General features: G+C 65.1%; 52 protein-coding genes and 3 pseudogenes (2 of these 55 cut by a window edge). 19 read left to right on the forward strand and 36 right to left on the reverse strand.

Annotation, left to right across the window (positions count from 1 at the left end):
* Positions 1–191, forward strand: partial view of a polyhydroxyalkanoate synthesis repressor PhaR gene (phaR, locus tag ACVIGA_RS19690; protein ID WP_375777595.1) — the end only. 400 nt of this gene lie to the left of the window's left edge; only the last 191 of its 591 coding nucleotides appear in the window; its start codon lies off the left edge, out of view; its stop codon occupies positions 189–191.
* Between the two features lie 94 nt (positions 192–285).
* On the opposite strand, the gene ACVIGA_RS19695 is transcribed toward phaR, so the two are convergent.
* Positions 286–2643 carry an acetamidase/formamidase family protein gene (locus tag ACVIGA_RS19695; RefSeq protein WP_456667640.1) on the reverse strand — a complete coding sequence of 786 codons (2358 nt, stop codon included), beginning with the start codon at positions 2641–2643 and terminating at the stop codon, positions 286–288.
* A gap of 394 nt (positions 2644–3037) precedes the next feature.
* Between ACVIGA_RS19695 and ACVIGA_RS19700 the strand changes: the two genes are divergently transcribed.
* Positions 3038–4492 (forward strand): acetamidase/formamidase family protein, encoded by a 1455-nt coding sequence (locus tag ACVIGA_RS19700; protein ID WP_456667641.1) that lies wholly within the window; start codon positions 3038–3040, stop codon positions 4490–4492.
* A gap of 44 nt (positions 4493–4536) precedes the next feature.
* Here the strand turns inward: ACVIGA_RS19700 and ACVIGA_RS19705 are convergent, their stop codons facing one another.
* Positions 4537–6228, reverse strand: coding sequence for a putative bifunctional diguanylate cyclase/phosphodiesterase (locus ACVIGA_RS19705; protein WP_456667642.1), 1692 nt, complete (start codon positions 6226–6228; stop codon positions 4537–4539).
* Between the two features lie 259 nt (positions 6229–6487).
* On the opposite strand from ACVIGA_RS19705, the gene ACVIGA_RS19710 reads away from it, so the two are divergent.
* The gene (locus ACVIGA_RS19710; protein WP_456667643.1) at positions 6488–6745 is read left to right on the forward strand and encodes a hypothetical protein; all 258 of its coding nucleotides are present in this window, start codon (positions 6488–6490) and stop codon (positions 6743–6745) included.
* A 16-nt stretch (positions 6746–6761) separates the two neighbouring features.
* Here ACVIGA_RS19710 and ACVIGA_RS19715 read toward each other — a convergent pair whose 3' ends face one another.
* The 4 genes from ACVIGA_RS19715 to mtgA all read right to left on the reverse strand — a co-directional run bounded on the left by ACVIGA_RS19715 (position 6762) and on the right by mtgA (position 9098).
* Entirely contained in the window at positions 6762–7232 is a 471-nt protein-coding gene (locus tag ACVIGA_RS19715; RefSeq protein WP_456667644.1) for a YybH family protein, read from the reverse strand.
* 19 nt (positions 7233–7251) lie between these two features.
* Entirely contained in the window at positions 7252–7884 is a 633-nt protein-coding gene (locus ACVIGA_RS19720) for a hypothetical protein (RefSeq protein ID WP_456667645.1), read from the reverse strand.
* 199 nt (positions 7885–8083) lie between these two features.
* A complete protein-coding gene (gene rpmF / locus ACVIGA_RS19725; protein ID WP_021077536.1) occupies positions 8084–8269 on the reverse strand; it encodes a 50S ribosomal protein L32 in 186 nt (61 codons plus the stop codon).
* Between the two features lie 157 nt (positions 8270–8426).
* Positions 8427–9098, reverse strand: coding sequence for a monofunctional biosynthetic peptidoglycan transglycosylase (gene mtgA / locus ACVIGA_RS19730; RefSeq protein ID WP_456670844.1), 672 nt, complete (start codon positions 9096–9098; stop codon positions 8427–8429).
* 200 nt (positions 9099–9298) lie between these two features.
* Between mtgA and ACVIGA_RS19735 the strand changes: the two genes are divergently transcribed.
* Together ACVIGA_RS19735 and ACVIGA_RS19740 are read left to right on the forward strand one after the other, a co-directional pair.
* Positions 9299–10219, forward strand: a complete 921-nt coding sequence (locus ACVIGA_RS19735; RefSeq protein WP_375777602.1) for a polyprenyl synthetase family protein — start codon at positions 9299–9301, stop codon at positions 10217–10219.
* Between the two features lie 18 nt (positions 10220–10237).
* Positions 10238–10918: a DUF1345 domain-containing protein gene (locus ACVIGA_RS19740; RefSeq protein WP_456667646.1), complete on the forward strand. Its 681-nt coding sequence runs from the start codon at positions 10238–10240 to the stop codon at positions 10916–10918.
* A gap of 10 nt (positions 10919–10928) precedes the next feature.
* Here ACVIGA_RS19740 and ACVIGA_RS19745 read toward each other — a convergent pair whose 3' ends face one another.
* Positions 10929–11171: a hypothetical protein gene (locus ACVIGA_RS19745; RefSeq protein ID WP_456667647.1), complete on the reverse strand. Its 243-nt coding sequence runs from the start codon at positions 11169–11171 to the stop codon at positions 10929–10931.
* A gap of 128 nt (positions 11172–11299) precedes the next feature.
* Here ACVIGA_RS19745 and ACVIGA_RS19750 point away from each other — a divergent pair, with 128 nt between their 5' ends.
* Positions 11300–11716 (forward strand): hypothetical protein, encoded by a 417-nt coding sequence (locus ACVIGA_RS19750; protein ID WP_456667648.1) that lies wholly within the window; start codon positions 11300–11302, stop codon positions 11714–11716.
* Between the two features lie 6 nt (positions 11717–11722).
* On the opposite strand, the gene ACVIGA_RS19755 is transcribed toward ACVIGA_RS19750, so the two are convergent.
* Positions 11723–12157: a GFA family protein gene (locus tag ACVIGA_RS19755; RefSeq protein ID WP_456667649.1), complete on the reverse strand. Its 435-nt coding sequence runs from the start codon at positions 12155–12157 to the stop codon at positions 11723–11725.
* 202 nt (positions 12158–12359) lie between these two features.
* Here ACVIGA_RS19755 and ACVIGA_RS19760 point away from each other — a divergent pair, with 202 nt between their 5' ends.
* Both ACVIGA_RS19760 and ACVIGA_RS19765 read left to right on the forward strand, forming a co-directional pair.
* Positions 12360–12734: a nuclear transport factor 2 family protein gene (locus tag ACVIGA_RS19760; protein WP_223971999.1), complete on the forward strand. Its 375-nt coding sequence runs from the start codon at positions 12360–12362 to the stop codon at positions 12732–12734.
* Between the two features lie 109 nt (positions 12735–12843).
* Positions 12844–14451 (forward strand): Na+/H+ antiporter, encoded by a 1608-nt coding sequence (locus tag ACVIGA_RS19765; RefSeq protein WP_456667650.1) that lies wholly within the window; start codon positions 12844–12846, stop codon positions 14449–14451.
* A 35-nt stretch (positions 14452–14486) separates the two neighbouring features.
* On the opposite strand, the pseudogene ACVIGA_RS19770 reads toward ACVIGA_RS19765, so the two are convergent.
* From ACVIGA_RS19770 to ispG, 3 genes and pseudogenes are all read right to left on the reverse strand, one after another.
* A pseudogene (locus ACVIGA_RS19770) lies at positions 14487–15827 on the reverse strand (Rieske 2Fe-2S domain-containing protein).
* A 77-nt stretch (positions 15828–15904) separates the two neighbouring features.
* A complete protein-coding gene (locus ACVIGA_RS19775; protein ID WP_456667651.1) occupies positions 15905–16798 on the reverse strand; it encodes a TauD/TfdA dioxygenase family protein in 894 nt (297 codons plus the stop codon).
* Between the two features lie 253 nt (positions 16799–17051).
* A complete protein-coding gene (gene ispG / locus ACVIGA_RS19780; protein WP_456667652.1) occupies positions 17052–18341 on the reverse strand; it encodes a flavodoxin-dependent (E)-4-hydroxy-3-methylbut-2-enyl-diphosphate synthase in 1290 nt (429 codons plus the stop codon).
* Between the two features lie 258 nt (positions 18342–18599).
* Between ispG and ACVIGA_RS19785 the strand changes: the two genes are divergently transcribed.
* Positions 18600–19475, forward strand: a complete 876-nt coding sequence (locus ACVIGA_RS19785; RefSeq protein WP_456667653.1) for a sulfurtransferase — start codon at positions 18600–18602, stop codon at positions 19473–19475.
* Between the two features lie 221 nt (positions 19476–19696).
* Here the strand turns inward: ACVIGA_RS19785 and ACVIGA_RS19790 are convergent, their stop codons facing one another.
* From ACVIGA_RS19790 to ACVIGA_RS19800, 3 genes are all read right to left on the reverse strand, one after another.
* Positions 19697–19885: a hypothetical protein gene (locus ACVIGA_RS19790; protein WP_194457301.1), complete on the reverse strand. Its 189-nt coding sequence runs from the start codon at positions 19883–19885 to the stop codon at positions 19697–19699.
* 139 nt (positions 19886–20024) lie between these two features.
* Positions 20025–20900: a DMT family transporter gene (locus ACVIGA_RS19795; protein WP_456670845.1), complete on the reverse strand. Its 876-nt coding sequence runs from the start codon at positions 20898–20900 to the stop codon at positions 20025–20027.
* Positions 20901–21148: 248 nt separating this feature from the next.
* Positions 21149–21634, reverse strand: coding sequence for a Fur family transcriptional regulator (locus tag ACVIGA_RS19800; RefSeq protein ID WP_028338147.1), 486 nt, complete (start codon positions 21632–21634; stop codon positions 21149–21151).
* 190 nt (positions 21635–21824) lie between these two features.
* On the opposite strand from ACVIGA_RS19800, the gene ACVIGA_RS19805 reads away from it, so the two are divergent.
* From ACVIGA_RS19805 to ACVIGA_RS19820, 4 genes are all read left to right on the forward strand, one after another.
* Positions 21825–22304 (forward strand): MarR family winged helix-turn-helix transcriptional regulator, encoded by a 480-nt coding sequence (locus ACVIGA_RS19805; protein WP_223971983.1) that lies wholly within the window; start codon positions 21825–21827, stop codon positions 22302–22304.
* A complete protein-coding gene (locus ACVIGA_RS19810) occupies positions 22297–23472 on the forward strand; it encodes an HlyD family secretion protein (protein ID WP_456667654.1) in 1176 nt (391 codons plus the stop codon). The genes ACVIGA_RS19805 and ACVIGA_RS19810 overlap by 8 nt, the downstream gene beginning before the upstream one ends.
* A gap of 6 nt (positions 23473–23478) precedes the next feature.
* Positions 23479–25035, forward strand: coding sequence for a DHA2 family efflux MFS transporter permease subunit (locus tag ACVIGA_RS19815; RefSeq protein ID WP_456667655.1), 1557 nt, complete (start codon positions 23479–23481; stop codon positions 25033–25035).
* Positions 25036–25283: 248 nt separating this feature from the next.
* Positions 25284–26594, forward strand: coding sequence for an ABC transporter substrate-binding protein (locus ACVIGA_RS19820; protein ID WP_420968109.1), 1311 nt, complete (start codon positions 25284–25286; stop codon positions 26592–26594).
* A 186-nt stretch (positions 26595–26780) separates the two neighbouring features.
* Here the strand turns inward: ACVIGA_RS19820 and ACVIGA_RS19825 are convergent, their stop codons facing one another.
* From ACVIGA_RS19825 to ACVIGA_RS19865, 9 genes are all read right to left on the reverse strand, one after another.
* Complete coding sequence (locus ACVIGA_RS19825; RefSeq protein WP_456667656.1) at positions 26781–27950, reverse strand: Gfo/Idh/MocA family protein; 1170 nt, start codon at positions 27948–27950, stop codon at positions 26781–26783.
* A gap of 16 nt (positions 27951–27966) precedes the next feature.
* Positions 27967–28818: a shikimate dehydrogenase gene (locus ACVIGA_RS19830; RefSeq protein WP_456667657.1), complete on the reverse strand. Its 852-nt coding sequence runs from the start codon at positions 28816–28818 to the stop codon at positions 27967–27969.
* A 20-nt stretch (positions 28819–28838) separates the two neighbouring features.
* Positions 28839–29303 (reverse strand): SRPBCC domain-containing protein, encoded by a 465-nt coding sequence (locus ACVIGA_RS19835; protein ID WP_456667658.1) that lies wholly within the window; start codon positions 29301–29303, stop codon positions 28839–28841.
* A gap of 10 nt (positions 29304–29313) precedes the next feature.
* Positions 29314–29637, reverse strand: a complete 324-nt coding sequence (locus tag ACVIGA_RS19840) for an ArsR/SmtB family transcription factor (RefSeq protein WP_456667659.1) — start codon at positions 29635–29637, stop codon at positions 29314–29316.
* Between the two features lie 149 nt (positions 29638–29786).
* Positions 29787–30383: a protocatechuate 3,4-dioxygenase subunit alpha gene (gene pcaG / locus ACVIGA_RS19845; protein ID WP_456667660.1), complete on the reverse strand. Its 597-nt coding sequence runs from the start codon at positions 30381–30383 to the stop codon at positions 29787–29789.
* A 1-nt stretch (position 30384) separates the two neighbouring features.
* On the reverse strand, positions 30385–31086 hold the full coding sequence (pcaH, locus tag ACVIGA_RS19850; RefSeq protein WP_456667661.1) for a protocatechuate 3,4-dioxygenase subunit beta: 702 nt from the start codon (positions 31084–31086) through the stop codon (positions 30385–30387).
* Between the two features lie 43 nt (positions 31087–31129).
* Positions 31130–31669 (reverse strand): 4-hydroxylaminobenzoate lyase, encoded by a 540-nt coding sequence (locus ACVIGA_RS19855; RefSeq protein ID WP_456667662.1) that lies wholly within the window; start codon positions 31667–31669, stop codon positions 31130–31132.
* A 14-nt stretch (positions 31670–31683) separates the two neighbouring features.
* Positions 31684–32412: a nitroreductase gene (locus ACVIGA_RS19860; RefSeq protein WP_456667663.1), complete on the reverse strand. Its 729-nt coding sequence runs from the start codon at positions 32410–32412 to the stop codon at positions 31684–31686.
* Positions 32388–33617 carry an ABC transporter substrate-binding protein gene (locus ACVIGA_RS19865; protein ID WP_456667664.1) on the reverse strand — a complete coding sequence of 410 codons (1230 nt, stop codon included), beginning with the start codon at positions 33615–33617 and terminating at the stop codon, positions 32388–32390. The genes ACVIGA_RS19860 and ACVIGA_RS19865 overlap by 25 nt, the downstream gene beginning before the upstream one ends.
* Before the next feature lie 231 nt (positions 33618–33848).
* Between ACVIGA_RS19865 and ACVIGA_RS19870 the strand changes: the two genes are divergently transcribed.
* On the forward strand, positions 33849–34826 hold the full coding sequence (locus tag ACVIGA_RS19870; protein WP_456667665.1) for a LysR family transcriptional regulator: 978 nt from the start codon (positions 33849–33851) through the stop codon (positions 34824–34826).
* Between the two features lie 34 nt (positions 34827–34860).
* Here the strand turns inward: ACVIGA_RS19870 and ACVIGA_RS19875 are convergent, their stop codons facing one another.
* Positions 34861–36045 carry an ABC transporter substrate-binding protein gene (locus ACVIGA_RS19875; RefSeq protein WP_456667666.1) on the reverse strand — a complete coding sequence of 395 codons (1185 nt, stop codon included), beginning with the start codon at positions 36043–36045 and terminating at the stop codon, positions 34861–34863.
* A gap of 210 nt (positions 36046–36255) precedes the next feature.
* On the opposite strand from ACVIGA_RS19875, the gene ACVIGA_RS19880 reads away from it, so the two are divergent.
* Positions 36256–36846: a MarR family winged helix-turn-helix transcriptional regulator gene (locus ACVIGA_RS19880; RefSeq protein WP_456667667.1), complete on the forward strand. Its 591-nt coding sequence runs from the start codon at positions 36256–36258 to the stop codon at positions 36844–36846.
* Between the two features lie 18 nt (positions 36847–36864).
* Here the strand turns inward: ACVIGA_RS19880 and ACVIGA_RS19885 are convergent, their stop codons facing one another.
* The 3 genes from ACVIGA_RS19885 to ACVIGA_RS19895 form a co-directional block, all read right to left on the reverse strand.
* Positions 36865–38103, reverse strand: coding sequence for an NAD(P)/FAD-dependent oxidoreductase (locus ACVIGA_RS19885; RefSeq protein WP_456667668.1), 1239 nt, complete (start codon positions 38101–38103; stop codon positions 36865–36867).
* Positions 38100–38471, reverse strand: coding sequence for a non-heme iron oxygenase ferredoxin subunit (locus ACVIGA_RS19890; RefSeq protein ID WP_456667669.1), 372 nt, complete (start codon positions 38469–38471; stop codon positions 38100–38102). Before ACVIGA_RS19890 ends, ACVIGA_RS19885 begins: the two co-directional genes overlap by 4 nt.
* 65 nt (positions 38472–38536) lie before the next feature.
* Positions 38537–39760: a Rieske 2Fe-2S domain-containing protein gene (locus ACVIGA_RS19895; RefSeq protein WP_456667670.1), complete on the reverse strand. Its 1224-nt coding sequence runs from the start codon at positions 39758–39760 to the stop codon at positions 38537–38539.
* A gap of 103 nt (positions 39761–39863) precedes the next feature.
* Here ACVIGA_RS19895 and ACVIGA_RS19900 point away from each other — a divergent pair, with 103 nt between their 5' ends.
* Positions 39864–40739, forward strand: coding sequence for an SDR family NAD(P)-dependent oxidoreductase (locus ACVIGA_RS19900; RefSeq protein WP_456667671.1), 876 nt, complete (start codon positions 39864–39866; stop codon positions 40737–40739).
* 10 nt (positions 40740–40749) lie between these two features.
* Here ACVIGA_RS19900 and pcaG (ACVIGA_RS19905) read toward each other — a convergent pair whose 3' ends face one another.
* The 3 genes from pcaG (ACVIGA_RS19905) to pcaF all read right to left on the reverse strand — a co-directional run bounded on the left by pcaG (ACVIGA_RS19905) (position 40750) and on the right by pcaF (position 43363).
* Positions 40750–41346, reverse strand: coding sequence for a protocatechuate 3,4-dioxygenase subunit alpha (gene pcaG / locus ACVIGA_RS19905; protein ID WP_456667672.1), 597 nt, complete (start codon positions 41344–41346; stop codon positions 40750–40752).
* Between the two features lies 1 nt (position 41347).
* Positions 41348–42049, reverse strand: a complete 702-nt coding sequence (gene pcaH, locus ACVIGA_RS19910; protein ID WP_456667673.1) for a protocatechuate 3,4-dioxygenase subunit beta — start codon at positions 42047–42049, stop codon at positions 41348–41350.
* A 105-nt stretch (positions 42050–42154) separates the two neighbouring features.
* Entirely contained in the window at positions 42155–43363 is a 1209-nt protein-coding gene (gene pcaF, locus ACVIGA_RS19915; protein ID WP_456667674.1) for a 3-oxoadipyl-CoA thiolase, read from the reverse strand.
* Positions 43364–43575: 212 nt separating this feature from the next.
* Here pcaF and mutS point away from each other — a divergent pair.
* Positions 43576–46307 (forward strand): annotated as a pseudogene (gene mutS / locus ACVIGA_RS19920) (DNA mismatch repair protein MutS).
* A gap of 190 nt (positions 46308–46497) precedes the next feature.
* Here mutS and ACVIGA_RS19925 read toward each other — a convergent pair.
* The 5 genes from ACVIGA_RS19925 to ACVIGA_RS19945 form a co-directional block, all read right to left on the reverse strand.
* Entirely contained in the window at positions 46498–47298 is an 801-nt protein-coding gene (locus tag ACVIGA_RS19925; protein ID WP_456667675.1) for a hypothetical protein, read from the reverse strand.
* 178 nt (positions 47299–47476) lie between these two features.
* Positions 47477–47986, reverse strand: coding sequence for an OsmC family protein (locus ACVIGA_RS19930; protein WP_100951020.1), 510 nt, complete (start codon positions 47984–47986; stop codon positions 47477–47479).
* Between the two features lie 56 nt (positions 47987–48042).
* Positions 48043–48828: an ABC transporter ATP-binding protein gene (locus ACVIGA_RS19935; RefSeq protein ID WP_456667676.1), complete on the reverse strand. Its 786-nt coding sequence runs from the start codon at positions 48826–48828 to the stop codon at positions 48043–48045.
* Complete coding sequence (locus tag ACVIGA_RS19940) at positions 48828–49664, reverse strand: ABC transporter permease (protein WP_456670846.1); 837 nt, start codon at positions 49662–49664, stop codon at positions 48828–48830. Before ACVIGA_RS19940 ends, ACVIGA_RS19935 begins: the two co-directional genes overlap by 1 nt.
* 228 nt (positions 49665–49892) lie before the next feature.
* Complete coding sequence (locus ACVIGA_RS19945; protein WP_456667677.1) at positions 49893–50867, reverse strand: aliphatic sulfonate ABC transporter substrate-binding protein; 975 nt, start codon at positions 50865–50867, stop codon at positions 49893–49895.
* Positions 50868–51065: 198 nt separating this feature from the next.
* On the opposite strand from ACVIGA_RS19945, the pseudogene ACVIGA_RS19950 reads away from it, so the two are divergent.
* Positions 51066–53859 (forward strand): annotated as a pseudogene (locus tag ACVIGA_RS19950) ([protein-PII] uridylyltransferase).
* 304 nt (positions 53860–54163) lie between these two features.
* Here ACVIGA_RS19950 and ACVIGA_RS19955 read toward each other — a convergent pair.
* Positions 54164–54430 (reverse strand): hypothetical protein, encoded by a 267-nt coding sequence (locus ACVIGA_RS19955; protein WP_456667678.1) that lies wholly within the window; start codon positions 54428–54430, stop codon positions 54164–54166.
* 515 nt (positions 54431–54945) lie between these two features.
* Here ACVIGA_RS19955 and ACVIGA_RS19960 point away from each other — a divergent pair.
* Positions 54946–55205, forward strand: the beginning of a protein-coding gene (locus tag ACVIGA_RS19960) for a PAS domain-containing sensor histidine kinase (protein WP_456667679.1). It continues 1348 nt past the right edge of the window; only the first 260 of its 1608 coding nucleotides appear in the window; it begins with the start codon at positions 54946–54948; its stop codon lies off the right edge, out of view.

The following is a 55205-nucleotide window of genomic DNA, read 5'->3' on the forward strand; positions in this document are numbered from 1 at the left end:
GCAACATGGAGCTGTTCCAGCAGACCTTCTCGATGTTCAAGCCGTTCGTACCGCAGCGCGGCGGCACTGAACCCGAGAAGGTGCCCGAGCCCGCGGCCGACGACGGCAACATCGACGACCTTCGCCGCCAGATGAAGGACATGCAGGAACGCCTCGAGCGCATGTCGCAGCCGGCGAAGAAGGACGAGTAGGTCTCGTCCAGATCTTCTTGCAGGCCCCCTTCTGGCCGATCGGCCGGACCGCCATCGCTTCGCGAATTGCTGACGGCGGCACTTTGGGCCGGCGTCAGGCGGCGCCGAACATGCTCTTGCGGACGATCGCGTGCACGCCCCAGTTGCCGTCGGCAACCTGCGTGACGCCGAAATCGACGCCGAGTGAGATCAGCGCCAATGCCTCGTCCTCGCTGAGGCGATAACTCTCCATCAGGAATTTGCGCGTCGCCCGAAACGCATTGCGCAGCGCGAGATCGACCGACGAACGCTGGTAGATTTCCGACTGCGCGTTGCGGCCGAGCTCGCGCAGATAATTGCCGTAGCTGAAGCCGTGCAGGATCCACGCCTCCGGCGTTTCCAAGAGCGGATGCGCAAGTCCCTCGACAAGCGGCTTGGTTTCCTTGCCGCTCTTGTGCACGACGAAGCGAAACTGGCCGGTGAGCGATAGTTCGAGCGCGGTGCCGTTGACCTCGCCGTCGCCTTGCGCGAAATGCGGATCGCCGATCGAGAACAATGCGCCGGGCACTGCGACCGGCAGATAGAGCGTGGTGCCCTTGGTGGCGCGCCAATTGTCGACATTGCCGCCGAAATAGCCGGGCGGAATTGAATCGATGATGTCGGATTCGCGCGGCGCCACCGCCATGAAACCGAAATGCAATCGCGCCGGAATCCGCACGCTGGCGAGCACACCAGGCTGCTTCTCGATGGTGGCGTGATCGACCGGCACGCCCGGATAATCCATCGTCTCGTGGCGCACGCCGAACGGATCGGTCTGCGGCGTCCAGCGATAGGAATAGACAGCCTCGGCCCACTCCGCGCGCGCATCCGTCTCGAAGATCGTGATGGTCTCGCGCTTGGCCGGCGACTCGATCAGATCGTTGTACTGAAAGCCCCACCAGGCCGCGGCATTGCTGCCGAACGACTTGCCGGCGAACGCCGGATTGGCCGAGGGCCGCGGCCAGATATCGAGGATCTGCACCTCGAGCACGTCGCCCGGCTCCGCGCCGCAGACATGGATCGGGCCGGTGCAGATATGCACGCCGAACCCTTCGCCGGCGCCACGGCCGAAGATCGAACCGTCCATCGGGCCCGCGCCCCGCCGTTCGACCGACTTGCCCTCGGCGGTCCAGTGAAACACGCTCTCCGCGTCAGGATCGCCCTTGATCATGCGCTCGTAGTCGTCGAAGGCGTGCTGGGTCAGCGTCTCGATCGTCACCAGCGCGCCCGACTGCACGCTCATGACCGGCGGAATGGCGCGGCTGAGATAGCCCCAATGCGCGGTCTCGCGAGACACCTTGAGATGGTGATGCGACGCGCCCCGCCCTTCTGGCGCAGCTGCGGGCGGCTCAACCGGCAGGGCCGGCTCTAGCCGCGCAACGGTTTCGGGCGTCATCGGGGTCGGCGCGAGCCGCAGCAGCGTTGCGGTGCCGCGCGCCAATCGCGGCCGGCCACGGGTCCGCTCGCTCTCCACATCACGCGGCACAGCCTTGCGGAAGTCGCGTGGCGAGGTGCCGTAGGTCGCGCTGAACATGCGGCTGAAATGCGCCTGATCGGTGAAGCCCCAGCGGTAGCTGATCTCGGCGATGCGCTGGTCGGCATAGTTCGGATCGATCAGATCGTTGCAGCAGCGCTCCAGCCGCCGCTCGCGCACATAAGCCGAGAATGTCGTGCTCTGCCGTTCGAACAGCCGTTGCAGATAGCGTTGCGACAGCCCTTCCTGGCGCGCGATGTCGGCGATGGTGAGACTTGCATTGCCGAGCTGCGCCTCGATCGCGGCATCGACCCGCCTTAAGTGACCGGACTGGACCTGTGTCATCGTCTCGGCGTCGAGCCGGGTCTCGCCGAGCAGTGCACCGGCGACGAGCTCAGTGATCGCGACCTCGGCGGTGGCGAGATCGGCCTTGTCCAGGATCGCGAAATTGCCGCCCAAGGTCCGCATCACCGGACGGGCGGACGCGGCGGCTATCGTCGCGCCGAGCACGGCCGGCAAACGCAGGCGATTATGGCCGAGCCGGCCGAGCAACCGCTCGCGCGGCAGTTCGAGCAGCACGATCTCGAAATCCTCGCGCAAGGTCATGCGCCAGGGCGATTGCAGGTCGCACACCGAAATGTCGTTGTCGGCGAACTCGCAATTGCGTTGACCGAACGCAATGCTGCCGCGGCCGTAAGCGTGGAAGATGATGGCAACCCGCGCCGGAAGTGCAGGCGACGCCGCATGACCATTGCAGATGATCTGCTGCTCGGTGGAACGCAGCAGCGCTAGCTGCCCGCCGCTCGTCGAGTGCTTCGCGGTCAACTCGCCGAACTGGAATTGGCCGGCCTCCGGCAATTCGCAATCGAGCTGCAATCCGGCCAGCGCCTCGCGCCAAGCCTCCCGCCGGTTTTGCCGCGGGATCGCATCGACCGAAACCCGATAGGTCGTCGCGACCATCACCCCTCCAGGCCGACGCTCCGCAACCTTCAAGTCACAGAGCCGTGAAGGCAGCGTGCACCGATTGCAGGGAGGCGGCAAGCATGTTGCAGCGGCACGGATTGCCCAGCCTGCGTGCAATGCACGGGCGCAGCCGCTCTCGCGCGGCGCGCGGTCTCCCGCGAACGCAGTGCAACTTGATCGAATGCGCCCAAATTCTTGACCGTAGCGGCCATGCCGCGATGCGAAGGCCGCCGCAGCGGACGCTCTGCACGCCTTTGCACATGCTTTCGCGTTGCGAGGAGCACAAGCGCGCCTACAAATTATTGGGCGCGCCCGGTCATGTCGGAGCAGCGCGGCGCCATGCACTCTCACCCGCACTTTGATCCAAGGGAAAGTAGAGGGAGAGCTCAGGATGTGCGCAGGTGACGACAAGAACTGCCCGGACTTCGAATTGCATCATCGCCAGTTCAAGGAGACGCTTGACCGGGAACGCCGTTCGTTCCTGCGCTCGAGCTTCGCGGCGGCGGGCGGCGCCGCGGCGATGACCGCCGGCGGCATCTCGCTGGTGACGCCGAAGATGGCGGCCGCTGCCGAGAAGCATCAGCCGGCGCAGCGCGCCTATCACCATTTGCCGGCCAACGCCGACACCGTGCATTGGGGCTATTTCAGCAAGACGCTGAAGCCGCGCGTCGAGATCAATTCCGGCGACTTCATCACGATCGAGGCGCTGACGCACCACGCCAATGACGATGCCGAGCGCATGGTGAAGGGCGATCCCGGCGTCGAGAGCGTGTATCTCTGGACCAAGGAGAAGAAGGGCGTGAACCGGCGCGGCGCCGGCCCGATGGATGCTTCGCTGTTCGGACGCGGTGCGGGCGAAGGCCTCGGCGTGCACATCTGCACCGGGCCGGTGTTCGTGCGCGGCGCCGAGGAAGGCGACGTGCTCGAGCTGCGCATCATCGACGTGGCGCCGCGGCCCTGCGCCAATGCGAAATATTCCGGCAAGGCGTTCGGCAGCAACGCCGCGGCGTCGTGGGGCTTCCACTACAAGGATCTGCTCACCGAGCCGAAGCCGCGCGAGGTCGTCACCATCTACGAGGTCGATGCCACAGGCGAACGCAACTGGGCGCGCGCCGTCTACAACTTCACCTGGACGCCGCAGACCGATCCGTCCGGCGTGGTGCACAAGACCATCGATTATCCCGGCGTGCCGGTCGATCATTCGACAGTCAAGGAGAACCACGGCATCCTGAAGAACGTGCGCATCCCGGTGCGTCCGCATTTCGGCGTGATCGGGCTCGCGCCCAAGGAGGCCGAGTTCGTCGATTCGATCCCGCCGAGCTACACCGGCGGCAACATCGACAATTGGCGGATCGGCAAGGGCGCCACGATGTACTATCCGGTCGCGGTCGAGGGCGGGCTGCTGTCGGTCGGCGATTCTCACGCCTCGCAGGGCGATTCCGAACTGTGCGGCACGGCGATCGAATGCTCGCTCAACGGCACCTTCCAGATCATCCTGCACAAGAAGGCGGACCTCGCCGGCACCGCGCTGGAAGCACTCGACTACCCGATGCTGGAGACCCAGGACGAATGGCTGGTGCACGGCTTCAGCTTCGCCAATTATCTCAGCGAGCTCGGCACCAGTGCGCAGACCGAGATCTACAAGAAATCGTCGGTCGACCTCGCGCTGCGCGACGCGTTCCGCAAGATGCGCAAGTTCCTGATGACGACGAAGAAGCTGACCGAGGACGAAGCGATCTCGCTGATCTCGCTCGGCGTCGATTTCGGGGTCACCCAGGTGGTCGACGGCAATTGGGGCGTCCACGCAGTGATCCGCAAGGACATCTTCGCCGGCGGCGACAGCTGACGAAGTGAAATTCTGGAGCGCGGTGATCCGCCGATCATCGCGCTTCAGCCCGCGGCGGGAACGGCCTTCTCCGTCGGCGCGTTCCACGGCCGGTCCGGCGAGGCGAGGCCGATCAGGCGGCCCTGGATGAAGTCGCAGCCCCATTCGCGCAGCATCACGGCGGCTTCCTCGTCCTGCACCCATTCGGCGACGGTCTTGATTTCAAGACGACGCGCGAGATCGATCAGCGTCTGCACGAAGGCGCGATCGTCGGCCGAACGAACGATGTTCTGCACGAAGGCGCCGTCGATTTTGACAATATCGACGCCGAGCTTGCGCAGATTGCGGAACGAGGTGTAGCCGGCGCCGAAATCGTCGATCGCGATCCGGCTGCCGAAATTCTTCAGCCGCGTGACGAAGCCGCGGACGTCGTCGATATCCTGGATCGCAACCGTCTCGGTGATCTCGACGATCAGCCGCTCGCCGACGCCGGGATGCGCGCGCATCAGCGATTCGATGGTGGCCCACCAGTCCGGATCCATCGTGGTGTCGGGCGAGATGTTGAGGCTGAGCTGCACGCTCGGCGCGGCAGCGAGCTCGGCGATCGCAAGCTCGAGCACGCGATGATCGACCATCCGGATCAGGCCGAGCCGCTCGGCAACCGGCACGATATCGGGCGCGAGCAGCGCGCGGCCGTCATCCTGCTCCATGCGGACCAGGCACTCGTAGAACGAAGGCTGCCGCGAGCGCGCATCGACCACCGGCTCGAAACCGATCACGATGCGGCGCTCGTTCAGCGCGGTGACGATCTCGTCGGTGACGCGGATGTTGACGCGGCGCTGGGCATCGCGCTCGACATTCGGCTTCCACAGCGCGAACGATCCGGCGCGGCGGCTCTTGGCGGCGTCCAGCGTCTCCTGGGCGCGATTGACCGCCTCCTCCGACGACTTCGCATGGCGCGGGATGGTGACGGCGCCGATCGAGACCGTTACCGACACCGGGCCGGACCTGGTCGGCACCACCTCGTCGCGCACCGCGGCGAGGAAGCGCTCGGCGGCGACGTTGGTGTCGTCGACGGTGCAGTTGCGCAGGATCAGCCCGAACTTGTTGCCGGAGAAGCGACCGAGCATGTCGCCACTGCGCAGCCGGGCCCGAATCCGTTTCGCCACCTCGGCGATGACGGCGTCCGCGACATCGAAGCCGAAGGCATCGTTGACCCGCGCCAGATGATCGATGCCGATCAGCATGAAGGCACAGGAGGTGCGGAAGCGCGCGCACTCCTCGATGGTCTCGGCGAGCGAGGCGATCAGATGGGTGCGGTTGAGCTCGTTGGTCAGCGGGTCGTGCCGCGACAGCTTCACGAGTTGCTCGTCGCGGGCATGCCGCTCATTGTTGACGCGGACGACGCCCTGCACGCGCGCCGGCCTGCCGTCGGCGCCGGCAAACCAGCAGCCGGTCTCCTCGATCCAGATCACCGGCGCCGAGGTGACGGCCCGCACGCCATATTCGATTCGGTAGGGCACGCCCTCGCCGCCCCGCACCGTTCCAGTCTGGCCGAGTGCATCTGATCGAACCGAGCGCATGGGCTCGATCAGCTTTGCGAGTTCGGTGCCGCTGGCCAGCGCTGTGACGGGGATGTCCGGGAACACCGTCGCCACATTGTCGCTCCAGGCAATCGCATCGCTCGCCAGGTCCCAGGCGAAAGTCGCTTGGCCGAGCGAGGCGAGGATGCTGGCAGCTGGTGGGACAGGGAGCATCGAATATGTCTCGATTTGGGACGGCACCCGGTGATTCTATTACACTCTCAAGATAGTGGTTCCGGCGAATCCAACGCTAGGAGAACTTGATAAATAATCTGGAAACCACGTTTTCGACTGCCGCGGAACGAACTGGGGATGGCGGGCATGACCCTTGCCATGAGGGTATTGCAGAGGGACGCAACGTCCCAAACTATGACGTTCCAACGGGTCGCAGGCGATGCTCGATATCGATCAATCAGAGGTCCAATCAGAGATCTTGGACGGCGAGTTCACCGATACTCCCGACGCGACCGGCACGGCTCTGGTGCCGCTGGCCGCGACCACGCATTGGGCGCCCAAGATCCCGCTGGCGCATGCCGATCCGTCGTTTGTGGCCCATCTGATCGCCACCGCCGCCCATGAGCCGCAAACCTGCGTGCTGCGGCGTGGGTCATTGGCCGACGCGCAGAGCGCCTACGGCCCGCATGTCGACGAACGCCGCAGCGTCGCGCGGCGCACCAGGCAAATCATCTAGCCCATCATCTTGGGGATCAGCGGGCCTTGACGGGCCGGTTGCCGTGGCTGTCCTGCGGCACGCCGCGGCGCAACGACATGTGGGAATGGATGCCGAGCCAGCGCCCGTCGGCCTGACACGCGAGAATGATCGTCGCCCGCCCCGGCCGATCGAAGCGGCTGCCGTCCGCATGGAAGCCGCTGCTCGTCCATGGCGTGATCACCGTCGCCATGCCGCCGTCGGCGCTGATCAGCACCTCCGTATGCGCGAGATCGAAGGCGAAATCCGCGGTGCGGGGCCAGACATTGTCCCATTGCATCTCAGTCCAGCGCTCGCGGCCGTGGATCAGTTCCTGATAGGTGCCGAACGAGATGATGTCCGAATGCCAGAACGGACGGGCGGCCGCATAATCGACCGCCCTGACGCAGGCGGCGAACCGTTCGAGCCAATCAAAGATCGATCGAGTGGTCGTCGAATCGGCGATCGGAAGGGCCGTTTCTCCGCTCATGATCGTGCTCGATAACGCTCTACCGTTGCGGCGTGCCTGGCGATGGCTGGCCGCCGGGCTGCAAATCCGGCGAGGTGACGGTGGGCTTGGGCGCGGACTGATCGAGCAACACGGACTCCGCAACTGAAGTCGCTGGCGGAACCGGCGCGGCGGGGGCCGGTGTAACGACGGGTGCAGGCTCGGGCCGCGGCGGCGCAGGCTCCACCGCAGGCGCGGGCCGCGGCGTCTCGACCGCTGCGGGCTGCGACTTGCCGACCGGCGCAGGCACCGCGGGAGCGACCAGCGCACGGCGGCGGGTGCGCAGCGCAATTCCGGAAATGAAATCGACCAGCGCCAGCAGCGTGAGCAGGCAATAGGTCGAGTTGCCGAACTTCGGCCAGAGCACGAATTCGGCGGCGGCCGCGCCGAACACGATCAGCGACAGCAGATGGTCGGTGAGATATTTCGCGCCGGGGCGCGCGCCCTTGATGACCTCGAGCAGCAACAGCAGCACGCCGGCGGCGAGCAGCATGTCACTGAGCGTGATCTGCCATTGTTCGCCCGACAGCAATGTCAGCCTGATCAGCGGGTCCGTGAAGGACACGCCGGGCATCAGGAAGGCGATGATGTTGTAGACCGCGAGCGGAACGAGCAGCAGCGGAAAACCGACCATCGGGCTTGCGCCTTATTCAGGGAGAACCAGCAATGCGGCGATGCTCATTGGCCTCGCCGCCGACGCGCCCGTGTTGACCGCACTCGTTGGCCGAATTCAGGCGCAGCGCGATCTTGATTGGAGGATGATATTTCCGGAAAACCGCTAAGCACTTTTCCGGATCATGCTCCCGCCAGCGGCGCGACAGCCGAAGGTCCGATCAGGACTCTTTCTTGGCCTTCAGGACCTGGCGGCCCTTGTACATGCCGGTCTTCAGGTCGAGGTGGTGCGGACGGCGCAGCTCGCCGGAGTCCTTGTCCTCGACATAGGTCGGGGTCTTGATCGCATCGGCCGAGCGGCGCATGCCACGGCGCGACGGCGAGGTTTTTCTTCTGGGAACGGCCATGACGGTGTCCTCTAGGGTGTTGCGGAGGCATCGTCCGAAATGCGGACGGGCTCAGCGCTTCGAAGCGCAAGCTGCGATGCCGGTAAGGCCGCGCTTATAGAGGAAGGGACCGCGTAAATCTAGGCCCGGAGACAGCAAAATCCGCCCGAAATCGCGCTCAGGAGCCGCGATTTTCGCGCCAGCAGCGGGTCACCGAGTTGGCCCGGACCATGTAGGTGCCGGACAGCCTGCGGACCCCCGGACCCGGGTTCCGGGCGCTCCTTTTGACCGGATTCGGCAGGATCGCCGCCAAAAGCGCCGCCTCCCGGGGTGACAGCTCTGCCGCCGGCCGGCCAAAGGCATATTGGGCACCGGCCTCGGCGCCAAACTGCCCGGATGGCCCCATTTCGGCGATGTTGAGGTAGATTTCCAGAATTCGCTGCTTGGGCAGTACGAAATCGATCCAGAGCGCCAGCGGCAGCTCCAATCCCTTGCGGATCATGCTGCGGCCGGGCCACAGGAACAGGTTCTTGGCTACCTGCTGGGTGATGGTCGAGCCGCCGCGCGCCGCCTCGCCGTCCCCGGCGTCATCGATCACCTCGCGCAGCGCCCCCCAATCGATGCCCCGGTGCTTGCAGAAATGGGCGTCCTCCGAGCCGACCACGGACCGCGGCAGGTAAGGCGACATGGCGCCGAAATCGATCCAATGCCGTGTGACCGGGGCCCCTCGCAGGGTCCGCCACGCCATCAGGGCCGAAACTGGCTGACCGGTGCGGTAGAACGGCGTCACCAGATAGGGCAGCAACACCAGGGCCAGCAAAAGCAGCAATAAAATCCGGACAATGCGCAAAGCTGGGGTTTCCGGGGAGGACCTTTCCAGGGAGGATTTGGGAGCCTTCAGCCAGAACACGGCCGGCGCTATCAGACGTCAATGGGATAATTCACGGTTTTTCCAGCACTTTTAAGGCGCAATCCGTCGCAGGGCGGGAATTGACGAAGCCGATCCCATCAACGATTGTCCGGCCGAAAATCGATCTGGAGCAATTCTTAATGACGACCGGTACTGCAGAGTTTTCCAAGCGGCTGGACCAGACCGCGGAGGATACCGAAGCCCTGCTCGCCAAACTGCTGTCCGATGCGGCCGAAAGCGACGAGATCGTGCGCCCGAAGCGGCTGATCGAGGCCATGCGCTATTCGAGCCTCGGCGGCGGCAAGCGGTTGCGGCCGTTCCTTGCGGTCGAGAGCGCCGCGGTGTTCGGCATCCCGCGCGAATCCGCCCTGCTGGTGGGCGCCGCGCTTGAATGCATCCACTGCTACTCGCTGATTCATGACGATCTGCCGGCGATGGACAATTCCGATCTGCGCCGCGGCCGCCCGACCCTGCACAAGGCCTATGACGACGCCACCGCGATCCTCGCCGGCGACGCGCTGCTGACGATTGCCTTCGACATCATCACCCGCGATGCGATCCACAAGGACGCCCAGGTGCGCCTGCTGTTGACCCGCGCGCTGGCGCGCGCCTCCGGCGTCGGCGGCATGGCCGGCGGCCAGATCCTCGACCTCGCCGGCGAAGGCCGGTTCGGCGACCGCGAGCCGGTCGACGTCGCGCGCGTGCAGCAGATGAAGACCGGCGCGCTGCTCCGCTTCGGCTGCATCGCCGGCGCGATCCTCGGCCAGTCCTCGCAGAAGGAATACCAGGCGCTCGACGATTACGGCAAAGCGCTCGGCGAAGCCTTCCAGATCGCCGACGACCTGCTCGACGTAGAGGGCGACGCCGCCGCACTCGGCAAGCCGGCCGGCGCCGACGCCGTGCTCGGCAAGACCACCTTCGTCACCCAGCTCGGCATCGACGGCGCCAAGCAGCGCGTGCGCGACCTCCTGGCCCGCGCCGACGCCGCGCTGTCGGTATTCGGCGATCGGGGCGACGTGCTGCGCGCGGCCGCCCGCTTCGTCGCTGAGCGCAAGAATTAGCGGAAAGCAAAACGCGAAATGAACAAGGAGTTCGACGATCGCCTTGTTCGTTTCCGCAAGCTGCCGATGCCGGTCCGCGTGGTGGTGGGCCGGCCGCGCACCTTCGTTTCGATCGCGGTCGGCATCGCCGTCGCGCTGCTGATCCCCGGCTCGATGCGCCTCGTGACGCGCATGCTCGCCGGCTGGGACGCTTTCGCCGCGCTCTATCTCGTGCTCGCCTATGTGATGATGCTGCGCTGTGGCGTCGCCCACATCAAGCGCAGCGCCATCTTGCAGGACGACGGCCGTTTCCTGATCCTGCTGCTGACCGCGTTCGGCGCACTGGCGAGCCTCTTGGCCATCGTATTCGAACTCGGCGCATCCAAGGGCAGCGCGGCGGGGCTGGCGGTGGCGATCGTCACCATCACGCTGTCATGGACGGCGGTCCACACCGCGTTCGCGCTGCACTACGCCCACGAGTTCTACCGCGGCAAGACGCCTGGCGGATTGCAATTTCCAAGCGGCGACGAACATACCGACGCCGACTACTGGGATTTCGTCTATTTCTCGTTCGTGATCGGCATGACCGCGCAGGTCTCCGACGTCGGCATCACCGACAAGATCATCCGCCGCACCGCGACCGTGCACGGCATCATCTCGTTCGTGTTCAACACAGCGCTGCTGGCCCTGATGGTGAATATCGCCGCGAGTGCGATCTAGCTGCTGAGAGCTAGTTGCAGACCTCGACATTGCCGCCGGGGCCGCCGGGGCCGCCGCCGCCGCGGTACTCGAGATGGCAGCCGCGCCTGACCGGACGGCACAGATAGGCATCGCACATGATCTGACCGCTGCCGCCGCCTTCCGCCCTTGCGCGCTTCTGCGGCCGCGGAATTTCCGCTGATGGGACCTGCGGCTCGCGCTGCGGGTGGAAGGCGCGTTCGCGGTCACGGCGTTGCTTTGTGAGCCGCCTCACGATCCGCGATGGCGTGGACCATGCCGTCCTGACTGTTAGTCGACGAAACAGACCGCCGGTTCGGATTTGGCTGGTCGGGAGATTTCGTGCACGATCGAGCCAACAAGAACAGAAGCACGGAGGACATGATGCAGGGCACAAGCGCGGCGGTTCCACCCGCCAGGGCCGGCAAGGTCCGCAGCATGGCCAGAAACCTCCTTGCCGTCGCGCTGCTGGCCGGCTGCGCCGCGGGCTGCGGCCTGGTCGACGCCGTGTTCGACGGCTTCAAGCACGCCAAGGCCGTGGAGAACGATCTGGTTGCGATGGTCGGGGTCAAACCGGCGGTCGCGTTCAACTGGCACAATGGCCGGCTCACGTCGGTCACCGTCACCTTCCCCAGCCTGATGCAGGACAAGCCGTTGCATGAACTCGCCGACGCCGCGCGCACCGCGGTCGGCAAGGAATTCAAGCAGCGCGCCGACGACGTCGTGCTCGCCTTCTCGCTGGGGCCGTCCGAGACATCAGCGGCACAAGTGGACCCAACTCAGGGCAAGAACCTGCCTTGAGCGGATTTATTCCCCGCTTTGCGTCACATGCTCCTGATATTGCGGCAGGCCGTCCAGTATCTCGTACCACGGTGCCTTGGAGCCGACGAAGATATGCGCGGTCGGCCGGATCGTGGGCGCATCGCGCAGCGTACCCATCGTGACATGGATATAGGCGCCGTTACGGACCTGCGAATAGAGCAGCGACCCGCAGCGGCCGCAATGCGCGTCGTGGGTGAGCTCATCGCCGTAGATCAAAAGACCATCGGCACCGCTGGTGACGGTGAATTTCTCGCGCACGATGCCTGCGAACGGCTTGAACGCCGAACCCGTGGTACGCCGGCAATTCGAGCAGTGACAATTCAGCGCATAGCCAAACGCGTCGGCCACTTCGTAGCGCACGTCGCGGCAAAAGCATTCGCCGGTCAGGATAGTTTCGTTCGAATTTGCAGATGCGGTCACGACTCGCTCCTCACGCGGAATTTTATCGCCGGCCATGGCGCAATCCGGCGGTTCATGGCTAAATCCTAGAGCCCTTTCCGTTTCGATTGAATCGGAACTGGGGCTCTAGATTCTAGTTTTGACGCGTTTTCTTCACGCGAACCGATATCCACTTCGCTCGAAAACGCTCTAGTTGTTCAAATCCCGCCGGGAGGACTAACCAATGAGCCAAGAACGATCCAGCGTCGAAAGCGTCGTGCAGACCTATTTCGACGGCCTCTACGAGAGCAATGCCGACAAGCTCGCGACGGCCTTTCATCCCAGTGCCGACCTGCGCTGGGTGGACAGGGGCGAGCTGAAGGTCCTCAGCGTGCCGGACTGGCTCGCTCTGGTGCGCAAGCGGCCGTCGGCGAAGGCCGAAGGCAAGCCGCGCGAGGACTTCATCGTCACCATCGACCGCTCCGACGACAACACCGCCTTCATCAAGGTGCGTTGCCAGCTGCCGCCGCGCTATTTCACCGACTACCTCGTCGCAATGAAGCTCGCCGACGGCTGGCAGATTGTCTCGAAGTCCTACCGCTACGATCAGCGGGACTGACCGGGCGGCCCCACCGCATCCCTGCGACGGCTTTGTGACACGCCCCGACGGTCCGGCTCCGGCCGGACCGCATTGACTGGCGCTGGTTTCCGGGTGAATTGAGCCCATTATGGAAGCCAAATTTCAGATCTTTCTCACGCTGCTCGGCGTGCTGGCGGGAACCGCGCTGGTTGCACGGCGGACCGACATCGCGCCGGCGATCCTGCTCCTGCTGGTCGGCATCGTGCTCGCCTTCGTGCCGGGCATGCCGTCGCTGGAACTGCCGCCCGAGCTCGTGCTCCTGGTGGTGCTGCCGCCGCTGATCTATTCGGCGAGCGTCGCGATGAGCTGGCGCGAGTTCAAGGCCAATCTGCGGCCGATCATCCTGCTCTCTGTCGGCTGCGTGATCTTCACCGCCTTCATGGTCGCGGCCGCGACCCACTATCTGATCGGGCTGCCCTGGAGCACCGGCTTCCTGCTAGGGGCGATCGTCGCGCCGCCGGACGTGGTCGCGCCGCTCGCGATCGCGCGCAAGCTCGGCATGCCCCGCCGCATCCTTGTCGTGCTCGAGGGCGAGGGGCTCGCCAATGACGCGACCGCGCTGATCCTCTACCGCTTCGCGCTCGCCGCCATCACCACCGGACTGTTCTCGCTGCCGAAGGCGACCGGCACGTTCTTCGTCATCGTTGCCGGCGAGATCGCGTTCGGCACGGCGGTCGGCTGGCTCAGCCTGCGCGCCCGCCGCCGCGCCCGGGATCCGCAGGTCGAGATCACGCTGTCGCTGATCACGCCCTACCTCGCCTACTGGATCCCCGAGCATTTCGGCGGCAGCGGCGTGATCGCAACCGTCGCCTGCGGCCTCTATATGAGCTGGAACGGACCGCTGCTGATCTCGGCCGCGACGCGCCTGCAGGGCATCTTCTTCTGGGACTTGATCATCTATCTGATCGAGGGCCTGCTGTTCCTCTTGACCGGCTTCCAGATGCGCTCGCTGTACGAGAAGTCGAAGGCGTTTCCGCTATACGACATCCTGACCGCCACCGCGCTGGTCGCCGTCATCGTGATCGTCGCGCGCTTCCTCTGGGTGTTTCCCGGCACCTATCTGCCGCGCTTGATCAGCGCCCGCGTGCGCGAGCGCGATCCGCTGCCGTCGTGGCGGGCGGTGTTCGTGGTCGCCTTCACCGGCGTGCGCGGCGCGGTGTCGCTCGCTGCAGCACTTGCGCTGCCGCTGACATTGCCTGGCGGCGAGGCCTTCCCGTATCGCGACCTGATCCTGTTCGTCGCCTTCGGCGTGATCTTCGTGACGCTGGTCGGGCTCGGCCTCGGATTGCCGCCGGTGGTGCGCCTGCTCGGCCTCGCCAAGGACGGGCGCAGCGAGCACATCGCCGAGCACGAGCAGGAAATCGAGGCGCGGCGCGAGGCGCTGAACGCCGCGCTGAAATCGCTCGACGCCATCACCGATGACCGCGAGCTCTCCGACGAGGTGATCAAGCTGCTGCGCTCGCGCCATGAGATCCGCATCAACCAGCTGCCTGATACGCTCGATCCCGACAAGCACGACGTCTCCGCCGCCGGCACCGCGCTGACGCGGGAGCTGATCTCGTCCGAGCGCAAGTTCATCCACATGCTGCTGCGCGACGGCAAGATCACCGACGAGACCAGGCGGCGCATCGAGCGCGATCTGGATCTGGAAGAGGCGAGCCTCTCCAACCGGGAGTATCGCAGGATTCCGTTGTAAGTTTACGTCGTCCCGGCCTTCGCCGGGACGACAGATCATTCCGCCGCGGCGTTCTGGCCGGGACCGCCGACGAAGCCCGCGGGATCGCCGAACCGTTCGACCATGACGGCCGCGAGGTCCTTGGTCTTGCTGGTGACGCAGGCGCCGGAGCGCACGGTGTAGCGATCCTGATGCCTGGCGTGCGGCGGCGCCTCGCCCTTTTGCAGGGCGCGGGCCGCCTCCAGCACCAGCTTGCGGAAATGCATGATGCCGAGATCGGTCGGGCCGAGATGCTCGCGGGTGCGGTCGGCGATCGGGCCCTAGCTGTCCTGCACCGCGGCGTCCTGCTCGGAGACGCCCTTGATCCCGGTGTAGCTCTTGGTCCGCTGCAATTTGCGATCGATCAGATAGTCGTTCGCCTTGTTGCGCAGCGGCACGTAGTTCTCGTCGACGACCGCCATCACGCCGTTGCCATTGGCGTAGCCGTCGCATTCGGCGTCGGTCAGCGGGCGGTCGGGATTCCACGCATAGGTGTAGATCCAGCAACTGGTGTCGGTCACCGGCACGAAGGTCTGGCCGAACATGTTCTCGCCCGGCATCGAGCTCGGCGCATAGCTGTGGAACGGCATCAGGAACTGGGCGATGCGCCAGTAGATGTTGTCGCTGCCGGTGAGCCGTCCGCCCGCGACCGTGAGCCCCGCCTCATGCGGATTGATCTTGATGACGGGGCGCGGATCCTCGGCGATCCAACTCATGTGGTCGGTCGCGACCCGCGTCAGCGGGTTGACGAAATGCTTCTTGATGTCGAGGATTTCGTTCTCCTCCTTGTCGAAGGAGAGATGCGCGAAGGTGAAATGCGCGGTGTCGATCGAACCTTCCACCGCCTGCACCCAATTGCAGTCCTGCCACTTCTTGGTGACGAAGCGATGCGAGGCCGGCAGCAGCGCCATCTCCAGCGCCGGCAATTCGGGCATCTGCTCGACGGGGCCCATATACGCCCAGATCATCTCGCCCCATTCGCGCACCGGGTAGGACTTGATGCGGATCAGGTCCTTGGCGTTGAGGTCCGGATAGGAGGTCGGCATGTCGACGCAGCGGCCGTCGGTGTCGAACTTCCAGCCATGATAGACGCAGCGGATGCCGCATTCCTCGTTGCGGCCGAGCCAGAGATTGGCGCCGCGGTGCGGGCAATACTGATCGATGACGCCGACCACGCCCCTAGTGTCGCGGAAGGCCAGCAGCTCCTCGCCCATGACAACGATCTTCTTCGGGTCGCTGTCGGGCTCCGGCAGCTCTTCCGACAGCAGCACCGGAATCCAGAACCGGCGCAGCAATTCGCCCATTCCCGTTCCGGCACCCGATTCGGTGAGGAATTTGTTGTCTTCGGCGCGGAGCATGGGTGGTCTCCCGAATTATTTTTGTTTCAGTCCGTAGGATGAGTAGGGCGAAGCAAAATCCATCCCACGCAATTCCTTTACACCGGCCGCTCGCCCTTCACCGTCACGCGAGTGCCGGAGCGGGTGTGCGGCCAGTAATCCCACATCGCGCGGTGCTGGGCGCAGCGATTGTCCCAGAACGCGATCGCGTTTTCCGACCAGCGGAAGCGGCACTGGAACAGCGGGTTCTCCGCATGCTGGTAGAGATAGGCCAGCATGGCATCGCTCTCGTCGCGCGGGATGCCGACGATGAAGCGGGTGAAGCCGCGATTGACGTAGAGCGACTTTTTCCCGGTCACCGGATGGGTGCGGACGATGGGATGTTCGGCCCGGGGATATTCCCGTTTGTCGGCGACGCCATAATTGGCGTACAGCCCACGATAGGTCTGCTCGCCGTCATGCAGCGCGGTCAGCCCGTCGAGATAGGCCTTCATGCGGTCCGACAGCGCCTCATAGGCCGCGTACATGTTGGCGAACAGCGTGTCGCCGCCGCGCGGCGGGCACTGCTTGATATAGAGGATCGAGCCCATCGGCGGCTCGAGATCGCAGGACACGTCGGTGTGCCAGCCTTCGCCATTGGCACGTGGGCTATCCTTGTCGGCATAGATCTTCATCAGCGCCGGATCGCCTTCGTTGGGCGCGGCCGGGTGCACGTGCAGCTCGCCGAACTTACGGCCGAAGGCGAGGTGCTGATCAGGGCTGATGTGCTGATCACGGAAGAAGATGACGAGGTTTTCGGCAAGCGCGCGATGGATCTCGTCCATCTGGCGGTTGGAGCGCGCATCGTCGCCAACCAGCCTGCCGATATCGACGCCGGAGATTTCCGCACCGATGATCGGCGTCAGCTTCTCGACGCCAATGGTCTCATAGGGCTCGGATTGGTCGGCGAGGTGGCGGTAGCGCGGACCCTGCTTGCCGGACAGCGAGCTCATGGGCGTTCTCCCGATGGTTCTTGATTGGGAGCATGGTAGCGCGCATCAACGGAAGCGCAATCTGCGCCGCAAACATATCTGTCGTCCCGGACAAGCGCAGCGAAGCGGAGCGCAGATCCGGGACCCATAACCACAGGATTGGGTTTTTGCGAAGGCTGGTAATCCGCATCTCACGCCATAACCACGTCTTGTGGTTATGGGTCCCGGCCTTCGCCGGGACGACGATTGAGTGTGGATCGCGCGCGGAGTGAAATTACTCCGCGGCGCCCGCCGTCTCCGGCACCTTGGCGCCGGCGCCGTACTTCTGATCGATATAGTCGATCACCAGCGCTTTGAAGTCGGCGGCGATGCCCGGACCGCGCAGGGTGCGGAACTTCTTGCCGTCGACGAAGACAGGCGCGGCCGGCGCTTCGCCGGTGCCGGGCAGCGAGATGCCGATATTGGCGTGCTTGGATTCGCCGGGGCCGTTCACGATGCAGCCCATGACAGCGACGTTGAGCTCTTCGACGCCCGGATATTTGGTCTTCCAGGCCGGCATCTCGTCGCGGATGAAATCCTGGATCGAGCGCGCCAGCTCCTGGAACGTGGTCGAGGTGGTGCGGCCGCAACCGGGGCAGGCCGCAACCAGCGGCACGAAGGTGCGGAAGCCCATGGTCTGCAGCAATTCCTGCGCGACCTGCACTTCCAGCGTGCGATCGCCGCCGGGCTCCGGCGTCAGCGAGATGCGGATGGTGTCGCCGATGCCCTGCTGCAAGAGAATGCCGAGCGCGGCCGAGGATGCGACGATGCCCTTCGAGCCCATGCCGGCCTCGGTGAGGCCGAGATGGATCGCATAGTCCGAGCGGCGCACGACTTCCTGATAGACCGCGATCAGGTCCTGCACGGCCGAGACCTTGGCCGACAGGATGATCTTGTTCTTGGGCATGCCGAGCTCTTGGGCGCGAGCCGCCGACAGCAATGCCGACTGCACCATCGCCTCGCGGGTCACCGCGCGGGCGTCGCGCGGATTGGCCGATGCCGTGTTCTCGTCCATCAGCTTGGTGAGCAGCTCCTGGTCGAGCGAGCCCCAATTGGCGCCGATGCGCACCGGCTTGCCGTTCTTGTTCGCGATCTCGATGATGTCGGCGAACTGGGTGTCGCGCTTGTTCTTGAAGCCGACATTGCCGGGATTGATACGGTACTTGTCGAGCGCCTCAGCGCAGGCCGGATACTCGGCGAGCAGCTTGTGGCCGATATAGTGGAAGTCGCCGATCAAGGGCGTGGTGATGCCGCGCTTGCGCAGGCCGTCGCGGATGTGCGGCACGGCGGCAGCGGCTTCCTCGCGGTCGACGGTGATGCGCACCATCTCGGAGCCGGCGCGGGACAGCGCGGCGACCTGGGCGATGGTGCCGTCGATATCGGCGGTGTCGGTGTTGGTCATCGACTGCACGACGATCGGCGCACCGCCGCCGACGGCAACGTTGCCGACCATGACCTGCGTGGTGTGGTGCCGCGGCGCGGGACCGGCGACGTCGTCTTGCGGCAAAATCTCGGGCTTGTTCATGGCGTCTCGAATATCAGGTTTTGGTGACATTCACCAAGGGGGCGATGGGCCTCGCGCAAGACGGGCCAAACGGTGATGTTTCGGAGTGAATTCAACAGCTTATGACGCCGATTGAGGCCAAAGGCAAGCCATGCAGCGGCGTCCTGCATGGACAGCTATATTGGGCCGAATTGGGGTGAATCAAAGGGCAAAGTGACAGCTTTTCATGTGATCCGGAGCATCTTAGCATCCCGTTAAACACACACCGGGAGGCGCGACATGGCCGGCCATAGCGAGCTGATCACCACGGCGGAACTCGCCGACATCCTGACCCGGCCCGAGTTGCGCCTGTTCGACTGCACGACCTATCTGGAGCCGGCCCCGGCCGGCAGCAACATCCCCTATGTTGTCGTCTCGGGCCGCCAGACGTTCGAGGCCGGTCACATCCCGGGCGCGAATTTCCTCGATTTGCAGGCCGAATTCTCCGACCCCCGCACCGAGCTGCGCTTCATGATGCCGCCGACGGCCCAGCTCGAGGCCGCGTTCGGCCGCCACGGCATCTCGGCCAATAGTCGCGTGGTGCTCTATTCGATCGGCACTGCGATGTGGGCGACGCGGTTCTGGTGGATGCTGCGTTCGCTCGGCTTCGACGGCGCCGCGGTGCTCGACGGCGGCATCGACAAATGGACCGCCGAGGGACGCGACATCGAGACCGGGCTTGCCGGCGGCTATCCGCAAGCCACGTTCTCGGCGCGGCCGAAGGACGGCCTATTCGTCGACAAGCGTGACGTGCTCGCCGCAACCACCGAGCGCGACACCGTGATCGTCAATGCGCTCGGCCCGCAATTCTACAGGGGGTTAGAGCCGAGCCGTTACGGCCGGCCCGGCCGCATCCCCGGCAGCGTCAGCGTGCCGGCGGCAACCCTGATCGATCCGAAGGTCAAGACATTCGTGCCGCTCGAAGAGGCCGAAGCAACCTTCGCCGCGCAAGGCATCAGCAGGGACAAGCGCGTCGTCGCCTATTGCGGCGGCGGCATCTCCGCGACCATCGACCTGTTCCAGCTGCATCGGCTCGGTTACGACAATCTCACGCTCTATGACGGCTCGATGGGCGAATGGGCAAAGGATGAGTCGCTGCCGATCGAGGTGGGGTAGTCGGAAGCGCATAGCCCTCCCTCACGTCGTCCCGGCGAAGGCCGGGACCCATAGCCCCAGGATTGGGTTGGTGAGAAAAGCTGTGGCCCCGGCGTCGCGCAACAATCACCTACGGTGGTTATGGGTCCCGGCCAGCGCCGGGACGACACCGAATTTATTGCGCCACCCGTGAGTCAGACATCCGCATTCCCGCCACATGAATTGTCCGGGTCTTTAGACGATCAAGCCGGCTTCTTGACGATCTCAAAGCCTCGGGCCGCCAATTCCTTCAAGATGCTCTTTGCCAAATGCGAGCACTCATCCGGCTTGATCCAGCACGCACTGCGCCAGTCCGGATCATCCTCTTTGGAGTATGCGGTGAACGCGGACCGGATTCCGGCTTCAATTGCATCGGTGGCATCGATTGGCATCAGCGTGCCTCCACGGCATCCCCTCGCATGGGAGGGTTCACGGAATGTGGGCAGCAGTGTTGACGTAGATCAATAGGGGAGCAAGGGGCCACTCCTTGCGCCGGCCGACACGGACGATGTGTATCGCGTTGCAGCGCTGTCACGCCGGAACGTTCGGATCCGGTGTCACCTTCGGGTCGGGCTTGTTGACGAGATAAAGCCCGGCAATCACCAATAGCGCAGCGACACCGAACACCGCCGTCAGCGTGTCGTGCATGACGAAATAGGCCGCGACCACGCCGAACAGCGGCGTGACGAAAGTGAAGGCCGACAGCTTGCTCGCCGAATAGGTCTTCACCATCGCAAACCAGATGACAAAGGTGCAGCCCACCACCCAGACCGCCTGATAGGCGAGCAGCGAGATCGACAGCGCGCTCGGTACGTGCTCGATACGCTCGCCGGCGATCCAGGCTGCCAACCCGAGAATCGGAATCGAGATCGCGACCTGGTAGCCGAGCGCCTTTTCCGGCGCGGCCTTGCGCAGCTGCGTGCCCTTGGCGACCAGCGTGGTCGCGGCCCACAGCGCGCCGCCGCCGACCACCATGAGATCGCCGAGCAGCACCTTGGCATCGACATTCGGCTGCGGCACGCCGATCGCGAGCGCGACGCCGGCAAAGCTCAGCGCCAGCCCGCTCCACTGCACGGTCGAGAGACGCTCGCCGAGAAACTGGTGCGAGCCGAGCGCAACGAAGAACGGCGCGGTGTAGAGGAACACCGAGGCGCGCGACGCCGAGGTGAAGGTCAGCCCGGTGAAGATCAGCACGAACTCGCAGCCGAACATCAGCCCGGCGATCACGCCCGGCAGCAGCGTGCCGTCGCGCTCGAAGAATTTGACGCCGCGCAGCCGACCGACGATCAGCATAACGGGCAGCGCGCCTGAGGAGCGGATCAGCGCCTGCAGCATCGGCGGCACGTCGGGCAGCGCGAGCTTGACCGCGAGCTGGTTGAAGCCCCAGCTCACGCACAGCATCAGCATCAATGCGATGGCGCCGGGCGGCAGCCCGTGGCCGACGCTGACGGGCCTCGTGACGTGGGCTGTGATCGCTTGGGTCGACATGTTTCCTCGCGGGCCGGCCTATCGGCCTGTTGTTGTTAGTCTTCGCGTGTCGCTTGGATCGTCATTGCGAGCGGAGCGAGGCAATCCATCTCGCCACTTGCCGAGGCATGGATTGCTTCGTCGCTTCGCTCCTCGCAATGACGGAGAAGGGTCTCGGACGAGAACGATCATTTCTGGCAATGCGCGCAGGTGCCGGCGATCTCGACCACGGACAGCTTCGGGATGAAGCCCGAGGCCCGCGCCGCGGCGGTCAGGCTTTGCGCGACGGGGGCGGCGGGAATTTCGCCGACCGAGCCGCAATGGTCGCAGATCAGGAACGCCACCATCGAGGTCTCGTCATGATCGTGCGCGCAGGCGAGGAAGGCGTTGCGGCTCTCGATGCGATGAACGAGGCCGTTCTCCATCAGGAAGTCGAGCGCGCGATACACGGTAATCGGTGCCGGGCGCGGCATCGTCTTGGCCAGTTCGTCGATCACCTCATAGGCGCCGAGCGGTCGATGGCTCGACAGCAGCGCCTGCAGCACCTGACGCCGGATCGGGGTGAATTTCTGGCCGCGGCGCGCGCACACCTGTTCGGCATGCGCCATCGCGTCCGCGGCGCAACGGCCGTGATCGTGGTCGGGGGCAGGAAATGTCGGCTTGGCCAGGCTCATTGCCCCGATATGTAGCATTTCTGCGCCGGTTCCCATAGCCCGGCCCAACCTCAAGACCGCCGCCCAATACCCGAAGCGCATCCCTCGTTGCCCTGCAGCCATGTGCGCGATGCGGGGCAGCCTCCCGTTAACCCGGCATGCAGAATTCATAAGCAAGCTTATTATATCCCAAGCTTATGGAGATGGGTCTATGCGCGGTTCCGTGGATACGGACTTCTTGTTTACGCTTGGCGAGTTGTTCCGGCTGATCCGCGTCTACGCCGACAAGGAGGCCGCGCGCTACGGCATCACCCGCGCGCAATGGGCCGTGCTGTCCAAGGTGGAACGCCAGGAAGGCATGAAGCAGACCGAGCTCGCCGAGCTGCTCGAGATGCAGCCGATCACGCTGACGCGGCTGATCGACAAGCTCTGCGACAATGGCTGGATCGAGCGCCGCAGCGACGACAACGACCGCCGCGTCAACCGCCTCTATCTCAAGAAGGCCGCGCGCCCGCTGCTCGGGAAGCTTGCCGGCCTGCGTTCCGAACTCACCGCGACCGCGCTCGAGGGCATCAGCCCCACTGATGCGCATCGCCTGCTCACCCAATTGGAATCGATCAAGGAAAACGTTCGCAATGCCATCCAAAGCCCAGCCGGCGAGCCCTCCCGAAAGGAACAACGCTATGGCTGAACCCGTTCTCAAGCTGGCCCCTGAGCAGAAGAGCAATCCCGGAGAGCCCACGCCGGCAGGCAAGGCCAGCCGCGCGCCGCGCCGCCGCCTGATGGCGGCCCTGCGGCGCTATCGCCGGGTGCTGCTGCTCGTCGTGCTGCCGATCGTGGCTGTCATCGGCGGCGGCGTGTTCTATCTCAATGGCGGCCGCTATGTCGGCACCGACGATGCCTATGTCGGCGCGCAGAAGGTGCTGATCACGCCGGAAATCTCCGGCAAGATCGACAAGATCGTCGTCAAGGAAGGCCAGCACGTCAGGAAGGGCGACGAGCTGTTCGAGATCGACCCGGTGCCGTTCCGCCTCGCGGTCGACCAGGCCAAGGCGGCGCTCGACCAGACCAGGACCAGCTATGACAATCTGGTCGACAACATCAAGATCAACACCAGGATGCTGGAATTCGCCCAGCAGAGCATTGAACTGAAGAAAAAGGACGTCGATCGCAAATCGACGCTCGCCAAGCAGAATTTCGGCTCGCAGCTCGACCTCGACAACGCGGCAAATGCGCAAGTGACCGCCGAGAGCCTCGCGCAATACATTAGGCAGCAGATCTCCAACGCCAAGACGCAGCTGCTCGGCGATGTCGATTTGCCGATCGAGCGCTTCCCGCCCTACGCGCAGGCCAAGGCCAAGCTCGACGACGCCCAGCGCAATCTCGATCACACCGTGCTGCGCGCGCCGATGGACGGCGTGGCGACCCAGGTCGACCAGATCCAGCTCGGCCGCTTCGTCGCGGCGGGCGCGCCGGTGTTCTCGGTGATCGATGTCGACCATCCCTGGGTCGATGCCAATCCGAAGGAAAGCGACTTCACCTATGTCGCGGTCGGCCAGCCCGTCACGCTCGACGTCGACGCGTTCCCGAACCATGAGTTCAAAGGCAAGATCGGCTCGCTGTCGCCGGGCACCGGCGCGCAGTTCGCGATCCTGCCGCCGCAGAACGCCACCGGCAATTTCGTCAAGGTGGTGCAGCGGGTGCCGGTGCGGATCTACTTCGACGAGAACGATCCGTTCGTGAAGAAGCTGAAGGCCGGCATGAGCGTCTACGCGACGATCGACACCAACCACCGCCGCACGCTGGCCGGCCTGCTCGGGCTGGGCTCAGCCTCCGCGCACCCGGACCACCAGGACTAAGACGCGATGAATGCACCGTCACCATCCGCCGTGCCCGGCATGCGCCGGAACATGGTGACGATCTGCGCGATGACCGCGACGATCATGCAGGCGCTCGACACCACGATCGCCAACGTCGCGCTGCCCTATATGCAGGGCTCGCTGTCGGCCTCGCAGGACCAGATCAACTGGGTGCTGACCTCCTACATCGTCGCGGCCGCGATCATGACCGCGCCGGTGGGCTGGATCGCCAACCGCTTCGGCCTCAAGCGCATCTTCATCATCTGCTCGGCCGGCTTCACCGTCGCCTCGGTGTTTTGCGGCCTGGCGCAGGACATCAACCAGATGGTGCTGTTCCGCCTGTTGCAGGGCGTGTTCGGCGCGGCGCTGGTGCCGCTGTCGCAGGCAGTGATGCTCGATTCCTACGCGCTGCATGAGCGCGCGAAGGCGATGTCGATCTGGGGCATGGGCGTGATGATGGGTCCGATCATGGGACCCTCGCTCGGTGCCTGGCTGACCGAGACCTATTCCTGGCACTGGGTGTTCTTCGTCAACCTGCCGTTCGGCTTGTTCACGGTGCTCGGCCTCATCATCTTCATGGACGAGACCAGAAAGGACCACGCGCTGCGCTTCGACTGGTTCGGCTTCGGCGCGCTTGCGGTCGCGATCGGCGCGCTGCAGCTCGGGCTCGACCGCGGCGAGCAGCTCGGCTGGCTGGAATCCAACGAGATCATGATCGAATTCATCGTGGCGGCGGTCGGCGCCTACTTCTTCTTCACCCATTCGCTGACCACCGACAAGCCGTTCATCCAGTTCGCGATCTTCAAGGACCGCAATTTCCTCGGCGGTGTCGTGTTCATGACGGTGATGGGCCTCGTGCTGTATTCGACCATGGCGCTGTCCTCGCCCTATCTGCAGAACGTGGTCGGCTATCCGATCATCACCGCCGGCCTGTTGCTGGCGACCCGCGGCGCCGGCACCTTCGTCGCGATGATGCTGGTCGGCCGCCTGATGCGCTATATCGAGGCGCGCACGCTGATTGTCTCCGGCCTGGCACTGACCGCGGCGTCGTTGTTCCAGATGACCGGCTGGACCGACATGACCCAGGCAAGAGAGATCATCATCGTCAGCGTGATCCAGGGTTTCGGCTTCGGCCTCGTGTTCGTGCCGCTGTCGACGGTGGCGTTCCTGACGCTGCCGAACCAGCTGCGCATCGACGGCACCTCGATGCTGACGCTGTTCCGCAACGTCGCGAGCTCGGTCGGCATCTCGATCGTGATCGCGCAGCTCACCGAGGGCGGGCGGCGGATCTACGCCAAACTGTCCGAACAGATCAATCCGTTCAACCACGCGCTGCAGATGCCCGACGTCGCGGGCATGATCAACCTCAACACCGATGCCGGCCGCGCGATGGCCGACAGGATGGTGGCGGCGCAGTCGCAGATCATCGCGTTCTCGCACGACTATCAGCTGGTGATGCTGTTCATCCTGGTCTCGATCCCGCTCGCGCTGATGATCGGCTCGACCAAGGCCACACTGCGCGCGCAGTCGGCGCCGTCGGATCATGCCGCGGTGATGGAGTAGGTTTCTCCTCGTCATTCCGGGGCTCGCGAAGCGAGAGCCCGGAATCCATCGGGCCGCGGACGCTGCGGATCAATGGATTCCGGGCTCGTGCTTCGCACGCCCCGGAATGACGGGGTGAGAGACGTCGACGCCCCCTCCGAAAGCGCAACATGCCGCAGCCGCAATCGCGTTGACTTTCCGGGGCCTCCTCCCAATACTTCGCAAAAAGCAAATGCCCGTCGCAAATGACGGCTTCAGGGGAGGACGCGATGCCGACTTCACGCAGGACGCTGCTGAAGACTTCAGCGGCTGCCGCCGCTGCTTTCAGCTTCGATTGGACACGCGCGCAGGCGCAGGCCGAAACGGTCCGGATCGGCGTGATCTACGACCTGACCGGCCCATTTGCCGCCGGCGGCTCGGTCGCCTCCTCGATCGGCACGCAGATCGCGATCGATCTCGTCAATGAGAAGGGCGGCATTGGCGGCAAGTACAAGATCGCGCCGGTCAACGTCGATTCCCAAAGCAAGCCCGATGTCGCGATCAACGAGGCCAATCGGCTGATCGACCAGGAGAAGGTCGACATCCTCAACGGCGTGTTCGCAAGCTCGCACGCGGTGCCGCTCGCCGCCAAGGTCGAGCAGCAGAAGCGGATCCTCTGGATCACGACTGCGGTCTCGACCGCCGTATTCAAGGACAAGAACCTGCAATACGTGTTCCGCGCCCAGATCCATTCCGACCAGTACGGCCAGGCTTTCGGCGGCTTCCTCGGCGAGCACGCCAAGGCGAGGCTCGGCATGGAGCCAAAGGACGTCAAGGTCGCGCTGATCCATGAGGACGGTCCCTATGGCGTCGGCGTTGCCGCCGCCGACGAAATGTTCGCGAAGGAAGCCGGGCTGCAGGTCGTGCTCAAGGAAGGCTATTCGGCCTCCGCGCCCGATCTCTCGGTGCTGGTGACCAAATTGAAGCGCGCCAAGGCCGACATCATCTCACATGCCGGCTACAACCCCGACATTACGCTGTTCCTGCGCCAGGCGCGCGAGAGCGGGCTGAAGTTCAAGATGCTGTTCGGCGCCGGCGCCGGCTACAGCCAGCTCGACAAGCTGCGCACGACGTTCGGCGCCGACATCGACAATTTCTGCAACATCGACCCCGTCCCCGCACAGCTGCTCGATCCGGCCAAGCTGGCGCCGGGGGTCGGCGATCTCACCAAAGTGATGGTGGCGCGCTATCGCGAAAAGACCAGCGCCACCGAAGTGCCGCCGCACTGCTCGATGGGCTTCAACCAGACCTGGGTCCTGCTCAACAATGTGCTGCCGGTCGCCAAGGAGAAATACGGCGGCTTCGATCCCGAGGCGATCCGCAAGGCGGCGCTCGATGTCGACATCCCGCCGGGCGGCACCATCCAGGGCTATGGCGTGAAATTCTATCCACCGGGCACGCCGATGTCCGGCCAGAACGAGCGCTCGACGCCGGTCGTGATGCAGAACGCCGGCGAGCGCATCACCGTGGTGTGGCCGACGAATATTCGCACCCAGGACCCGGTGTTTCCGCTGCCCAAGGGATCGGTGTACGGGGCGTAGGGTTCGCGCGTTTGTTGCGGCTCGCTGGAAAGCTATCCCCGTCATCCTGAGGAGCCAGCACTTGCGGCGTCTCGAAGGATCGACGGCCACCGGCCGGGCCGTGCATCCTTCGAGACGCGCTACGCGCTCCTCAGGATGACGGGTCTGGCGTGAGTATACGCGGGTAATCTCGTTGTTCCCGCCACCCTACAACACCACCCGCCGCCCCTCGTCCGCCGCCCAATAGCCGGCGTAGTTCACCTTCGTGGTCTCATACGCCAGTGCGAGGTCGGCGAGTGGCTGCCGGCCGGTCACCACGCATTCCATAAAATCCTGGATCTCCTGCAGGTAGCCGCGGGTCCATTCCTCTTCGAGGCAGACATACTGCCAGCCGGTTTTGCGATCGACCTTCTCGGTGATGTAGACGGAGGCAAGCCTCTCATCTGAGGTCTGGTAGCTAACAAGGTGCGTGTTCGGCGTGATGTTGGCGAACAGCGAGCCGCCCGAGGTGTAGGTCTCGATCAGGTTGCGCACGCCGCCCATGATCATGTCGCCGGAAAACACCGTCGCCTTGGTGCCGTCGGAGAAAGTCGCGGTCAGCGTACCCCAATCCTCGACATCGACCGGATTGGCCTTGATGTAGGCGCGTTCCTCGGGCTTGAGCGAAGCCGTGACATTTCCGACATCGCAAGTGACGCTCGCGACATTGATGGTCTCGCCGCGCGCTTTCGCCTCGACCTGCTTGAGATAGAGCACGGCCGACAGCGGATGGCACCCCATCCGGATCAGCGAGCCGCCGCCGGTCATCGCCCATTCCGCGGCGTGCGCGGCATGCGAGCCGGAATGGCTCTCCTCGCCCTTCATGAACAGGATCTTGTCGCGCGTGGCGCGGATGATCTCCGCGGTCTTGGTCACCGCGGGCGCGTAGATCCAGTCCTCGGCATACATGAACAGTTTTCCGCTGCGCTCGATTGCGGCGCGGGTCTGCTCCATCTCCTCCATCACCCGCTGGTACATCTGCGCCTTCGGGACATGCTTGCCGATCGGCGCCTTGTCGCCCTCGCGGCCGAAATAGCCGCTGAACGGCTTCTCGCAGATCACGTGCTTGCCGGCCTGCATCGCCTCCACAATCATCGCGGCGTGCAGGTTGGGCGGCGTGCAGATATCGATGACGTCGAGCTCACGGTCGGCGACCAGCTCGGCAAAGCTGCGACAGGCGTTCGGGATTCCGTGCTTGCGCGCGAACTCGACCACGTGATCGCCGCGCGCTGCGACCGCCCTCACCTCGACATCGACGCCATAGACACGTCGATAGGCAACCATATGCAGCTCCGACACGAAGCCGCAGCCGGCCAGACCAATCCTGATTTTTTTCATTCAATGCTCCCGCCGTTCAGGCGGGCGCAGAGTAGCGCGCAGCCATCACGGCGTCGAACGCATTTGCCATCGCGGCACGCGACGGGGTTAATCCCGTGAACAGCTTGAATGCATCGGCCGAGGCGTTGATCGCCAGATCACGGCCGGTCAGGACGCTTGCGCCTTTGGCTTTTGCTGCGGTCAGCAGCGGTGTCCAGAGCGGCGTGTAGACGGCGTCGGCGACCCACATCGACGGATGCAGCAGTGCATCCGGCACCGGCGTGTCACGGCTCGGCAGCATGCCGACCGGCGTTGCATTGACGAGACCGGCGGCCCCTTCCACCGCGGTCGCGACGCTGCCGGCGTGGACCGCACCGCGATCGCGCAACTGGGCCGCAAGCTGCGCGGCCTTGGCGACATCGGCATCGAAGATCCTGATCCCGGCGACACCGAGGCCGGCGAGCGCAAACGCAATCGCCTTGCCGACACCGCCGGCACCGATCAGCGCGATCGGGCCGCGCGGCGCTGACGCAAGCAGCGGTGCGATCGCACGCGCAAAGCCCGTCGCATCGGTGTTGTGCCCGACCAGACGCGCGCCACTGGCGACGATGGTGTTGACCGCGCCGATCGCGCGCGCATCCGGCGTGAGGTCATCGATGAGATCGACGACCGCCTCCTTGTAGGGAAAGGTGACGTTGACGCCGGCGAAGCCGAGCCGCCTGACGCCCTCTAACATGACCCGCAGATCGTCGCGCCCAGCGCCCGTCACCTCGATGAGCTGGTAGTGACAGTGAACGCCGAGCGCGGCTGCGGCCTGCTCATGCATCGCGGGCGCCGCCGAATGCGCGATCGGATACCCGATCAGACCGGTCAGGAAGCGATCGCGCATTGTCCCTCACGTCAGTGTGCTCAGCTCATGCGGTCGAGCCGAGCATAGCTGTCTTCCATGCCGTGCTCCATGCCGGTCGCAAGCATCGCCGCGCGCGTCTCGGCATCCGGCAGCGTCATCCGCATCGTCATCACGGTGCCGCTGCCGTCGGGCGCAAACCGCGTCTCGACACGATTGTCGGGCGTCGGATCCGGCAGATGCATGCGCTCGACATGCACGATGCGGCTGAACGGTTCGAGCTCGACATATTCGCCGGTCAGATGAAAGCCGCCGCCCTTGCCGTCGGTCCATTCGTAGCGGATCTTGCCGCCGGGCCTGAGCTCGCTGACGCAGACCGGCATGGTCCAGCCTTCCGGACCGAGCAGCCACTTCTGCAACAGCTCCGGCTCGGTATGCGCGCGATACACCGCCTCGGGCGGCGCGACGAAGCGCCTGGTGACAATGATATAGCGGTCGCCTTCGGTCTTCAGCGTCAACTTGCTCATGGGATACCCTTCATTTCTCAGGCTTCATGGCGGCCAGCACTCCGTCCAGCCGGTCGTAATTGGCTTCCAGCGCGCGCCGCAGCGTACCGAGCCATTGATCGATCTCGGCGACCGCCGTCGGCGCCAGCCGGCACGGCCGCTTGGTGCCTTCAACGCGCCGCATGATCAGGCCGGCGCCCTCGAGCACCTTGAGATGGCGGGAGATCGCGGGCTGGGTCATCTCGAACGGCTCGACCAGCTCCATCACCGTCGCCTCGCCCAAAGCGAGACGCGCCAGGATCGCCCGGCGGGTCGGGTCGGCGAGTGCGGAAAAGGCGGCGTCGAGGTTGGGCATGCTTAATCTCGCATCTGTTATATAACTAACTTGCTATATAACTGATCGCGCATAGTCAAGCAAAATCCGCTGCGACGAGGGCGCGCAGCGGATTTGGGTCGTCCCTTCAATGCTGGATTTGCGTGCCACCAGGCCCGGTCGGTCAGCGGCTAGACGTCGAAGAACACGGTCTCATTGTCGCCCTGCAGATGGACGTCGAACGTGTAGGTGTTGCCGGAGCCCGCCTTGCGCCTGGCGATCAAGGTGGCGCGGCGATCGGCCGGCACCAGCGCGAGCACGGCATCGCCGGCGTTGCCGGCTTCGTCGTCGAAATAGATCCGGGTGTAGAGATGCAGCAGCATGCCGCGCGCGAACACCGCGAGCACGATGTGCGGCGCCTGCGGCTTGCCATCGGCGTCAGGCACCACGCCGGGCTTGATGGTGTCGAAGGCGTAAGCGCCGCTCCTGTCGGTGCCGCAGCGGCCGAAGCCCTTGAACGAGGAATTCGGCAGCGCGCGCGCATCCTGCGGATCGGAGAAACGGCCCTGGCTGTCAGCCTGCCAGATCTCCAGCATGCAGTCCGGGATCACGGCGCCGTCGCCGTCATAGACGATGCCCTCGACGCGGATGCGTTCCCCCGAGACGTCAGGTGTGAGCAGATTGTTGGTGAAGGCGTCGTTCCATTCATACTCGCCGTTCGGCGTCAGGCCGTACTTGAAGTAGGGGCCGACGGTCTGCGAGGGCGTGATTCCATCAGGACGTGACACGTTACTTGGTCTCCATCGGCGTGGCATTGCGGCCGCGCAGCACGATATCGAAGCGGTAGCACAGCGCCCATTCCGGCTGGGTGTTGTCGAGATCAAACGAGGAGATCATCCGCGCCCGTGCCTTCTCGTCGGTCACCGAATTGAAGATCGGGTCGAACGGAAACAGCGGATCGCCGGGGAAGTACATCTGCGTGACCAGACGCGAGACGAAGGAATGGCCGAACACCGAGAAGTGGATATGCGCGGGCCGCCAGGCGTTGTGGTGATTGCCCCACGGATAGGCGCCCGGCTTGATGGTGATGAACTTGTAGTAGCCGCTCGCATCGGATTGCGTGCGGCCGGCGCCGGTGAAGTTGGGATCGAGCGGCGCCGGATGCTGGTCAACGACGTGGATGTAGCGGCCGCAGGCATTGGCCTGCCACAGCTCGACCAGCGTGTTGGGCACGCCGCGGCCGTCCTCGTCGCGCACGTGTCCATGCACGATGATGCGCTCGCCGAGCGGCTCACCCTTGGCCTGGATGGTGAGATCATTGTCGTGCGCGCGCACCGTCTCGTGACCATAGACCGGCCCGGTCAGCTCGGAGAGCGTGTGCCGCATCGGGATCAGCGGCTTCTGCGGCGAGCGCTTGAGCGCGCTCCGGTAGGCCGGAGACAGCCGCGCGGGATGAACGCTGTTCGAAGTGACCGGATAGATCAACGTCATGTGTCTTCTCCAGACGGGTTCGCCGCCAGCCACCAGCCCGACGTCAGGCCGGCGCCTTGAAGTCATACGAGATGCGTCCGGCCGGCAAATAAAACAGCGCGATGACAGCGCCGCCCCTCACTTCCGGATAGTGCCGGCTGCCGGGATCCGGCGCGGTCCAGCCCGGCCCTTGCCAGCCCTGCAACCCCTTCAACTCGGCGCCCTTGTCGAGGGGAACGACGAGGTTGAGTTCGCCATAGGGATGGCCGTGATATTGCCCGCGCAGCACGTCGTGATCGTCCTCGTCCTTGAAGCGACGCGGATCGGTGCTGTTCATGTAGACGGCGGTGATGCTGAACTGGAAGGTTTCCGGGACCGGCTCGAGGATGCGGCTGCGCCGATAGTTCGGGCCTTCGACTTCCTGGTTCGCCGCCCAGCCCTCCTCGACTCCCATTTTGATGAGGCGCGCGAGATCCTGGTAGAGCGCGCTGTCCTCTCCATAGGTCTCGTTGAGCCATCGCTCCATCGCCGCGCTCGGCGTCATGTCCTTGACTTCGCGCAGAAACGGAATGCTGCGTTCGATAAGCTGCTCACGGCTTCCCATGGCTGTCTCCTGTTCTAGTTCTCGAAACCCTTGAAGGAGGCGAACGCCTCCAGATCTGCACGCGGCATCAGCCGCGCTCTCGCCTGATGCTTGGGATGTCCCATCGAGATCCCGCAGGCCACCATCTGCTCCGCAGGGATCGACAGGGCCGGGCGCAATATCCGGTGGTACTTGGCGAAGGTTTCCTGCGGACAGGATTGCAGCCCGCGGCCGACCGCCGCCAGCATCACGTTCTGGATGAACATGCCGAGATCGAGCCAGCTGCCCATCGCGAGGCGACGGTCGATGGTGACGATCAATCCGACCGGCGCACCGAAGAACGCAAAGTTCTTCGCGGTCTGCCTGCTCCGCGCCGCCATGTCGCTCTGTGCGATCCCGAGCGAGTCATAGAACAATCGCCCGAACTCCTGGCGGCGACCAAGATACGGCTCCGGAAACGCGCTGGCGTAGTATTGATATTCGGAGACGTGCTCGTTCGGCTCGGTCTCATACGCGTGCAGAAGCGCAGCCGACACTTCGGCCTTCGCTGCGCCCGCCAGCACGTAGACATGCCAGGGCTGGATGTTGGCGCCGCTCGGCGCAAAGCGCGCTACACGCAGGATCTGCTCGATGGTCGATCGCGAGACGGGACTGCCGGAGAACTCACGGCACGACAGACGTCCGGCGATCACCTCGTCGATCGGATTGCGCGCAAGCTCGCACGCTGCGTCCTGCTCGATCACGATTTCTTCAGAAGCGGACATCCGCCGTCCTCCATCGGTCTGAAGGCCTCTTCCCCCGGGATCGTGGCCAGCAGCTGGTAGTAGTCGAACTGGTATTTCGACTGCTCCGGCGACTTGACGCGGAACAGATACATGTCGCGGACCAGCCGGCCGTCCTGCCGGATCTTGCCGTTGCGGGTGATGAAATCGTTGACGGGCAGCTCGCGCATCTTGGCTGCAACGGTCGGTCCATCGAGCGTGCCGGCGGCCTCGACCGCCTTGAGGTAGTGCATGACTGCGCCATAGGTGCCGGCATGGATCATCGACGGCACCTTCTTCGTCTTCTCGATGAAACGCTTCGACCAGGCCCGCGTCTCGTCGTTGAGATCCCAGTAGAAGGCCGAGCTGAGCATCAGGCCTTGCGCGCTCGAGAGCCCGAGACTGTGAATGTCGTTGATGAAGACGAGCAGGCCGACGAGCTTTTGCTCGCGCGTCACGCCGAACTCCCCCGCCTGCTTCACGGCGTTGACGAAGTCGCCGCCGGCGTCGGCGAGCGCGATCACGTCCGCCTTGGAGGCCTGCGCCTGCAACAGGAAGGAGGAGAAGTCGGGCGTATTGATCGGATGCTTGACGGCGCCGACCACCTTGCCGCCGGTCGCATCGATCACCTTGCGGCTGTCGGCCTCGAGCTGCACGCCGAGCGAATAGTCGGCCGAGACGAAGAACCAGGATTTGGCGCCGAGCCGCGAAATCGCTTTTGTCGTGCCCTGCGACAGCGCGTAGGTGTCGTAGGTCCAGTGGATGCCGGTCGGCGAGCACTCGTCGCCGGTCAGGCGGGAGGTGGCGGCGCCGGTGGCAAGAAACAGCTTCTTCTTGTCGCGGGTGATGCCCTGCACGGCCAGCGCCACCGCGGAATTCGGCACGTCGAGGATCGCCTCGACATTCTCGTTCTCCAGCCATCGGCGGGTGATCGCAGCACCGATATCCGCCTTGTTCTGGTGATCTCCTGCGACGATCTCGATCGGGCGACCGAGAACCTTGCCCTTGAAGTCGTCCACCGCCATCTGCGCCGCGACGACCGAGCCCTGACCGCCATTGTCGGCGTAGAGCGACGACATGTCGGTCAGCACGCCGAGTCTCACCGGCCCGTTCTGCGCCATCGCCGGCGCTGCGAGCATCATGAGCGCCAGCGCCAACCCGAGCGACTTGCACGCGCCACCATGGTCCGATTGCACTGAGGCATTCATCTGTTGCTTCCTCCCAACCCGGCGCCGGCAATCTTGGCCAGAACGCTGGATTGCGGAAGTGAAAGTCTTGCAGGGTGATCCTGAACCGCCTTCAGAACGCCGACAGTGGCGATGCGGCGACGCTCTCTCCGATAATCCGATCGGTTGCATCGGCCGGGCGGCTGGCCTTAACTGCGCGCGATCGCAAAATTTGATCGAGGCGCGCGATCCGCAACAGACGGGACTCTCGGCGTGTCCGTTTCCTTCAAGACCCTGGACCTGAACCTGCTCAAGGTGTTCGACGCCGTCATGGAGGAGCGCAGCGTGCTGCGCGCCAGCCAGAAGGTCGCGCTGAGCCAATCCGCCGTGAGCCACTCGCTGGCGCGGCTGCGCGAGATGCTGGATGACGAGCTGTTCGTCCGCACCGCGACCGGCATGCAGCCGACGGCGCGCGCGCTGACGATGGCGCCGCAGGTGCGCCAGGCGCTGCGATCGCTGGAAGCCGCGGTCGAGCTGCCGACCTTCGCGCCCGCGCTCTCGACCAAGCCGTTCACGCTCGCCGCCAACGACTTCACGACGATGGTGCTGGCGCCGCCGCTGCTGAAGATCCTGAGCCGGGAAGCGCCGGCGATCGACCTCACCATCAAGCCGGTGACGCGGATCGATCTTGCCGAGCAGATCGATCTCGGCCGCATCGACGTCGCCATCGGCGTGTTCTCGTCGCCGCCGAGCCGCTTCCGCACGGCGCTGCTGTTCGAATATGACGACGTGCTGATCGTCGGCAAAAAGCGCAAGCTCGGCCGGCTCGACAAGGCCAGGCTCGCGACCCTGCCGCTGGTCGTCGTCTCGTTCGGCGGCGAGCAGGAGGGCGCAATCGGCGGCTTCATCTCCGAGCGCGGGCTCGCCAGACGTTCCGAGATGTACGACCGCCCGGCGCTCGAACGGGCGCTGGCCGACAGCGACCGGCCGCCACGGATCGCGGTCTCGCTGCCGCATTTCCTTGCCCTGCCCGCGTTGCTTATCGATTCCGAACTGGCGGCGATCGTCCCGCGGCCGCTGGCGCGGGCGCTCGAGCAGGCGCATGCGATCACGACCCATGAACTGCCCTACACCACGACCCCCGTGGAGGTTCGGCTACTGTGGCACGAGCGCGTCGAGGGCGAGCCGTCGCACGAATGGCTTCACGAGGTGCTCCGGCGCGCCACCGAGGAGCTCAGGCGCGGCCGCTAGCGGCCGCGCTCGATCCACGATCATCGGCCGGCACTCATTGCGCGGCCATGACGCCTGATATCGGCACCCAGCGCTCGCCGTCGAAACGCTGCGGCCGCAGCGAGGTGATCAGGCGATAATCGTCCGGGCTGCTGTTGACGGTGATGCCCGGGATCAGGCCCGGAAGCGCGACGCTCTTCAGCGCGGTCGCCTGCTTCATGATGTTTTGCCGGGACAGATCATCGCCGCAGGCCTCGATGACCCTGGTCATCAGGACCGCGACGTTCCATCCGGTGAAGTTGAGCTGATCCTCGATATCGCCCTCGGGATAGTATGTCTTCATGAAAGCCAGCCACTCCAGATAAGCGGGATCGTTGGCCCATTCGGGATCACCGACCGACTTGGTCGGCGTCGCCGAGATGGCGCCCTTGGCGTTTTCGAGCCCGGCCGGCTTGAGGATGGTCGGCACGAAGTTGCTGCCGATCGGCAGGAACTGCTGCGCATGCCAGCCAAGCTCACCCGCCTTGCGGATCGCCTGCGAGGTGAACTTGCCGGTCGACGCATTGAGAAAGACGTTGGCATTGGTGCTGGCCAGCGCGACGACCTGCGAATCGACCGTCGGCGACGTGACCTCGTAGGGCGAGGCCGCGACGATCTCGGCCTTGGGATCGAGCCGGGCCAGCTCGGCCTTGAAGCTGCGCAGATACTCGCGGCCGTAGTCGTCGTTCTGGTACAGCACGGCGACGCGCGAGCCGGGCGTGTGCTCGGCCACCAGCCGCGCGTAGATCGCAGCCTCGGTGCTGAACAACGTCATCCCCGAGATGGTGTAGGGGCTGGTCTTCGGATCGGCAAAGCGCTCGCTGGCCGCGAACACGAACAGCTGGGGGATCTTCTTGGCGTTGAGATATTTCTGGACCGCCGCATTCTGCGCCGTCCCCATGCTGCCGAAGATCGCGACCGCCTCATCGTTCTCGATCAGCCGACGGGTCTGCTCCACGGCCTTCGGCGGGCTGTAGCCGTCATCAAGCGAGATCAGCTTGACTTTGTGACCATTGATGCCGCCGCGATCGTTGATCATCTGGAAATAGCGGGTCTGCACCTTGCCGACCGCGCTCAGCGCCGACGCCGGCCCGCTATAGGGCATGGTCTGGCCGAGGATCAATTCGGTCTCGGCCGCCCTGGCCGAGCCGCAAGCGGCCACGAAAGCCGCTAACAAGACAATCGCGCGAAGTCCGCGCATGAGGCTCCTCCCTGTTTTCTTACCTGGAATATTCTTCCTAGGAAGATAAATGTCAACTGGAACGTAAAGCGGCAAATGGCCGCTTTACGGCGCGAGACGTGGGGCTTGCAGCGAGACGAGGCACTTGCGGGGCGACACGTCAGTTCGACGGTGATAAATTGCCGCGACGCATGATGCCGGCGCCGTTGGCCCGGGAGGGGATTGGAAGGAATGAAGAAGAGCAGCGTGTCACGCCGCGCCGAACCTGCGATCAAGCAGCCCACGCCCGACAGCACCCTCTACGACGACATCGAAGCCGCCTGGCTGGCGCAGCGCCCGGACCTCGACCTCGCCGCGGCCTGCACATTGCTGCGGCTGGAGCGCGTCAACCAGCTGCACGAATTGCGCCTGCAGCAGATCGCGAAAGCCGTCCGCCTGCAAACCGGCGAGCTCTACGTGCTGCTCGCGCTCAGGCGCTCGGGGAAGCCGTACGAGTTGCGCCCGACCGACCTGTTTCGCGCGCTCCTCGTCACATCGGGCGCCATGACCAAGCGCGTGGCGCGGCTCCAGGAAGGCGGCTTCGTCCTGCGTGTCTCGGCCAGTGACGATGGCCGTTCGGAGCTGGTCCGCCTCACCGCCAAGGGTCTTGCGACCGCCGACCGCGGCATTGCCGAGGTCGCGAGAGTGGTTGAGGGCGTGACCGAGGCGAGCGGGCTCACCAAGGCGGAGCTCGCGATGCTCGACCGCTGCCTGCGCAAGCTGCTTGCCGTCAGAACCGTGAAGGCGCTGAAGAAGTCCGGCCGGCTTGCGGCAGCGGACTAGCTGCCCCTGCCTGCAACACTACGCGACCGCCTTGTCACCGCGCTTCAGGAACGATTTGAGATCGCATGAGCCGTCTTCGGCCTGCTCCGGTGTCGGCGAAATGCCGGCTGCGATCAGGCGCCGCGCCACCATCTGGTCGCCGGGATTGTTGATGCTGTCGACCGCGACCAGTCTGCCCTGCCGGTAGTTGAACACGGAGAACCGGCCGGCTTCGATCGCACCGCGGATCACGGTGCGGTCGCTGCGCGCGGCGAGGCCAACGGTCTGGAGCTTGAGATCGTGCTGATCCGACCAGAACCTCGGCACGCTGTCGTAGGGCTCGTGGTGATCAGCGATCGCAAGCCCGACCGCCGTGCCCTGGTCCTGCGCGTGCTGAACCGACTCCAGCCTGATCCAGCCCTCGGCAAACCGGCTGTAGTGATTGGCGCAGTCGCCGGCGGCATAGATGCCGGGGCATGCCGTCCGGCCATGCTCATCGACCACAATTCCGTTGGCGCATTCGAGCCCTGCGGCGGCGGCGAGTTCAGAATTGGCGAGGCCGCCGATGCCGACGACGACGAGATCCGCGCCAAGACGGATGCCGCCGTTCAGCTCGACCGCCGCAATCCGTCCGCCATCTCCAATGATTGCCGAAACCGCCGTACCGAACTTCACGGCAACGCCAGCCCGGGCATGAACATCGAGCAGGAAGCGCGACACCACCGGAGACACCGCCCGTTCGAGCAAACGCGATGCCGCCTCGATCACCGTCACGCGCTTGCCGAGCCTCGCTGCCGAGGACGCGACCTCGAGACCAATGAAGCCGCCGCCGACGATCACGATCTCGGAGGCCTGGCCGAGCCGCGCCTTGAGGTCGACGGCATCGGCGATCGACCTGAGATAGCAGACCCCGTCGAGCTCAGCGCCGCGGACCGCGATCTTCCGCGCACGCGAGCCGGTGGCGATGACGAGGCTGTCGAAGTCGAACGTCGCGCCGCCGGCCAACGCGACCCGGCCTGCATTGCGATCGATCTCGACGACGCGGTGGCCTCGACGCAGCTCGATCTTGTTGTCGGCGAAAATAGCCTCGTCGTGCATCAGGAGACCCTGCGCGCCGATCTCGTCGAGCAGAAAATCCTTTGACAGCGGTGGTCGCTGATAGGGCAGCGCGGGCTCGTCGGCGATCACGGTCACCGGTTCGGCATAGCCCGCGTCGCGCGCGGTAAGGGCCGCCTGAAGGCCGGCATAGGACGCACCGATGACGATGAGGCTGCTCACGGTTTGACGTCCGCACCGCGATCGCCGACCGCTTCCAGCACGGTGCCGCCGTCGAGCTGCACATAGATCTCGCCGTCGCGGATCTCGACCTTGAAGGCCGCGATATCCTTGTAGGCAGTCGACCGGCATTTGCCGTCACGGACATCGAACATCGCGCCATGCAGCGGGCATTCGATCACGTGCCCTTCGAGAAATCCTGATGACAGCAGCGCAAACGCGTGCGAGCAGACGTCGTCGGTTGCGAAGATGTCGTCGTCGACCTTGTAGAGCGCGACGCGACGGTCGCCCACCTTGAAGCCCAGCGGCTCGCCTTCCGACAATTTCGCGGCGGCACAGAGATGGTGCCAGGTCGATTCTTGCAAAGTCATGGGATGACCTCTCCGGGGCCAATGGAGGGAGATGGGCGCGGACACGGCCGCGCCCGGGCTTCCGATCAGCGGGGAATCTGCCGCCAATCCTCGGAGGCTGAGGCGAGCCGGCCACCGACCGCGCGAATGTCCTTGTAGGACATCGTCTCGCTCTGGCCGCTCTTCGGCGCCTTGCCGGCCATGAAGCCGCGCACCTCGTCGAGCAACTGGCGCCGCACCCTGACGATCGCCTGGTCGGCCGAGCAGAGATATTCCTGCGAACGGTCGACGATCGGCCCCATGCTGACCATGACCACGAAATCTTCGATGACGATTTCGTGGAAGCCGGTGCTGTTGCCGGCATCCATGATCTGGCGGTTCTGGCCCCAATTGGTGCTTTGATCGCCCGGCAAGCCGCCGGCCATCGGCCACTGGTTGGCGCGTTGCACTTTGCGCCAGGAATCCACCGGCTTCTCCGGATTATAGAAGATGTACCACTGGATCAGGTTCTCGTCGTCGATCGGCACCGCGATGATCGCGGTGCGATCCTGCTGCGGTCCGGAGAAGATCGGCGCGATCAGGCCGTAATAGGGCATCACGAACTCGGTGACGCGCGCGAGGCACGATCCATCCGGCGCCGTGCGCAGCGCCGCGGCGCGGAAGCCATAGGACTTCTTCTCGAACTCGTAGCCGACTTCGGTGTTGACGCGGGTGGCGCCGAAATCGGTCGACGATGTCGCGGTCCAGCTCTGGTGCAGCAGCGCGACATGCGAGGAATCGATGGTGGCCTCGACGCCCTGCAGCCAGTTGGCATTGAGCTCGATGCCGGCCGCGTAGACCTGGTCCGGCGGCAGATCCATCCACTCGAAGTCGGGCGCGGGCGGCGCCGTGCCCTCGCCGAGCCAGACCCAGATCAGCCCGGCGCCTTCCCGCACCGGATAGGCTTTCGCCCTGACGGTCTTGGCAAATTCCCTGGGATTGTTCGGCTCGTTGGGAACATCAAGCACCTCGCCGTGCGCATTGATCTTCCAGCCGTGAAACAGGCAGGTCAGCGAGCAGTCATCGACCCGCGCCAGCGCGAGCGAGGCGCCGCGGTGCGGACAGGCCTCGTCGAGGAAGCCGACGGTGCCGTCCTTGCCCCTGAACGCCACGAAGTTGCGGCCGAACAGCTTGACGCGGACCGGCGCCTCGCCCTTGCGCACGCGCACCGAAAGCACGGCAGGCAGCCAATAATGCTGCCGCAGCATCCGTCCCATCGGCGCGTCACCCGTGACGCGGCACAGCAATTCATTCTCTTCCCTGGTGACCATCGCGAAACCTCCCTGGTTGACGCCTTCGACGTTCTGCGCCTAATATCTTCCTGGGAAGATTATTGTCAAGATATCTTCCGAAGAAGCCATATCAGGAGATCGCATGACCAAGGGACGCCTCAAGGATCGCATCGCGCTGGTGACGGGAGGAAGCCGCGGGGTTGGAAAGGGCGTGGCGATCGGCCTCGCCGAGGCCGGCGCGACCGTGATCGTCACGGCGCGCACGCGCAACAGCGGCGGATCGGAATGGCCCGGCTCGCTGGATGAGACCATCGCCGCGATCGACGAGGCCGGCGGCCGAGGCATCGGCCTGCTGTGCGATCATTCCGACGACGGTTCGGTGCAGGAGGTGTTCGACCTGATCCGGCGCGACCACGGCCGGCTCGACGTGCTGGTCAACAACGTGTTCGCGGCGCCGAACGTGATGCCGGTCAATGTGCCGTTCTGGCAGGTTCCGGCGTCGCTGTGGGACACCATGCACCGCGTCGGCCTGCGCTCGCATTTCGTCGCCAGCCAGTTCGCCGTGCCGCTGATGCTGCCGCAGGCGCGCGGCCTGATCGTCAACACCTCGTCGGGCGGCGGCGTCAGGTACACGTTCAACGTTCCGTTCGGCGTGCAGAAATCAGGCGTCGATCGGATGGCGCGCGACATGGCGCACGAGCTAAAGCCGTTTGGCATCGCTGCCGTCTCGATCTGGCCCGGCTACATCAAGAGCGAGAAGCTTGCGGCACAGCCCGACCGGGTGCCGCCGGCGCTCGCCAGACTGATCGCCGAGCGCGGCGAGACACCGCTGTTCGCCGGACGCGCCGTCGCCGCACTCGCCGGCGATCCCGAAATGATGGCCAAGAGCGGCCAGATCCTGCTCGCATCGGAGCTGGCGACCGAGTACGGCTTTACCGACATCGACGGCAAGGTCCCGCCGCCGCCGAGCCGCGATCCCACGCCGCTTGCCGTGTTCAAGCCGGCCGTCGCGACCTGAGAGCGGCCGATCAGACGTCGAAGAACACCGTCTCGTTGTCGCCCTGCAGATGGACGTCGAACGTGTAGACGTTGCCCGCACCCGCCTTGCGCTTCGCGATCAGCGTGGCACGGCGATCGGCCGGCACCAGCGCAAGGACGGAGTCACCGGCGTTGCCGGCTTCGTCGTCGAAATAGATCCGGGTGTAGAGATGCAGCAGCATGCCGCGCGCGAACACCGCGAGCACGATGTGCGGCGCCTGCGGCTTGCCATCGGCGTCAGGCACCACGCCGGGCTTGATGGTGTCGAAGGCGTAAGCGCCGCTCCTGTCGGTACCGCAGCGACCAAAGCCCTTAAACGAGGAGTTCGGCAGCGCGCGCGCATCCTGCGGATCGGAGAAGCGGCCCTGGCTGTCTGCCTGCCAGATCTCGAGCATACAGTCCGGGATCACCGCGCCGTCGCCGTCATAGACGATGCCCTCGACGCGGATGCGTTCCCCCGAGACGTCAGGCGTCAGCAGGTTGTTGGTGAAGGCGTCGTTCCACTCATACTCGCCGTTCGGCGTCAGGCCGTACTTGAAGTAGGGGCCGACGGTCTGCGAGGGCGTGATTCCATCAGGACGTGACACGTTACTTGGTCTCCATCGGCGTGGCATTGCGGCCGCGCAGCACGATATCGAAGCGGTAGCACAGCGCCCATTCCGGCTGGGTGTTGTCGAGATCAAACGAGGAGATCATCCGCGCCCGTGCCTTCTCGTCGGTCACCGAATTGAAGATCGGGTCGAACGGAAACAGCGGATCGCCGGGGAAGTACATCTGCGTGACCAGACGCGAGACGAAGGAATGGCCGAACACCGAGAAGTGGATATGCGCGGGCCGCCAGGCGTTGTGGTGATTGCCCCACGGATAGGCGCCCGGCTTGATGGTGATGAACTTGTAGTAGCCGCTCGCATCGGATTGCGTGCGGCCGGCGCCGGTGAAGTTGGGATCGAGCGGCGCCGGATGCTGGTCAACGACGTGGATGTAGCGGCCGCAGGCATTGGCCTGCCACAGCTCGACCAGCGTGTTGGGCACGCCGCGGCCGTCCTCGTCGCGCACGTGTCCATGCACGATGATGCGCTCGCCGAGCGGCTCACCCTTGGCCTGGATGGTGAGATCATTGTCGTGCGCGCGCACCGTCTCGTGACCATAGACCGGCCCGGTCAGCTCGGAGAGCGTGTGCCGCATCGGGATCAGCGGCTTCTGCGGCGAGCGCTTTACGGTGGAGCGATAGTCCGGCGACAGCCGCGCCGGATGGGCCGCAAGCGATTGCAGCGGATACAACAGGGTCATGGCGAATTCCTCCGCGGCCCGCGCGCCCCGCGAGCCCACTTCAGATCATTATAATGCATAACCAAATTGGGGAAGGGCTGTTTTCAGCCCCTCCAAGCCATTGGATTAGTTAAATTTTTCGATCGCGACCGCGACGCCCTGGCCGACCCCGACGCACATAGTTGCCAAGGCAAGCTTCCCGCCCCGCTTCTCCATGCCGTGCACGGCGGTCAAAACCAGCCGCGCGCCGCTCATGCCGAGCGGATGGCCGAGCGCGATCGCGCCGCCATGCGGATTGACGAAATCGGAATCTTCCTTGACGCCGAGCTGGCGCAGGCAGGCGATGCCTTGCGAAGCGAAGGCTTCGTTGAGCTCGATCAGATCGAAGTCCGACACCTTGATGCCGAGCCGCTCGACCAGCTTCTTCGTCGCCGGCACCGGGCCGATGCCCATGATGCGCGGCGGCACCGCGGCCGAGGCGAGGCCGAGGATCTTTGCGCGCGGGGTCAGGCCGTACTTCTTCACCGCGGCCTCAGACGCAAGGATCATCGCGGCGGCGCCGTCATTCACGCCCGACGCGTTGCCCGCAGTCACCGTGCCCGGATTGCGCACGATCGGCTTCAGCTTGGCGAGAGATTCAAGCGTAGTCTCCGGCCGCGGATGCTCGTCCTTGTCGACGGTGATCGGGCCCGCCTTGCCGCCGGGCACCTGGATCGGCACGATCTCCTCGGCGAAATAGCCCGACGCGATCGCCGCGCCCGCGCGCTGCTGCGAGCGGATCGCCATCGCATCCTGATCGGCGCGCGAGACCTGGAATTCCTCGGCGACGTTCTCGCCGGTCTCCGGCATCGCATCGACGCCGTACTGCGCCTTCATCAGCGGATTGATGAAGCGCCAGCCGATCGTGGTGTCGTAGATATCGGACGAGCGCGAGAAGGCTTCCGCGGCCTTGCCCATCACGAACGGCGCGCGTGTCATCGATTCGACGCCGCCCGCGATTGCGAAATCGATCTCGCCGGCGCGGATGGCGCGGGCCGCCGCACCGACCGCGTCGAGACCGGAGGCGCAGAGCCGGTTCAGGGTCTGGCCGGGAACCGATTCCGGCATGCCGGCGAGCAGGAGCGCCATGCGCGCGACGTTGCGGTTGTCCTCGCCGGCCTGGTTGGCGCAACCGAAATAGACCTCATCGACCTGATTCCAGTCGAGCGTCGGGTGCTTGGCCATCAGCGCCTTGATCGGGGCCGCCGCGAGATCGTCGGCGCGCACCTTGGCGAGCGAACCGCCGAAACGGCCGATCGGTGTCCGGACGGCATCGCAAATGAACACATCACGCATTGAATCTCTCCCTGAATGCCGCGACTTAGGCGCTGGGTCGGCTGGAACTTGAGGGGAGTTTTAGGAGCGTGCCCGCGGCAGGTCAATTGACGTGGCTGCCCGCCCTGCACGCATTACCGTGAGGGCTGTCATAATGGCACCGTGGACAGGGTGGAAAACTCCGCCTTCGCGGATAGGACCGCATGGCGAAATTCTGTAGTTTCCGCCACCTCATGACCATTCAGCAGCCCATCCCCGTTCCGCCCGAGCCAACCCCCGCCGCCGAGGCGCAGTCGCGCGTCACGCCGATGATGGAACAATACCTGGAGATCAAGGCCGCCCACCCCGGCCTGCTGCTGTTCTACCGGATGGGCGATTTCTACGAGCTGTTCTTCGAGGATGCCGAGATCGCCTCGAAGACGCTCGGCATCGTGCTGACCAAGCGCGGCAAGCATCAGGGCATCGACATCCCGATGTGCGGCGTTCCGGTCGAACGTTCCGAGGACTATCTGCATCGCCTGATCGGCGCCGGTCACCGCGTGGCGGTGTGCGAGCAGACCGAAAATCCGGCCGAGGCAAAGGCCCGCGGCAACAAGAGCGTGGTCCGCCGCGGCGTGGTGCGGCTGGTGACGCCGGGCACGCTGACCGAAGATACGCTGCTCGACGCCCGCACCAACAATTACCTGATCGCGATCGCGCGCGCCCGCGGCTCGGCCGGCGCGGATCGTCTTGGCCTTGCCTGGATCGACATCTCGACCTCGGAATTCATGGTGACGGAGTGCGCGACCGCTGAGCTTGCGGCGACGCTGGCGCGCATCAATCCGAACGAGGCCATCGTCACCGATGCACTGTACAGCGACAACGAGCTCGCGCCGACCTTGCGCGAGCTGCCGTCGGTGACGCCGCTGACCCGCGACGTGTTCGACAGCGCCACTGCCGAGCGACGGCTGTGCGACTATTTCGCGGTCGCGACCATGGATGGTCTCTCCGCGATGTCGCGGCTGGAAGCGACCGCCGCTGCCGCGGCCGTCACCTATATCGACCGCACCCAGGTCGGCAAGCGTCCGCCGCTGTCGCCGCCCGCGCGCGAGGCTGCCGGCACCACGATGGCGATCGACCCGGCGACCCGCGCCAATCTCGAACTGACGCGGACGCTCGCCGGAGAGCGCCGCGGCTCGCTGCTCGATGCGATCGACTGCACCGTCACAGCAGCAGGCTCGCGCCTGCTGGCGCAGCGCCTGGCCGCGCCGCTCACCGATGTTGCCGTGATCGCGCGGCGGCTCGATGCGGTCTCCGCCTTCGTTGCGGATTCGGCGGCGCGCGAGGACATTAGAACCGTGCTGCGCGCGGCGCCCGACATGTCGCGCGCGCTGGCGCGGCTCTCGGTCGGCCGCGGCGGCCCGCGCGATCTCGCCAGCCTGCGCGACGGCATCCTCGGCGCCGACCAGGCGCTGGAGCTGCTCGCGCAGCTTGCCAATCCGCCGGCCGAAGTGTCGACCGTGATGGCGGCGCTGCAACGTCCCTCGCGCGATCTGGCGCGGGAATTCACGCGGGCACTCTCCGAGCAATTGCCGCTGATCAAGCGCGACGGCGGCTTTGTCCGCGAAGGCTATGAAGCCGCGCTCGACGAGAGCCGCAATCTGCGCGATGCCTCGCGGCTCGTCGTCGCCGCGATGCAGGCGCGCTATGCCGAGGACACCGGCATCAAGACGCTGAAGATCCGGCACAACAATGTGCTGGGCTATTTCGTCGAGGTCACCGCGCAGCACGGCGACAAGCTGTTCGCGCCGCCGCTCAATGCGACCTTCATCCATCGCCAGACGCTGGCCGGGCAGGTCCGCTTCACCACCGCCGAACTCGGCGAAACCGAGGCCAAGATCGCCAATGCCGGCGAGCGCGCGCTCAATCTCGAGCTTGAGATCTTCGAACGGCTCAGCGCGATGGCGCTTTCTGCCAGCGACGATGTGCGCAACGCCGCGCACGCCTTTGCGATGCTCGACGTCGCGACCTCGCTGGCGAAGCTTGCGATCGACGACAATTATGTGCGGCCCGACGTCGACGGCTCGCTCGGCTTTGCGATCGAGGGCGGCCGCCATCCGGTCGTCGAGCAAGCGCTGAAGCGCGACGGCCAGCCGTTCATCGCCAATGCCTGCGACCTGTCGCCGGCGCCGGGACAGAAATCCGGCCAGCTCTGGCTGATCACCGGTCCGAACATGGCCGGTAAATCGACCTTCCTGCGCCAGAATGCGCTGATCGCGCTGCTGGCGCAGATCGGCTCTTACGTGCCCGCGTCGCGCGCGCGCGGCTCGGCATCGTCGACCGGCTGTTCTCGCGCGTCGGCGCCGCCGACGATCTGGCGCGCGGCCGCTCGACCTTCATGGTCGAGATGGTCGAGACCGCCGTGATCCTGAACCAGGCCAGCGAGCGGTCGCTGGTCATCCTCGACGAGATCGGCCGCGGCACTGCGACCTTCGACGGCCTGTCGATCGCCTGGGCCGCGATCGAACATCTGCATGAGAGCAACCGCTGCCGCACGCTCTTTGCTACCCACTATCACGAGCTGACGGCGCTCTCGGCCAAGCTGCCGCGGATGTTCAACGCCACGGTGCGCGTCAAGGAATGGCAGGGCGACGTCGTGTTCCTGCACGAAGTGCTGCCGGGCTCGGCAGACCGCTCCTACGGCATCCAGGTTGCGAAGCTCGCCGGCCTGCCGCCCGCGGTGATCACGCGCGCCAAATCGGTGCTGGCGAAACTCGAAGCCCAGGACCGCGGCCAGACCGCGCGTGCGCTGGCGGATGACCTGCCGCTATTCGCCGTCCCCTCCCGCGCCGCAAGTGAGGACAAGCCGCCGAGCGAGACGGATCTGCTGATCGAGGCGGTGAAGGCGCTGCACCCCGACGAGATGTCGCCGCGCGAAGCGCTGGATGCGCTGTATGCGTTGCGGGCGAAACTGCCGAAGCAGTAGCCGCGTAGCGCGGATACAGCGAAGCGATATCCGGGGCAGCCCTCTCCATTGCACGATCGCCCTGGATTGAGCTGCGCTTCATCCGCGCTACGGATGTCTCACTCGTCATTGCGAGCGAAGCGAAGCAATCCATCGATCCACATACGCGGACAGATGGATTGCTTCGTCGCTGCGCTCCTCGCAATGACGGCTAGGCTCGCGCCTTCTTCCTTCGCCCGAGCTGCCACAGCACCAGATTCCACACGATGCAGGTGCCGAGTGCGCAGCTGAGGCCGATGGGCGAGCCGAATTGCGCGACCGCGACATGCAGCACCGCGATGCCAAGGCCGAAGCCGAGCAAGCCCCAGGCGCTGTTGGCGAGCACGGCGGCGGTGGCGGGGCCGCCGATCCGCGGATGCAGGATCAGCATCATCGAGGAGAACACGATCGGAAACAGCGCGATCACGCCGGTGACGCGCGGACCGACCCAGGTCGACGCAGTGACGACGGTGCCGACCAGGCTCGCGACCAGCGCGGCGCGCAGCGGGATGTCGTACCAGCGGCGCGCGATCAGCGGCATTTTCGCGACGTGCCGATAAGGCTTGAGCAGCGGAATGCAGATCGCAAAGGCAATCGCATTGAGGATCAGCCCGCCGGCGAGCGTCCACGCGAACTGACGGATGATGGTGCCGAGCACCAGCCACAACGCGATCGCGGAGCCCGCGCTGATCCACATGCCGCGGCGCTGCGCCAGCACCGCGTAAGTCAGGCCCATGAAGATTGTCGCCGCATTGACCGGCAGGCTCGACAGCGCGCCCTCGGCGATGAAGGCGGCGTCATGGTCGAGCGCGAGGAAGGTGTAGGACGGCCCGGCCGAGATCGGCAAGGTCGCGATCAGCGCGCCGATCACCGGCCCCGAACGCTCCGTGATGATGGACGCGCTGACCACGAAGGCGGCGGCCACCGCCATGCGCAGCACAAGGAGCAGGACGAAGTGGAGTTCGGGGGACATTTCTTCTTTTCTTATCCTCCCCTGGAGGGGGAGGATCGTTTCGCATGCAGCGAAATGCGAAACGAGGTGGGGTGATCTCTCAACACGGGCGCTGATCGGGTGGAGAGACTTTCACCCCACCCCGCCGCTCATTGCATTCGCGTCGACCCTCCCCCTCCAGGGGAGGGTAAGCGAGACATCACACCCGCTGCATCGTGACCGACACCTTCGGGCCGTTCTTGATGGTCTGATAGACCACGCAATAACGCTCGGTGAGTTTCAGCAGCAGGTCGAGTTTGTCCTGCGGCGCGTCGGTGCCGACGTCGAAGCGCAGGCGGATCTCGCGGAAGCCGACCGGGGCCTCCTTGTCGACGCCGAGCGTGCCGCGAAAATCGAGATCGCCCTCGGCGAACACGTTGCCGACCTTCAGCGGCACCTCGACGGCGGTCGCGACCGATTTCAACGTGACGCCGGCACAGGCGACCAGCGCCTCCAGCAGCATGTCGCCGGAGCAAAGCTCGAGCCCGGAGCCGCCGGTCGCCGGGTGCAGGCCGGCGACCGCGAGCGCGCGGCCGGTTTCGACCTTGCAGGACAGGCTTTCGTTGTCGATCGTACCCTTGGCCTTCAACGTGATCACGGCGGCCTGGGGATCGGTCTTGTAGCGCTCCTTGATCGGAGCCTGCATTGCGCGGAGTTCGGCGGAGTCCATGGTTCTGCTCCCGGCTGTTCTTCTTTATTCCGATGTAAGGCCTTATAGCGCCGATGTCACCACCACATCGCCTCGCCAGCGCTGGATTTGTCCGTGACGTCACGCACCGAACGGTCGAGCGAGCGGTCGAGCGCGGTCAGCACGCGGCGCTTGAAGGTGTCGAACAGCTCCGATTTGCGGTCGCGCGGCCGCGCCAGATTGATGGTGATCTGCTCGAACAGCCGGCCCGGGCGCGGCCGCATCACCAGCACGCGATCGGCGAGCACCACGGCCTCATCGACATCATGGGTGACCAGGATCAGGGTCGGCCGCGTGTCGGCCCAGAGATCGAGCAGATGGTCCTGCAGGTCGCGCCGCGTGAAGGCATCGAGCGCCGAGAACGGCTCGTCGAGCAGCAGCACTTCAGGCTGCGGCACCAGCGCGCGGGCGATCGCGACCCGCTGCGCCTGCCCGCCGGACAATTCGCGCGGCCAGGCCACGGCCTTGTCGGCGAGGCCGACGCGGGCCAGCGCCGCCGTCACCCGTTGGCGCCTCACATCAGCCGGAAGATCGGCGAGACCGAAGCCGATATTGTCGGCGACCGTGAGCCAGGGCAAAAGCCGCGGCTCCTGGAAGATGATGCCGATCTCGGCGTGCGGCGACGTGATCACCGCGTTGTCGAGCGTCACGCTGCCGGTGCTGGCGCGATCGAGCCCGGCGATGGCGCGCAGCAGCGTCGACTTGCCGCAACCGGAGCCGCCGATGATCGCGACGATCTCGCCGGGCTGGATTTCGGCCGAGAAGCGCTCCAGCGCGTGGACGCCGTTCGGATAGGTCTTGCCGACATCCTTCAGCGCCAGCATCACTGCCCTCCCCGCGCGCCGAACGCATCCTGCCAGCGCAGCAGCGGCGCGGTTGCGACCTCGATCAGCCAGTCGGTCAGCTTGCCGAGGATCGCGAAGATCACGATCGCGGCGAGGATCTGCGCCGGCTTGCCGAGCTGCTGGCCGTCGATCAAGAGATAGCCGAGCCCTTCGGAGGCGCCCATGAATTCGGCAGCGACCACGAACATCCACCCCAAGCCGAGCCCGACCCGGAGCGACACCACATAGGCCGGCAGCACCGCGGGCAGCAGGATGCGGCGGATCATCGCAAGGCCGGAGAGGCGGAACACGCGGCCGACCTCGACCACCTTGCGATCGACCGACAGGATCGCGCCCATCACGCCGAGATAGATCGGAAAGAACACGCCGACCGCGATCAGCGCGACCTTCGAGGTCTCGAAAATGCCGAGCCACAGGATGAACAGCGGCACCCAGGCGATCGAAGGGATCGCGCGCAGCGCCTGCACGGTCGGATCGAGCAGCCGTCGCGCCAGGCCCCAATAGCCGGAGATCGCCCCCATGATAGTGCCGGCGGCGACGCCGAGCGCAAAGCCCGCGGCGACACGCCAGAGCGTCGCCAGGATATGGCGCGACAGCTCGCCGCTTTTGGCGAGCGCCATGATGGTCTCGAACACCTTCGACGGCGGCGGCACCAGGCGGCCGTTGGAGTAGCCGAGAGCAACGATGAGTTCCCAGCCCAGCGCGAGCGCGACCGGCAGCACGAGCCCGAGCACCGGGCGCGCATAACGCGACCATCGCGCCGCCGCCGCACGCGGCGCGGCCGTCTGTTCCAGCGCAGGCAGGTCGACGGTCATGGCCATAGCAAGAACTATTCTTCCGGCGGGATTGCAAGGTGGGGGCGATGACCTCTTATCCTCCCCTGGAGGGGGAGGATCGGTTCGCATGAAATGCGAACCGAGGTGGGGTGAAGGTCCCTCGTAACGGGCGCTGCCGGAGTGGAGAGATCACCCCACCCCGGCTCACATCTCGCTTCGCTCGCTGTGAACCGACCCTCCCCCTCCAGGGGAGGGTGAACGATCGAGTTAGTTCGTCGGCAACGGGACCTGATCGTCGATCAGGCTGTCGAGCGCGGCCTTCACGTCGGTCTTGGCATCGATCACGCCGGCCTGCTGCAACGCGAGGCCGGCGGCGAGGATTGACTCGCGCTGGGGAGCGCCGATCCGGCTATGGGTCAGCTCGGTGCGCTCCTTGAGCTGCTTGTCGACCACGGCGTCGGGCAGCTTGGTGACCGCGATGAAGGTCTTCTTCAGCTCGTCATAGTTCGCCAGCGAATATCTCCGCGCCTCCTCATAGGTCGCGAGTACGCGGCGGACGATGTCCGGATGCGCTTTCAAGAACTCTTCGCGCACATTGAGGATGCCCCAGGTGTTGGCGTCGGCCTTGCGGTAGAACAGCTTGGCGCCGTCCTCGACTTCCGCCTGCGCCATCATCGGGTCGAGGCCGGCCCAGGCGTCGACATCGCCGCGGATCAGTGCGGTCTTGCCGTCGGCGTGCTGCAACAGCACCGGCGTGATGTCCTTTTCGGTCAGACCGGCGCCGAGCAAGGCGCGGACCAGGAAGATGTGCGGGTCGGTGCCCCGCGTCACCGCGATGCGCTTGCCCTTGAGGTCGGCGACCGACGCGATCTTGGAGTCCTTGGTGGTGACCAGTGCAGTCCATTCGGGACGCGAATAGACATAGATCGACTTGATCGGGTTGCCGTTGATCCGGGCGACCAAAGCGGCCGAGCCCGCGGTCGAGCCGAGATCGATCGAACCGGCGTTGAGGAATTCGAGCGCCTTGTTGGAGCCGGCCGACTGCACCCAGACGATGCTGATGCCGTCCTTGGCGAACTCCTTCTCCAGCAGCCCCTTCTGCTTCAGGACCATCGACACCGGATTGTAGGTCGCCCAGTCGATCCGGATCTCCTTCAGCGCGTCGGCGGCGAGCGCCGCGCCGGGCAGCAACGCGGAGATCGCGAACAGCGTCGCGAAAGCGCGCCGGGAAAATTTCTGCATTGGTCGACCCCCTCGGGTTGATTAATAAACAGTCTTTTAATTCAATGAGTTAGCCTTGCGGTCAACGAGAAAATCTCTACCCTTTAGGCGACGGCGCGAGAACGATCTTGCTCACGGCGTCGCCAGGAGAGCATGGAGCTGCTGTCGTAATACTTTGGTCAGTGACAGCAACAGCTCCGTCCGATATCGGAAGAACGTATGGACAGCGTCGTAGCCGAAGTCCGCCCTGACGCGGATGATCGTTTCGAGACCGAGCGGATCACCGCGGCGGTCAATGCACTCGCCGAACAGCATGCCGGCCGCGAGGACCAGTTCCGCGCCGCGATGGCGCAACTGCTCAAGGCCGAGCTGATCGCCGCGCGCGCCACGGCGCAGACGCTGCTGCTGAAGGACCGCCACGGCCGCCGCTGCGCGGAACGGCTGTGCTTCGTGCAGGACGAGATCATCCGCATCCTCTACGCGGCGGCGACCCGGCATCTCTATCACTCGCCGATCCCCTCGGGCGCCGAGCGCATGGCCGTGGTCGCGACCGGCGGCTATGGCCGCGGGCTGATGGCGCCGGAATCCGACATCGATCTGTTGTTCATCCTGCCCTACAAGCAGACCGCCTGGGGCGAGCAGGTCGCCGAAGCCATCCTCTATTGCCTCTGGGACATGGGGCTGAAGGTCGGCCACGCCACGCGCTCGGTCGATGAATCGATCCGCCAGGCGCGCGGCGACATGACGATCCGCACGGCGATCCTGGAAACCAGGTTCCTAACCGGCGACCAGCCGCTCTACGACGAGCTGGTCGAACGCTTTGACAAGGAAGTGGTGCAGGGCACCGCAGCGGAATTCGTCACCGCCAAGCTCGCCGAGCGCGAGGAGCGGCATCGCCGCGCCGGCCAGTCGCGCTATCTGGTCGAGCCCAACGTCAAGGACGGCAAGGGCGGCCTGCGCGACCTGCACACGCTGTTCTGGATCGCGAAATACGTCTACCGCGTGCGCGAGACCGACGAGCTGCTGGAGCGCGGCGTGTTCGACGCGCAGGAGTACCGCACCTTCCGCCGCTGCGCCGACTTCCTGTGGTCGGTCCGATGCAATCTGCACTTCTTTGCAGGGCGCGCCGAGGAGCGGCTGTCGTTCGACATGCAGCGCGAGATCGCGGTCCGCCTCGGCTACACCTCGCATCCCGGCATGCAGGACGTCGAACGCTTCATGAAGCACTACTTCCTGATCGCCAAGGACGTCGGCGACCTCACCGCGATCCTGTGCGCCAAGCTCGAAGAGGAGCACAACAAGCCGGCGCCGGTGCTGAGCCGGATGGTGGCGCGGCTGCGGCCCGGCGCCAAGCGGCGGCGGGTGGCCGGCAGCGACGACTTCATCGTCGACAACAACCGCATCAATCTCGCCGCGCCCGATGTGTTCAAGCACGATCCGGTCAATCTGATCCGGATCTTCCGCCTCGCGCAGCAGAACAACCTCGCCTTCCATCCCGACGCGATGCGTACGGTGACGCGCTCGCTGAAGCTGATCAACACCCAGCTCCGCGACAACGAGGAAGCCAACCGCCTGTTCATGGAGATCCTGACCTCGAACGATGCCGAGACCGTGCTGCGGCGGATGAACGAGACCGGCGTGCTCGGCCATTTCATCCGCGCCTTCGGCAAGATCGTCTCGATGATGCAGTTCAACATGTACCACCACTATACGGTGGACGAGCATCTGCTGCGCTGCATCGGCTACCTGCAGGACATCGAGCGCGGCGGCAATGAGGAGTTCACGGTCGCCAGCGACCTATTCCGCAAGATCCGTCCCGAACATCGCCCGGTGATCTATATCGCAACCCTGCTGCACGACATCGCCAAGGGCCGACCGGAGGATCATTCGATCGCCGGCGCCAAGGTGGCGCGGCGGCTGTGCCCGCGGCTCGGGTTCTCCGCGGCCGATACCGAGCTGGTGGCGTGGCTGATCGAGGAGCACCTGACGATGTCGACGGTGGCACAATCGCGCGATTTGTCGGACCGCAAGACCATCGAGAATTTCGCCGCTGTGGTGCAGTCGGTCGAGCAGATGAAGCTGCTCACGATCCTGACCACCGCGGACATTCGCGGCGTCGGCCCGGGCGTCTGGAACGGCTGGAAGGCGCAGCTCCTGCGCACGCTCTACTATGAAACAGAGCCGGTGCTGACTGGCGGCTTCTCCGAGGTCAACCGCGCCCAGCGCATCGCGGTGGCGCAGGCCGAGTTCCGTCGCGCCTTCACCGAATGGCCGGAGGTCGAGCTCAACGCCTATATCGGCCGGCACTACCCGGCCTACTGGCTCAAGGTCGAGTTGCAACGCAAGATTCGCCAGGCGCGCTTCATCCGTGCCAGCGAGCAGGCCGGCCACAAGCTCGCGATCAATGTCGGATTCGACGAGGTCCGTGCCGTCACCGAGCTCACGATTCTCGCGACCGACCATCCCTGGCTGCTGTCGATCATCGCGGGCGCCTGCGCCTCGGCCGGCGCCAACATCGTCGACGCGCAGATCTACACCACGACCGACGGCCGCGCGCTCGACACCATCTCGATCTCGCGCGAGTACGACCGCGACGATGATGAAGGCCGCCGCGCGACGCGGATCGGCGAGATGATCGAGCAGGTGCTGGAGGGCAAGCTCAGGCTGCCCGAGGCGGTGGCCAAGCGCGCGGTGCGCAGCAAGGCGCGGCCGTTCATCGTCGAGCCCGAAGTGACCATCAACAACCAGTGGTCCGACCGCTACACCGTAATCGAGGTCTCCGGCCTCGACCCGCCCCGGCCTGCTCTACCAGCTGACCACCGCGATCTCGAAGCTCAACCTCAACATCGCCTCGGCGCATGTCGCGACCTTCGGCGAACGCGCCCGCGACGTGTTCTATGTTACCGACCTGCTCGGCGCCCAGATCACCGCGCCGACCCGGCAGGCCGCGATCAAGAGCGCGCTGCTGCATCTGTTGTCGAGCGAGGACCAGGCGGCGAAGCCGGCGGCGTAGCGGCCGACTCCCCTCTATCCGTCATTCCGGGGCAGCCCGCAGGGCTGAACCCGGAATCGATCAGGCCTCACGTTTGCGGTGAAATGGATTCCGGGCTCTCGCTTCGCGAGCCCTCAGATGCCCAATTGCGCATCGGGAAATCACGACCGAGAAACTGAGCCCGGAATCCATCAGGGCCGGGGCTAGACGGGGAGTGGATTCCGGGCTCTCACGGAGGCTGTTGTCGGACCCGTTTTGCGCGACCCAGGCGTGAGCAGCCAGCGCGTCGGTCCCGGCAGCCTGCCGGACTTGGATCCAGAGCGGGCTACGATCCTGGATCCGGCACGTTCAATTGCGACTGCAGCGTCGCGAGGCTCGCCCCCAGCAAGGCCAGGTAGCTCGCCTGACAGAGCACAGCGCCCAAATCGAAGACGTCGAGCAGATCGATCCAGGGGTTGCCGGCCGGCACGCTCGCGGCTTGCTTGCCGCCATCGATAACGAAGGGCTGGAAACTGCGGTCACGCCGCTGAGGCGTGGTCTCGCGCCCGACATCGTCGGAACAGAGGATCAGATGCAGGCGCGTGTTGGGCATTTCAATCTCCCGTCTCGGATTGACGATTGCTGAACCCCGGAGGCCTCTACTGTCATCGAGTTACCCAATAAGCGTAGCCGCCGGGAGGAAACCGGCCATTGAACGGAGGTTGATCCAGCCGTTACATTCGGATGGGGACGACATACTTTGGTTTAGCCGCAACCTGGGCCTGCGTTGGTCCGACGATTGCGCTTTCCGCGCGATCTCACGCGATGCGAGTGGATCGCCAAAAATCGCCCCCACGATCCGGTTCGGACGTCGAGAAAGCTGCTAATGTGCAGTTTGTAAGGAGGGCGACGTTGTCGCCGCTGATGATAGCGGTCACCTAGCGACGCAGCGCGGCCCATGATGGCCAAGTGCTGGTGCTGCCGATGATGCGCATCCCGACCACGAGGTCCTGGTCGGCCGAGCAATGGCTGCTCGGCGGCATGGTGCTGGCTTTGGCCGCAACCTGCATTGGGCTGCTGCTTGGTCCGCAGCCTGCCGCTTCCGCCCATCTGATCGCGCTGGCGCTGTTGATCGCCTCGCTTGCCGCCGCATTGCTGATGATGGGGGTGGTGGGCCGCACCCACAGGCAGATGGAAGCCATGTTGCGCGGCCGGGTCAGCGGCGAAGAGCGCGCAATAGAGGCCCTGCGCAACAGCGAAGCGCAATGGAAGGAGGTGTTCGAGCACAACCCGGTCATGTACTTCATGGTCGACGCGACGGGTCTCGTGCTGTCGGTCAACACGTTCGGCGCGGCGCAACTCGGCTACACCGTCGACGAATTGCTCGG

Source organism: Bradyrhizobium sp. USDA 3240, assembly GCF_054063295.1.

What these genes read in the sequence shown, in the direction of transcription:
- ACVIGA_RS19695 (WP_456667640.1), bottom strand. Translation starts at nt 2,643, where the DNA reads ATGGTCGCGACGACCTATCGGGTTTCGGTCGATGCGATCCCGCGGCAA.
- ACVIGA_RS19700 (WP_456667641.1), top strand. Translation starts at nt 3,038, where the DNA reads ATGTGCGCAGGTGACGACAAGAACTGCCCGGACTTCGAATTGCATCAT.
- ACVIGA_RS19705 (WP_456667642.1), bottom strand. Translation starts at nt 6,228, where the DNA reads ATGCTCCCTGTCCCACCAGCTGCCAGCATCCTCGCCTCGCTCGGCCAA.
- ACVIGA_RS19715 (WP_456667644.1), bottom strand. Translation starts at nt 7,232, where the DNA reads ATGAGCGGAGAAACGGCCCTTCCGATCGCCGATTCGACGACCACTCGA.
- ACVIGA_RS19720 (WP_456667645.1), bottom strand. Translation starts at nt 7,884, where the DNA reads ATGGTCGGTTTTCCGCTGCTGCTCGTTCCGCTCGCGGTCTACAACATC.
- rpmF (WP_021077536.1), bottom strand. Translation starts at nt 8,269, where the DNA reads ATGGCCGTTCCCAGAAGAAAAACCTCGCCGTCGCGCCGTGGCATGCGC.
- ACVIGA_RS19735 (WP_375777602.1), top strand. Translation starts at nt 9,299, where the DNA reads ATGACGACCGGTACTGCAGAGTTTTCCAAGCGGCTGGACCAGACCGCG.
- ACVIGA_RS19740 (WP_456667646.1), top strand. Translation starts at nt 10,238, where the DNA reads ATGAACAAGGAGTTCGACGATCGCCTTGTTCGTTTCCGCAAGCTGCCG.
- ACVIGA_RS19750 (WP_456667648.1), top strand. Translation starts at nt 11,300, where the DNA reads ATGCAGGGCACAAGCGCGGCGGTTCCACCCGCCAGGGCCGGCAAGGTC.
- ACVIGA_RS19760 (WP_223971999.1), top strand. Translation starts at nt 12,360, where the DNA reads ATGAGCCAAGAACGATCCAGCGTCGAAAGCGTCGTGCAGACCTATTTC.
- ACVIGA_RS19765 (WP_456667650.1), top strand. Translation starts at nt 12,844, where the DNA reads ATGGAAGCCAAATTTCAGATCTTTCTCACGCTGCTCGGCGTGCTGGCG.
- ACVIGA_RS19775 (WP_456667651.1), bottom strand. Translation starts at nt 16,798, where the DNA reads ATGAGCTCGCTGTCCGGCAAGCAGGGTCCGCGCTACCGCCACCTCGCC.
- ispG (WP_456667652.1), bottom strand. Translation starts at nt 18,341, where the DNA reads ATGAACAAGCCCGAGATTTTGCCGCAAGACGACGTCGCCGGTCCCGCG.
- ACVIGA_RS19785 (WP_456667653.1), top strand. Translation starts at nt 18,600, where the DNA reads ATGGCCGGCCATAGCGAGCTGATCACCACGGCGGAACTCGCCGACATC.
- ACVIGA_RS19790 (WP_194457301.1), bottom strand. Translation starts at nt 19,885, where the DNA reads ATGCCAATCGATGCCACCGATGCAATTGAAGCCGGAATCCGGTCCGCG.
- ACVIGA_RS19795 (WP_456670845.1), bottom strand. Translation starts at nt 20,900, where the DNA reads ATGCTGATGCTGTGCGTGAGCTGGGGCTTCAACCAGCTCGCGGTCAAG.
- ACVIGA_RS19800 (WP_028338147.1), bottom strand. Translation starts at nt 21,634, where the DNA reads ATGAGCCTGGCCAAGCCGACATTTCCTGCCCCCGACCACGATCACGGC.
- ACVIGA_RS19805 (WP_223971983.1), top strand. Translation starts at nt 21,825, where the DNA reads ATGCGCGGTTCCGTGGATACGGACTTCTTGTTTACGCTTGGCGAGTTG.
- ACVIGA_RS19810 (WP_456667654.1), top strand. Translation starts at nt 22,297, where the DNA reads ATGGCTGAACCCGTTCTCAAGCTGGCCCCTGAGCAGAAGAGCAATCCC.
- ACVIGA_RS19815 (WP_456667655.1), top strand. Translation starts at nt 23,479, where the DNA reads ATGAATGCACCGTCACCATCCGCCGTGCCCGGCATGCGCCGGAACATG.
- ACVIGA_RS19820 (WP_420968109.1), top strand. Translation starts at nt 25,284, where the DNA reads ATGCCGACTTCACGCAGGACGCTGCTGAAGACTTCAGCGGCTGCCGCC.
- ACVIGA_RS19825 (WP_456667656.1), bottom strand. Translation starts at nt 27,950, where the DNA reads ATGAAAAAAATCAGGATTGGTCTGGCCGGCTGCGGCTTCGTGTCGGAG.
- ACVIGA_RS19830 (WP_456667657.1), bottom strand. Translation starts at nt 28,818, where the DNA reads ATGCGCGATCGCTTCCTGACCGGTCTGATCGGGTATCCGATCGCGCAT.
- ACVIGA_RS19835 (WP_456667658.1), bottom strand. Translation starts at nt 29,303, where the DNA reads ATGAGCAAGTTGACGCTGAAGACCGAAGGCGACCGCTATATCATTGTC.
- ACVIGA_RS19840 (WP_456667659.1), bottom strand. Translation starts at nt 29,637, where the DNA reads ATGCCCAACCTCGACGCCGCCTTTTCCGCACTCGCCGACCCGACCCGC.
- pcaH (WP_456667661.1), bottom strand. Translation starts at nt 31,086, where the DNA reads ATGACGTTGATCTATCCGGTCACTTCGAACAGCGTTCATCCCGCGCGG.
- ACVIGA_RS19855 (WP_456667662.1), bottom strand. Translation starts at nt 31,669, where the DNA reads ATGGGAAGCCGTGAGCAGCTTATCGAACGCAGCATTCCGTTTCTGCGC.
- ACVIGA_RS19860 (WP_456667663.1), bottom strand. Translation starts at nt 32,412, where the DNA reads ATGTCCGCTTCTGAAGAAATCGTGATCGAGCAGGACGCAGCGTGCGAG.
- ACVIGA_RS19865 (WP_456667664.1), bottom strand. Translation starts at nt 33,617, where the DNA reads ATGAATGCCTCAGTGCAATCGGACCATGGTGGCGCGTGCAAGTCGCTC.
- ACVIGA_RS19875 (WP_456667666.1), bottom strand. Translation starts at nt 36,045, where the DNA reads ATGCGCGGACTTCGCGCGATTGTCTTGTTAGCGGCTTTCGTGGCCGCT.
- ACVIGA_RS19880 (WP_456667667.1), top strand. Translation starts at nt 36,256, where the DNA reads ATGAAGAAGAGCAGCGTGTCACGCCGCGCCGAACCTGCGATCAAGCAG.
- ACVIGA_RS19890 (WP_456667669.1), bottom strand. Translation starts at nt 38,471, where the DNA reads ATGACTTTGCAAGAATCGACCTGGCACCATCTCTGTGCCGCCGCGAAA.
- ACVIGA_RS19895 (WP_456667670.1), bottom strand. Translation starts at nt 39,760, where the DNA reads ATGGTCACCAGGGAAGAGAATGAATTGCTGTGCCGCGTCACGGGTGAC.
- ACVIGA_RS19900 (WP_456667671.1), top strand. Translation starts at nt 39,864, where the DNA reads ATGACCAAGGGACGCCTCAAGGATCGCATCGCGCTGGTGACGGGAGGA.
- pcaH (WP_456667673.1), bottom strand. Translation starts at nt 42,049, where the DNA reads ATGACCCTGTTGTATCCGCTGCAATCGCTTGCGGCCCATCCGGCGCGG.
- pcaF (WP_456667674.1), bottom strand. Translation starts at nt 43,363, where the DNA reads ATGCGTGATGTGTTCATTTGCGATGCCGTCCGGACACCGATCGGCCGT.
- ACVIGA_RS19925 (WP_456667675.1), bottom strand. Translation starts at nt 47,298, where the DNA reads ATGTCCCCCGAACTCCACTTCGTCCTGCTCCTTGTGCTGCGCATGGCG.
- ACVIGA_RS19930 (WP_100951020.1), bottom strand. Translation starts at nt 47,986, where the DNA reads ATGGACTCCGCCGAACTCCGCGCAATGCAGGCTCCGATCAAGGAGCGC.
- ACVIGA_RS19935 (WP_456667676.1), bottom strand. Translation starts at nt 48,828, where the DNA reads ATGCTGGCGCTGAAGGATGTCGGCAAGACCTATCCGAACGGCGTCCAC.
- ACVIGA_RS19940 (WP_456670846.1), bottom strand. Translation starts at nt 49,664, where the DNA reads ATGACCGTCGACCTGCCTGCGCTGGAACAGACGGCCGCGCCGCGTGCG.
- ACVIGA_RS19945 (WP_456667677.1), bottom strand. Translation starts at nt 50,867, where the DNA reads ATGCAGAAATTTTCCCGGCGCGCTTTCGCGACGCTGTTCGCGATCTCC.
- ACVIGA_RS19955 (WP_456667678.1), bottom strand. Translation starts at nt 54,430, where the DNA reads ATGCCCAACACGCGCCTGCATCTGATCCTCTGTTCCGACGATGTCGGG.